This window comes from Streptomyces sp. Tu 3180 (genome assembly GCF_009852415.1).
GTDB lineage: Bacteria > Actinomycetota > Actinomycetes > Streptomycetales > Streptomycetaceae > Streptomyces.
This window is the reverse complement of sequence record NZ_WOXS01000002.1, coordinates 1,572,501-1,630,171: the sequence shown is the minus strand read 5'-3', so window position 1 is coordinate 1,630,171 and position 57,671 is coordinate 1,572,501. Positions and strand designations below refer to the sequence as shown.

The following is a 57,671-nucleotide window of genomic DNA, read 5'->3' as shown; positions in this document are numbered from 1 at the left end:
CGCTATTCGCAGGAGATCCACAAGGGCCAGTACCCCGAGTACGACAACGGCGGCGAGGCCTGGTGCAGCCCGACCTCCTCGCAGATGATCATCGAGTACTGGGGCGGCCGGCTCACGGCGGAGCAACTGGCCTGGGTGGACCCGTCGTACGCCGACCCGCAGGTGTGCCACGCGGCCCGCTTCACGTACGACTACCAGTACGCCGGCTGCGGCAACTGGCCGTTCAACGCCGCCTACGCGGCCACCTTCGAGGGGCTGCAGGGCGTGGTGACGCGCCTCGGCTCCCTCGCCGACCTGGAGACGCTGATCGCGGCCGGCATCCCGGCCATCACGTCCCAGTCCTTCCGCGAGGAGGAGCTGACCGGGGCGGGGTACGGCACCTCCGGGCACCTGATGACCGTGATCGGCTTCACCGCCGACGGCGACGTGATCGCCAACGACCCCGCCTCGGACGACAACGAGGCCGTGCGCCGCGTCTACAAGCGGCGCGAGTGGGAGAACATCTGGCTCAGGACCAAGCGGTACAACGCCTCGGGCAAGGTCGTCTCCGGCACCGGAGGGGTCTGCTACCTGTACTTCCCGGCACGCCCGACCCCGCGCCAGCGCAAGGCGCTCGCGGCGGTGGGGGTGCGCTGAGCCGACCCGGCCGGCGGGCCCCGCGAGGCCGGGGCCCGCCGGCCGTGTGACCAACGTCCCGTCCGCGGAGGCCGCCGACGGTGGCAAGGTGGACAGGGCCGCAGGGGGGAGCCCACCGCACCACCGAGACCAGTGAGAGTCCATGAGCGCGAACACAGCCACCGTCACCCGTGTCCGTACCGGCGGTCCCCAGGAGGACGGCCCGGAGATCCTCGAGCACGTCATGGGATGGACCCTCGTCGTGGTCGTCGCGATGCTCGTGACCCAGCTCGGACTGCTGTGACCCGCACCGTCATGGCGATGTGACCTGCCCCGCGCGGTGGCCTGCCGCGCCGCGGACGCCCCGCGGGGCCCTGCGCGAACCGCTGGTGAGGGCGCCCGGCGGGGCCCTGCGCGCCGCCGGGAAACGGATCCCCGCAGCCGTCCCCGCACCCGTCCCCCTCACACACCCGTCCCCCCGCACCCGCCCCCGCGACCCGCCCGCCGCGACGCCTGGGACACCCGGTGCCCGGGTCCGGTCGCCCGGTGGAACGCGGGACCCGTGGGGCGGTGGCGTGCACCGGTCCGGGGGGGGCGACGATTTCTTGAAGTAAGCGGTCGTTAACTGGTGACGCGATGCCGCCGATCGGGCATACTCACAGCGCACAGCCGCTGGTCAACAGCTTCCGAGACCCGGGAGTGCGAGCATCGGCCTGGCACCGATACGACCCCGGCGGAGCCGCCCCCCACCCAAGGCGCACGTCCGCCGATGTGCCCGAACAGGGAGGAGAGCGTCGCCATGCCCGACCGCGCCCCGCAGCCGGTGGACCGACAACTGCCCACGGACGAGGCCCGGGACCTGATCTCGCTCGTCCGCGACATCGCGCAGCGCGAGATCGCCCCCGGGGCGGCCGAGGAGGAGGACGCCGGGCGCTTCCCGCGCGAGCTCTTCACCCTGCTCTCCGAGTCCGGTCTGCTCGGCCTGCCCTACGACGCCGAGTACGGCGGCGGCGACCAGCCGTACGAGGTCTACCTCCAGGTGCTCGAGGAGCTCGCCGCGGCCCGTCTGACGGTCGGCCTCGGCGTCAGCGTGCACACCCTGGCCTCCTACGCGCTCGCCGCCTACGGCGCCAAGGAGCAGCAGGCCGAGCACCTGCCCGCGATGCTCGGCGGCGGTCTGCTCGGCGCCTACTGCCTCTCCGAGCCCGGCTCCGGCTCGGACGCGGCCTCCCTGCGCACCAAGGCGGTGCGCGACGGCGACGACTGGGTGATCACCGGCACCAAGGCGTGGATCACGCACGGCGGCATCGCCGACTTCTACACCGTCATGGCCCGCACCGGTGAGGAGGGCCCGCGCGGGATCACCGCCTTCCTGGTGCCCGGCGACGCCGAGGGGCTGAGCGCCGCCGCGCCGGAGAAGAAGATGGGCATGAAGGGCTCGCCCACCGCCCAGGTCCACCTCGACGGCGTCCGGGTCCCCGACAGCCGGCGCATCGGTGAGGAGGGCCAGGGCTTCGCGATCGCCCTGTCGGCACTGGACGGCGGCCGGCTCGGCATCGCGGCCTGCGCGATCGGCCTGGCCCAGGCGGCCCTCGACGAGGCACTCGGATACGCGGCCGAGCGGCGGCAGTTCGGCAGGCCGATCGCCGACTTCCAGGGGCTGCGCTTCATGCTCGCCGACATGGCCACGCAGACCGAGGCGGGGCGGGCGCTGTACCTCGCGGCGGCCCGGCTGCGCGACGCGGGGCGGCCGTTCGCCAAGCAGGCGGCCATGGCCAAGCTGCACTGCACCGACACGGCGATGCGGGTCACCACCGACGCCGTCCAGATCCTCGGCGGCTACGGCTACACCGCGGACTTCCCGGCCGAGCGCTACATGCGCGAGGCCAAGGTCCTGCAGATCGTCGAGGGCACGAACCAGATCCAGCGCATGGTCATCGCCCGCCACCTCGCGGGGCCGGAGTCGCGCTGAACCGGTCGAGTCCCCGCCAGGGCGCCGCGAGCCGCGTCCACTCCGGGTCGTGCCTCCCGGGCAGGGTGCGGCCCCGGTCCGCCCAGGACCGCATCAGGTCGCGGTAGATGGGCGGATCCGGAACCCGGGGTGGCGGGGCCGCCTCCGCGGGCGGCGGCACGAAGACACCGGGTTGACGCCCGGTCGTCGAGTACGTGGGGGCCGTCATGCCCGGGCAACGCGGGAGCGGCCGGGCGGGTCACCGGCCGCCGGAATAGGGCGTGCGTTCGCGGCCGCCCCGTACGGCGGACCGACGGCGACCGTGAACCGGACGTCCCCCGGCGCGTCCCGTCACCGGCGGACGCGTCGCGGGTGCGCGCGGTGGACGGGGCGGCGGGATCGCACCGCCCCGCTGCGGCGCGCGCTCAGGCGGCGTGGCGCCGCATCGACGGCACCCTGATCGGCCGCGAGCCCGGACCGCCGACGTGCGAGAAGGGCTGGGTGCGCCAGTCGAGTCCCTGAGGCAGCGTCAGCAGCAGGGCGGTGTCCTGCTCCTGGGGCGCGAAGGACTCGTCCGCCGGCCGCGCCTCGGAGGCACGGCGGCCGGTGCCGGCGCAGACCGTGAGTCCGAACGGGTTCCACGGCGAAGCGCACAGCGCGTGCTCCGGCAGGACCTCCTCGTCCGCCAGCAGGGCGATGGGCTGTGCGCAGTCGGGGCACACCACCCGGTACATCTCGAAGGTGTCGTAGGCGTCGAGTTCGTCGTCGAGTGCGTCGGGTTCGACGCACTCCGGCTCGGGCTCGACGACCGGCTGCTGCCGCTTGGACGTGGTGCGACCAAGGCGCTTGAGACTCTGCATGGGTTTTCTCCCCCTCGGGCTGGGCCGTGAAAGGCGCTGCGGCCTCGACCACAGCAAGCACTTCCCCCCGGCTCCGGGGGGTAATCACGAGAACATCACGGAGACCGGGCAAGGGGTGTGGTGTTCGTCACATGCCGCTCGCAGGTGCCCCGTGCGGCGGTTTTGTCCCCTCCGGCCGCTCGCGGCGGGCCGCCGCGCATCACGAACCGGGCATGACCCGGGCCGCTCAGGTATCCGCGGAGATCAAGCGCACTGTAGGTTCTAGCGCCATGGAGGAGCTGGACCGACAGATCGTGCAGCTGCTCGTCAAGGACGGGCGGATGAGCTACACAGACCTGGGCAAGGCCACGGGCCTGTCCACGTCGGCCGTGCACCAGCGGGTGCGCCGGCTGGAACAACGTGGCGTCATCCGCGGCTATGCCGCGGTCGTCGATCCGGAGGCCGTCGGCCTGCCCATGACCGCCTTCATCTCGGTCAAACCGTTCGACCCCAGCGCCCCCGACGACATCGCGGACCGCCTCGCCGGAGTTCCCGAGATCGAGGCCTGCCACAGCGTCGCGGGCGACGAGAACTACATCCTCAAGGTGCGCGTGTCCACACCGCACGAACTGGAGGAACTCCTCGCGCGCGTGCGCTCGCTGGCGGGCGTGTCGACCCGGACGACGGTCGTCCTGTCCACGCCGTACGAGGCCCGGCCGCCGCGCATCTGAGGCGGCCCCGGCGGACCCGCGGGCGACCGCCCCGCGGGCGGCGGACCCGAGCGGCGGCCGTGCGTCGCGGGCGGTCCTTGCCGCGCCGGCCGGACCGGGGCCGGGGACCTGACGGCGATCCGGGCCCGCGCCGGGCGGACGCGGCGAGCCGGACCTGCGTGCGGCTCGGCCGGTCCGACGCGCGAGACTGTGGGGCATGAGTGAACGCACCGCCCCGCCGCACACCGTCCTGCTCCGCCGCGGAGAGGTCCACAGCCCCGCCGATCCCTTCGCGACCGCGATGGTCGTCGAGCGCGGCCAGGTCGCCTGGGTCGGCTCCGAGGGCGCCGCCGACGCCTTCGCGGACGGCGTCGACGAGGTGATCGACCTCGACGGGGCGCTGGTCACCCCGGCGTTCACGGACGCGCACGTCCACACCACGGCCACGGGTCTCGCCCTCACCGGCCTCGACCTGTCCGGCGCACCCTCGCTGGAGGCCGCGCTGGTCCGCGTACGGGAGTTCGCCGCCGCCCGCCCGGACGACCGGGTGCTGCTCGGCCACGGCTGGGACGCCGCCCGCTGGCCCGGCGGCCGGCCCCCGACCCGCGCCGAACTCGACGAGGCCACCGGCGGCCGTCCCCTCTACCTGAGCCGGATCGACGTCCATTCCGCGGTCGTCACCACCGCGCTGCTCGACCTCGTCCCGGGCGGGGCCGCGCGCGAGGACCGCCCGCTCACCGGGGACGCCCACCACGCGGTGCGCGCCGCCGCCCTCGGCGCCGTCACACCGGCCCAGCGCACCGAGGCGCAGCGCGCCGCCCTGGCCCACGCCGCCTCGCTCGGCATCGGCACGGTCCACGAGTGCGGCGGCCCGGAGATCTCCTCCGAGGACGACTTCACCGGCCTGCTGCGGCTCGCCGCCGAGGAGAGCGGCCCCCGTGTCGTCGGCTACTGGGCCGAACAGGACGTGGCCAAGGCCCGGGAGCTGGGTGCGGTCGGCGCCGCGGGGGACCTGTTCGCCGACGGCGCCCTCGGCTCGCACACCGCCTGCCTGCACGAGCCGTACGCCGACGCCGGCCACACCGGAACCGCCCACCTGGAGGCGGCCGCCGTCGCCGCCCATGTCGTCGCCTGCACCGAGGCGGGTCTCCAGGCGGGCTTCCACGCCATCGGCGACGCCGCGGTGAGCACCGTCGTCGACGGCATGCGGGCCGCCGCCGACAAGCTCGGCCTCGCCCGCGTGCGCGCCGCCCGCCACCGTGTCGAGCACGCCGAGATGCTCACCCCCGAGACCGTCGCCGCCTTCGCCGAACTCGGCCTGACCGCCTCCGTCCAGCCCGCCTTCGACGCCCTGTGGGGCGGCGAGGACGGCATGTACGCCCGGCGCCTGGGCCCGGAGCGCGCCCGCACCCTGAATCCGTTCGCCGCGCTGCTGCGCGCCGGCGTCCCGCTCGCCTTCGGGTCCGACAGCCCGGTCACGCCCCTGGACCCCTGGGGCACGGTCCGGGCCGCCGCCTTCCACCGCACGCCGGAGCACCGGGTCTCCGTGCGCGCCGCGTTCACCGCGCACACGCGCGGCGGCTGGCGGGCCGTCGGGCGCGACGACGCGGGCGTCCTGGTGCCGGGAGCGCCCGCCGACTACGCCGTCTGGCGCACCGGAGAGCTCGTCGTCCAGGCCCCGGACGACCGGGTGGCGCGCTGGTCCACCGACCCCCGCTCCGGCACCCCCGGCCTGCCCGACCTCACCCCGGGGCGCGACCTGCCGGTGTGCCTGCGCACCGTGGTCGGCGGACGCACGGTCTTCGTACGGCCGGGTGAGTGATCCGAGCGGGCGGCGCGAGGGACGGGGCGCCGCCACCGGGAGCCGGGCTCGGCGTCGGCGACGCGCCGGGGGGACGTTCCGGCCGGTGGGGGAGGTGTGACCCGGGCGGGGCCCGGGCGCTCGGTGGACAACGGCCTCGGCCGGCCCGCAGCCGGCGGGCCGGGGCCGGCCCGAGGGGCGCCGGGCGCCTCCGCCGCCGTACGCCGCCCCGTCCCGTCCCGCACGCCGGGGGTCCGCTCCTGCCCGATCTTCGGCAAACGACACCACCATACGAACGTCCTGTCACGTCGGCACAGGCCGTGACCACTATGGTGGGATCCTGCGCACAGGAGATGAAGGGGCAGCAGTGAACGACGGCGACGGGACCCTCGCGGCAGGAGCCCAGGGGAGGAGCTTCGGCCCGCTCGGCACGGCTTTGGTGATCATCCCGACCTACAACGAGGCGGAGAACATCAAGGCGATCGTCGGCCGGGTGCGCAGGGCCGTTCCCGAGGCGCACGTCCTCGTGGCCGACGACAACAGCCCCGACGGCACCGGCAAGCTGGCCGACGAGCTCGCCGCCGAGGACGACCGGGTCCAGGTGCTGCACCGCAGGGGCAAGGAGGGCCTGGGCGCCGCCTACCTCGCGGGCTTCCGCTGGGGGATGGAGCACGGCTACGGCGTGCTGATCGAGATGGACGCCGACGGCTCCCACCAGCCCGAGGAACTGCCCCGCCTGCTGACCGCCCTCAAGGGCGCCGACCTGGTGCTCGGTTCGCGCTGGGTGCCGGGCGGCCGGGTGGTGAACTGGCCGAAGTCCCGTGAGTTCATCTCGCGCGGGGGCAGCCTCTACTCGCGCATGGCGCTCGACCTGCCGCTGCGCGACATCACCGGCGGATTCCGCGCCTTCCGCCGCGAGACCCTGGAGGGCCTCGGCCTCGACGACGTGGCCTCCCAGGGCTACTGCTTCCAGGTCGACCTCGCCCGCCGCGCGGTCAGGGCCGGCTACCACGTCGTCGAGGTGCCCATCACCTTCGTCGAGCGCGAACTCGGCGACTCCAAGATGAGCCGCGACATCCTCGTCGAGGCGCTGTGGCGGGTCACGGCGTGGGGCGTGGGGGAGCGGGTCGGCAAGGTGCTGGGGCGCGGTGACGACAAGGGCCCCAGGCCGTAGGCGCACGACCGCGGCACACCGGACGCCCGCGCGGCACGGCGTGCCGGCGCGAAGCGCCCGGTCGTCCCCCGCCCCGCTTATCCCGCGCTGAGCCGGGCCCAGGCACACTGGGTGCATGACGACTGGCGCTCAGACCCCGTATCCCGTCCGGCCCCGGCGCTCCCGGCTGCGCACGTTCCTGCCGCTGGGCGTCGCCGCGTGGCTCGTGCTGGAGATCTGGCTGCTCACGCTGGTCGCCGGGGCGTCGAACGGGCTGGTCGTCCTCCTGCTCCTGGTGGCCGGCCTGGTCCTCGGCTCGGCCGTCGTCAAGCGGGCCGGCCGGCGGGCCTTCCGCAACCTCAGCGAGACGCTGCAGCAGCAGCAGAGCGGGACGACGCCCGCGTCCCGGCCGAACAGCGAGGGCAACGGCCTGACGGTGCTGGGCGGCCTGCTGCTGATCCTCCCGGGGCCCGTCTCGGACGCGCTGGGACTGCTCCTGCTGGTGCCGCCGGTCCAGAAGGCCGTGAGCCGCCGTGCCGAGCGCACCTTCGAGCGCAAGCTGCGCGAGGCGGCGCGGGGTTCTGTGGGCGAGGCCTTCCAGCAGGCCCGCATCCACCGGCCCGACGGCAAGGTCGTCCAGGGCGAGGTCGTCCGGGACGAGCCGGGACACGCGCCGGAGGACGCCTCACAGGGGCCGCGCCCGCCCCTGCCGCGCTGAGGGCGCTCGAGCGACGGGCGGACACAGGACCGCGGGCGCCGTACGGAGAGTACGGCGCCCGCGGTCCTGTGCCGGTGTGCGCTGTGATGGCGCCCGAGCCCTGTCGGGATCAAGCCGACTTGCGGCTGTCCCGGGGGTGAACCGCGATGTTCATCGCACCGGACCGCAGAACGGCCAGACGCTCCTCGAGGACCTCTTCGAGCTCCTCTCGGGTGCGCCGCTCCATCAGCATGTCCCAGTGCGTACGCGCGGGCTTGGCCTTCTTCTCCTCCGGACCGTCGCCGTCCACCAGGAGTGCCTGGGCACCGCAGACCTTGCACTCCCACTCCGGCGGGATCTCCGCCTCGACCGAGAAGGGCATCTCGAAGCGGTGCCCCTTCTCGCATGCGTACTCCACGGCCTGGCGCGGGGCCAGGTCGATGCCGCGGTCCGTCTCGTAGCTGGTCACCACGAGGCGCGTGCCGCGAAGAGCTCGCTCACTCATGAATCGTGCCTCCCGGGCTGGTCGCCCACAGGACAGGTGTCGCTGTCGTCGTCATCCGGTCAACGTCCGGTCGGCGGTAAAGATTCCCGTTCCGAGTCCCGTTCCGGGTCATGCGTCGCCGTCGTAGCCGCAGCCTTGTCAACCAGTGCAGTACCCACCGACGCCCGGTTTGTCACGTCTGTCGACAGATGTGACACCGCGTTTCGGCATCTTTGACGCGCAGTAACGGTACGCCTGGTAGGCCAAACGCGTACACTACCGCCCTTTCGCGTCCAGTGCTAAATCCTTTCGGGGACCGGATTGCCCGCGTCGGTGATCGCCCGCCGCACCGGGACCCGGGCGAGCAGCACGAACCCGAGCACGAAGAAGCCCACCAGCGAGACGATCGCGTCCCGGTAGCTGCCCGTCAGCTGGTAGGTGAGCCCGAACAGCAGCGGCCCGAGCCAGCTCATCCCCCGGTCGCTCACCTCGTACGCCGAGAAGTACTCGGCCTCCTTGCCGGGCGGTACGAGGTGGGAGAACAGCGACCGGGACAGCGCCTGGCTGCCGCCCAGGACCAGGCCGATCCCGGCAGCCAGCACGAAGAACCACACGGGGGCACCGGCGGGCAGGAAGTACCCGGCGGCCAGCGTCAGGGTCCAGGCGACCAGCGAGCCGAGGATCGTGCGCTTCGCCCCGTACCGCCGGGCCAGCCGCCCCAGCGCCAGCGCACCGGCCACGGCCAGCACCTGGACCAGCAGCACGGCGACGATGAGCGTCGACTGCCCGAGCCCCAGCTCCTTGGAGCCGTAGACCGAGGCCTGCGAGATCACCGTCTGGATGCCGTCGTTGTAGACCAGGTAGGCCAGCAGGAAGGCGAGCGTCAGCGGGTGGCGGCGCATGTCGCGGACGGTCGCCGCGAGCTGCCGGAAGCCCGGCAGGGACGCCTCCCGCGCGGGGGTGCGGCGGTCGCGCAGCCGGCGCAGCGGTATCAGCGCGAAGGCGCCCCACCACAGACCGGCCGACGCCAGGCAGATGCGGACCGCCGTGCCCTCGGAGACGCCGAAGGCGTCGTGACCGGTGTAGAGGGCGAGGTTCGCGACGAGGACCAGGGCCCCGGCCGCGTATCCGAAGGCCCAGCCGCGGGAGGAGACCGCGTCGCGCTCCTCGGGCGGGGCGATCTGCGGCAGGTACGCGTTGTAGAGCATCATCGCCACGGACTGCGCCGCGTTCGCCACGATCAGCAGCGCCCCGCCCAGCAGGTAGCGCTCACCGCCGAGGAAGAACATGCCCGTCGTCGCCGCGGCCCCGGTGTAGGCGGCCGCCGCGAGGAACGGCTTCTTGCGGCCGGTGCGGTCGGCGGCGGCGCCCACCAGCGGCATCACCAGCACGGCCAGGATCACCGACAGGGACACCGCGTACGCGAAGAAGGACCCCGCGCGCACCGGGACGCCCAGCGGGTGGACGAACCCCTCCGCGTCCGCGGCCGACTCGGCCACCGACGTCAGATAGGGGCCGAGGAACACGGTGAGCACGCTCGTGGAGTACACGGAGCACGCCCAGTCGTAGAAGTACCAGCCGCGCTGCTCGCGCCGCCGGCCGGCGGCCTCGTCCGCCGCCGGTGACCGCACGGTGTCGGTGCCCACCCGTGCCCCTCGCTTCCCCGTGAACGCGCGGAACCGTCGGGGACCGGGTCTCAGACCCAGACGCCGCGGTCCTCCATGACCTTGCGCAGTGTGTCGATGTGATCGGTCATGATGCCATCCACTCCGAGATCCAGGAGCCGGTGCATCCGGTCGGGCTCGTTGACCGTCCACACGTGCACCTGCAGCCCGCGCGCGTGGGCCGCGCGCACGAAGCGGCGGTCCACCACCCGGATGCCCGACTGCGACTCGGGGACCTGGGCGGCCACGGCCGACGGGCGCACCGCGGCCGGCAGCCCCCACGAGCGCAGCCGCAGGTTCAGCACGCCCCGCGTCCCGTACGAGGTGGCCAGGCGCGGACCGGCCAGCCGCTGCGCGCGCACCAGGCGGGCCTCGGAGAACGAGCCGAGGCAGACCCGGTCCCAGGCGTCCGTGCGCCCGACCAGGTCCAGGAAGGGCAGGAGGGCCGCTTCGGCCTTGACGTCGACGTTCCAGCGCACCTCGGGGAAGGTCTGCAGGAGCTCCTCGAACAGCGGCACCGGTTCCTCGCCCGCCACGCGCGCCTGCCGCACCTCCCGCCACGGCAGGTCGGCGATCCGGCCCGCGCCGTCGGTCACCCGCTCCAGGGTCGCGTCGTGGAAGGCGACGAGCCGGCCGTCGCGCGTGGCGTGCACGTCGGTCTCGACGTACCGGTAGCCCGCCTCGACGGCGCACCGGAACTGGCGCACGGTGTTCTCCAGGCCGTCCGCCGCCCCGCCCCGGTGGGCGAAGGCGATCGGGCCGGGATGGTCGAGGTAGGGGTGGCGTATCCGCGGGGTCACGGACGCAGTATCGCGCGCCGCGGTTGACCCGTGGCAACGAGCGTGCTGCCGCCGGATGCCGGGGGGACGGCGAAGACCCGCAGGAACAGCTGGGCGAGCGGGCCGATGGTCACCGCGTACAGCAGGGTGCCGGCGCCGACGGTGCCGCCGAGGACGAAGCCGGTGGCCACCACCGTGATCTCGATGGCCGTGCGGATCAGGCGGACGGACGCCCCCGTGCGCTGGTGCAGCCCCGTCATCAGCCCGTCGCGCGGGCCCGCGCCGAAGCGCGCCGCGATGTACGACCCGGTCGCCGCGCCGTTCAGCACGATGCCCGCCGCCATCAGCGCCACGCGGGCGGCGGGACCGTGCGCGTCGGGCACCACGGCCAGCGTCGCGTCCATCGCCGCGCCGATCACCAGGACGTTGGAGACCGTGCCGAGCCCCGGCCGCTGCCGCAGCGGGATCCACAGCAGCAGCACCGCCGCGCCCACCACGGTCAGCACCACGCCCATCGACAGCCCGGTCCGCTCCGACAGGCCCTGGTGCAGCACGTTCCACGGCTCGAGTCCGAATCCCGACCTGACGAGCAGCGCCGAACTCGCGCCGTACAGCGCCAGTCCGGCGTACAGCTGGAACAACCGGCGTGCGAGATGCCCGCGCCGGGGCGATTGGCTGGACAACGCGTGCCCCCCTGTGGTGGAAGTGGACCGATGCATGACACCCTGTGGCGTGGACGGAGACGTCATCCATGGCCAATCCGGGAAAGGTGGACTGATTCTCATGGCGCAGTGGACCTCTGCGGTGGGCGCCGCGCAGCTCGCCCGGCTGCTCACCTCCCAGCAGGACCGCCCGGCCGGCCCCGGAACCCGCCGCCCGCCCGCCTACCGCGCGCTCGCCGACGGCATCCGGCTGCTGGTGCTCGAGGGGCGCGTCCCGGTCGCCGCGCGGCTGCCCGCCGAACGGGAGCTCGCCCTCGCCCTGTCCGTCAGCCGCACCACCGTCGCCGCCGCCTACGAGGCGCTGCGCACCGAGGGGTTCCTGGAGTCGCGGCGCGGCGCGGGCAGCTGGACCGCCGTCCCGGCCGGCAACCCGGTGCCCGCGCGGGGCCTCGAACCGCTGCCGCCCGAGGCCCTCGGCTCGATGATCGACCTCGGCTGCGCCGCGCTGCCCGCGCCCGAGCCGTGGCTCACGCGCGCCGTGCAGGGAGCCCTGGAGGAGCTGCCGCCGTACGCGCACACCCACGGCGACTATCCCGCCGGGCTGCCCGCGCTGCGCTCGATGATCGCCGACCGCTACACCGCGCGGGGCATCCCGACCATGCCCGAGCAGATCATGGTGACGACCGGGGCGATGGGCGCCATCGACGCCATCTGCCACCTCTTCGGCGGGCGCGGCGAGCGCATCGCCGTCGAGTCGCCGTCCTACGCCAACATCCTCCAGCTGATGCGGGAGGCCGGTGCCCGGCTCGTCCCGGTGGCCATGGCCGAGGGCCTCACCGGCTGGGACGTGGACCGCTGGCGGCAGGTGCTGCGGGAGGCGGCGCCCCGGATCGCGTACGTCGTCGCCGACTTCCACAACCCGACCGGTGCGCTCGCCGACGAGGACCAGCGGCGCCGGCTGGTGGACGCGGCGCGCTCGGCGGGGACGGTGCTGGTCGCCGACGAGACGATGAGCGAGCTGTGGCTCGACCCCGGCGTGGAGATGCCGCGCCCGGTGTGCGCCTTCGACCCGGCCGGGTCCACGGTGATCACGGTCGGCTCGGCGAGCAAGGCCTTCTGGGCCGGAATGCGCATCGGCTGGGTGCGCGCGGCCCCCGACGTGATCCGCAGCCTGGTCGCCGCGCGCGCCTACGCCGACCTGGGCACCCCCGTGCTGGAGCAGCTGGCGGTGAACTGGCTGTTCGGCACGGGCGGCTGGGAGCGGGCCGTCGAGGCGCGGCGCGCCCAGGCCCGGGAGAACCGGGACGCGCTGGTCGCGGCGGTGCGGCGGGAGCTGCCCGACTGGGAGTTCGAGGTCCCGGCGGGCGGGCTCACGCTGTGGGTGCGCACCGGCGGGCTCTCGGGCTCACGGCTGGCCGAGGCGGGGGAGCGGGTCGGGGTGCGGGTGCCGTCCGGGCCGCGCTTCGGGGTCGACGGGGCGTTCGAGGGGTACGTGCGGCTGCCGTTCACCGTGGGCGGCGCGGTGGCGGAGGAGGCCGCGGTGCGGCTGGCCGCGGCGGCACGGGTGGTGGAGACCGGCGGGACCTCCGGGGCGGAGGCGCCGCGCACGTTCGTGGCGTAGCCGCGGGGCGGTCACGGCGGGGCGGGCTAGGAGGACTCCGCGACCGCCGCTTCCTTGGGGGCCGCTGCCGCGGCCATGTCCTTCGGGCCGGCGGCCTCGGCGGGCACCTTCTGCGAGGGGGCCTCCAGGGGGGACGGCTCGTCGGGGAGCGGCTTCTCGAGCGGTGACTCCTCGAGCGGCGTCCTCCCGGGCGGTGCCTTCTCCACTTCCACCGGCGCCTTCTCCAGGGGCACGGGATCCACGGGCAGCTTGTCCAGGAGCACGGACCCCGCCGGAACCGCCTCCGGGGCCGTCCGCTCCGGTTCCGGGCCTTCCGGTGCCGGCCGCGGCGGGACCGCGTCCTCCGCCGGGGTCGTGCGCGGCGGCAACAGCTCCAGCACGGCCCGCCGGTGGGCGTCGCTGGTGGCGTCGTCGTACGGGTCCGGCGTGGCCGGCACCTGGAGGCGGTGGACCGGCCCCGCGCCCAGGCGGGCGTAGCCGCGGCCCGGGGGGACCTGGTCGACGGGGGTGGTGTGCGGGGGCGCGCCCAGGACGGCCTCCAGCTGCTCCGCCGTCGCGGGACCGAGGACGACCCGCGCACGCGTGTGCTGCCGCACCGGCGCGCTGAGGGCGTCCAGGCTGTCGAGCTGGTCCGCGACGACCACGGTGACGTTCGCCGGGCGGCCGTGCCGCAGCGGGACGTGGAGCAGCGACTGGGGATCCTCACGGCCCTCCGCGGCGGCCAGGTGCGTGAACGCGCTCGGCCGGTCCAGCAGGATCCACAGGGGCCGCCTGGTGTCCTCGGGCGGCGGATCGCCCGCCTGGTGGGCGCGGTTCGCGGCGTTCAGCCGGCGCTCCGTCTCGTGCGCGGCCCACTCCAGACTCGCCAGCGCCCCCGTCAGCCCGCACTCGACGGCGAGCACGCCGTCCCGGCCGGTCAGACAGGCGTACTCACCGGTGCCGCCGCCGTCGACGATCATCACGTCGCCGTGGTGAAGGGCCTGGAGGGCGATGGAGCGCAGCAGGGTCGAGGTGCCGCTGCCCGGCTGGCCGAGCGCGAGCAGATGGGGCTCGGTGGAGCGGACGCCGGTGCGCCAGACGACGGGCGGAACGTCGCGCCGCTCCTCGCCGTGGGTGAGCGGCAGCGTCCGCCGCACCCGGGTGGGGTCGGTGAAGCCGAGGACCGTCTCGCCGGGGGACGTGACGAAGGGCTGGGCGGTGATGTCGGTGGGCAGGGGCGCGAGGACGCGGACCGTGAGCCGGTTGCCCTCCTCGTCCCACGCGAAGTGGTACTCGCGGCCGCGCCCCGACTTGGCGCTGAGCAGGTGCTCGATCCGCGCCCGGGACTCCGGTTCGCCGTCGGCGAAGTAGGCGGGATAGCTGATCACCAGGTGCGTGACGCGGCCGGTGCCGTCGAACTCGTACCGGGGGAAGGCCTTCTCCCAGTCGCCGCCGTGGGCGTAGAGCGGTTCCGGGTCCTCGGCGGCCGAGAAGTACGGCACCAGGGCCTCGTAGAGCGACTTCAGGCGCAGGGCCTGGGCCTCGTCGGGCCCTTCGGGTGCCGCCGGGGCGCGGTCCCGTCCCTGCCAGGCCGCGGCGGCCATCAGGGTGATGACGGAGAGCAGCGGACCGTACGGCGCGAGTGCCACGACCAGGACGACCGACGTCATCAGGAAGAGCAGCGGGCCGCGCTTGTCCTTGGGTGTGCTGGCCCACCTGCGCCGCCCGGCCGAGGCCAGCCGGCGCAGACCGCGCGCGATGGTGATCAGCGGGTGGAGGACGTCCGTGGCGCTGTCGGCCGCCGTCCTGGCCAGCTCCCGGCTCCGGGCGAGCTGCGCGCTGCCGTTGCTCAGAATGCGGGGGAGGGGGCGCCGGGCCACTGCTGCCTCCAGAGGGTGCGTACGGGCGGGCGGGGCGTGGGGAGGCGGATCAGAACTTGAATCCGCCCAGCAGGCTGGCCAGGCTCTCGCCGCCCGCCTTGATGCTGGGTGCGATGGCCGTACTGGCCAGATAGAAGCCGAACAGCATCGCCACCAGCGCGTGTGACGCCTTCAGTCCGTCCTTGCGGAAGAAGATGAAGACGACGATGCCGAGCAGGACCACGCATGAGATCGAGATGATCATGTGAGTTCTCCTGGTTCGCGGGGACAGTCACCATGAGTACTTCCAGGATCACAGGATGTGTCTATACGATAAAAGGTGCAACTGGGTGGATTTTTGACGTTTTCGCCCGATCGGAGGATCGCCCTCCGATCGTTCGTCCGACCCGCGGGCCGGTGCGCTTGCGCCCGGGCGGCTCTGCCGTGATCTTTACCTCGGGCACATCGGCTCATGTGCCGCGCGAGCCAGTACCCTGGCGATTCACCCGTACGGCTCTGCACCGCTCGCAGACGTACGCCCCGTCCCCGGTGCACGATGTGCCGCGTAATGAGAGGTGGTCCGGCCGATGACCGATGCCCCCGACCCCGAGGTCGTGGAGCTGGCGACCAAGATCTTCGATCTGGCCCGGCGCGGCCGGACCGAGGAGCTCGTGGCCTACGTCGACGCGGGGGTCCCGGCCGACCTCACCAACGACCGGGGCGACTCGCTCGTGATGCTCGCCGCCTATCACGGCCACGCCCGGACGGTGAGCGCGCTGCTGGAGCGCGGCGCCGACGCCGACCGCGTCAACGACCGGGGCCAGACCCCCCTCGCGGGGGCGGTCTTCAAGGGGGAGGCCGAGGTGATCGAGGCTCTCCTGAAGGGCGGCGCCGACCCGTCCGCCGGCACCCCCTCGGCCGTCGACACGGCCCGGATGTTCGGCCGGACGGAACTGCTCGACCTGTTCGGCGAGCACTGAGCGACACGCTCTGACCAGCGAAAACGAGGAAAACGGGGGAGGCGGTACGGGGCCGCCGAAATTTCGGTCGCGGGAGATGTGACCGCCGGGTCATCATGACGACGTGATTCACGGACGCGAGGGCTGGGCAGGTGTTGCCGCACCGCGCGGGCCGTGATGCGGCCCGCACGGGCCACCGACGAGAGGCAGAGAGAGATGGTCTACAGCAAGCAGGAAACGGCGGGCGCCCCGACGTGTTGTCACGCGGCCAGGTAATGCACGTCCCCGGTTGCGTCGACGCTTGATGTGAGGCTGTTTCCCATGTTCGATCCGGTCATAGCGCCCAGCGGTACGCTGCTCGGCCTGCTCCAGCGGGGTCGTGGCGACGGCACGCTGCACGCGCTCACCGCCCCGCGCGCCGAAGCGCTCGCGGCGCTGAACCACTGCGTGCTGCGCGACCCGCGCCACGACTGGCAGGTGGAGAACCGCTCCCTCTACTACGCCCGCCTCTACCTCGATCTGCACGGTGAACTGGACGCGATCGAGGCCCACCTCTTCGACCCCGAGGACGTCCTCGACACCGACGAGTCACGCACCGGACTCGCCCTCGCGGTCCTCGGGCACCTCGCCTCCTACGGCAGGCGGGACGCGCTCGAGCTGTTGCGCAGGTACGCCGCCCACGGCACCAACTGGGCCTGGGCCCTGGACGAGCTCGCCCTCAGGGACGACGACGCGGGCCTGCGTGCCCTCGCCGCCCCGGTGCTGGCGCGGTTCGCCACCGACGCCGAGGGCGAAGCGGAACTGGCCGCCACCGTCCGCGACGCCTTCGAGCCGAGGCCCTGGCGGCTGTGGGCCGACGATCCGCGCCCCTTCGTCGCCACGCGCGTGCGCGCCGCCCAGGAGGCCGGCTGCTTCGACCGCTGGCAGCGGCAGATGCGCCCCACCGGGCCCCGCCCCGGGTGGAGCGTGCGCGCCGTGTTCGAGTGGGCCCAGCAGGGCGTCGAACGCGGCACCGCGCTGCACGTCCCGGCGGCCCGCTGTCTCACCGCCGTGGCGGGCCCCGAGGACCGGCCCGAGATCGTCCGGGCAGCCGAGGACGGCACCGAGGGAGCCCGGTGCACCGCCCTGCGGTACCTCGCCGACAGCAATGACCCCGACGCCCTCGAGCTGATCGAGGGCGCCGTGGCCACGGGCTCGCCGGCCGTCGTGGAGGCCGCCGTCGACGCCTTCGAACGCATGCGCAGCCTCGCGGCCGTCGACCGGGCGCGCGGCTGGGTCCGCCGGCCCGACCCGCTGGGCGCCGCCGCCGGCCGCGTCCTCGCCTGCCGGGGCGGGGGCCAGGACCGTGAGCCGGTGCTCGCGGCGCTCCGCGAGGCGGTGCGGGGAGAGGGCCCCGACGCCCCCACCCTGTGGACCCTCGTCGACGGCGCGGGGCGTCTCGGCATCACCTGCGCCGCCCCCGTCCTGCGCCACGTCTACCGCGAGACCGCCTCGTCCCATCTGCGGGGCCGCGCCGCGCGCGCCCTCGCCGCCACCGACCCCTCCTTCGGCACCGGCTTCGCCGTCGAGTGCCTGTGGGACTGCGAGGAGTCCACCCGCGAGATCGCCGCCCGGCACGCCGAGACCGGGGACACCCGGGTCGTCGAGCGCCTGCGCCGGCTCGCCGCCGACCCGGCCGAGGAGGCCGAGGTGCAGACCGCGGTGCGCAGCCGGATCGGTCCCGAGGAGACCACCGTGTGACCCGCCCGGAGGCGCGCAGTGTGAACGAGGGATGACCCGCGGGTCAGGTGTGCGTGGATGCCGCCTGGCCTGCCCGGGTGCGGGGCGCAACGCTCACGGCGCGTTCCCCGCCTGGAAAGATCCACTTTGACGTGACCACGTCCGGCGCGGCGACAACACCGGTATGCGTGTCGTCATCGTGACCGAATCCTTTCCCCCCGATGTGAACGGCGTGGCCCACTGCGCGCTCCAGACCGCCCGGCACCTCGTCGACCGCGGTCACACCCCCGTCGTCGTCGCCCCCGCCACCGCCGGCGGCGCGCCCGACGACGAGGCACCGTGCCCCGTCGTCCGTGTCCCTTCCCTCCCGCTCCCCGGCTACCCCCAGGTCCGCGTCGCACTCCCCAGCCGCCGGCTCGCCGCCACGATCGCCGAGCACCGGGCCGACGTCGTCCACCTGGCCGGGCCCTTCGTCCTCGGCGTGCGCGGCATGGCGGCCGCCACCCGCCTCGGCCTGCCCGCCGTCGCCGTCTACCAGACCGACCTCGCCGGATACGCCCGTACGTACATGGGCGCGGGGGAGGCGGCGGCCTGGCGGCGCCTGCGCTCCGTGCACGCGGCCGCCGACCTCACCCTGGCTCCGTCCGGCGCCGCCCTGCGCGACCTGGAGGCGCACGGCGTGCCCAGGGTCAAGCTGTGGCCGCGCGGTGTGGACACCGCCCGGTTCCGGCCCGGCCTCCGCGACGCGGCGCTGCGCCGCACGCTCGCCCCGAACGGCGAACTCGTCGTCGGCTACGTCGGCCGGCTCGCCCCCGAGAAGCAGGTCGAGCTGCTGGCCGGGGCGTGCGCCCTGCCCGGGGTGCGGGTCGTGGTCGTCGGCGACGGGCCCAGCCGGCCGGGACTGGAGCAGGCGCTGCCCGGCGCGCTCTTCCTGGGCCGCCGCACCGGCGACGAACTCGCCCGGCTCTTCGCCTCGCTGGACGTCTTCGTGCACACCGGACCGTTCGAGACCTTCTGCCAGACCGTGCAGGAGGCGATGGCGAGCGGTGTGCCCGTGGTGGCGCCCGCGGCGGGCGGTCCGCTGGACCTGGTCGCCCACGGGCGCACCGGACTGCTCGTGCCACCGCGCGACGCCGACGCCGTGCGCGACGCGGTGTGGGCCCTGGCCGCCGATCCCGGGCTGCGGGCCGCGTACGGCGCGACCGGACGCGCGACGGTCGAGGGGCGCACCTGGGCCGCCGTCGGCGACCAGCTGATCGGACACTACGCGGATGTGCTCGCCGGGCGCAGGACGGCGGTGGCGGCATGAGCGGGACGCCGGCGGACGGCGGTTCGCCGCGCACCACCGCTCCGGTGCGCGCCGGCGGCCGGACGGGCCCCCGCGGGCGGGTGCGGACCGACGGGCCGCTGCGGATCGTGCGGCTCGCGAACTTCGTCGCACCCGCCTCCGGCGGACTGCGCACCGCGCTGCGGGAGCTCGGCAAGGGCTACCGCGCGGCGGGCCACCAGCCCGTGCTCGTCGTCCCCGGTGAGCGGGAGAGCGACCGCGAGACCGAGCAGGGGAGGGTGATCACCCTGCCGGCCCCGCTGCTGCCCGGCACCGGCGGCTACCGCGTCCTCACCGACCGGGCACGGATCGCCGGCCTGCTCCAGGAGCTGGCCCCCGACCGCCTCGAGGTGTCCGACCGCACGACCCTGCGCTGGACCGGCAAGTGGGCCCGGCGGGCCCGGGTCCCGGCGGTCATGGTCTCCCACGAGACCGCCGACGGGGTGCTGCGCACCTGGGGACTGCCCCGGGGCGCCGCCCGGCGCGCCGCCGACGCCCTCAACACCCGTACGGCCCACACGTACGCGCGCGTGGTGTGCACCACCGAGTTCGCCGAGCGGGAGTTCGTGCGCATCGGGGCCCGCAACGTCGTCCGCGCCCCGCTGGGCGTCGACCTGGTGGAGCGGCACCCCGCCCTGCGCGACCCGGGACTGCGGGCCCGGTACGCGGACGCGGCGCAGACGCTGCTGGTGATGTGCTCCCGGCTGTCCCCGGAGAAACGTCCGGGCACGGCGCTGGACGCGCTGGAGGCACTGCGGCGGCGCGGACGGCGGGCGGTGCTGGTGGTGGCCGGCGACGGGCCGCTGCGGGCGCGGCTCGAACGGCACGCGCGGGAGCGCGGCCTGCCGGTGACCTTCCTGGGCCACGTCCGCGACCGGAGGCTCCTCGGCGCGCTGCAGGCCACCGCCGACGTGTGCCTGGCGCCGGGGCCCGCCGAGACCTTCGGGCTCGCCGCACTGGAGGCGATGGCGTGCGGCACGCCCGTCGTGGCGAGCGCGTCGTCGGCCCTGCCGGAGGTGATCGGCACCTCGGGCGCGGTCGCGGAGGACCGGGGCGAGGCCTTCGCCGAGGCCGTCGAGCTGCTCCTGGAACGGCCCGGGCCGGACCGGCGCGAGGCGGCACGCGCGCGTGCGCGGCGCTTCGGCTGGGACACCTCGGTGGCGGCGTTCCTCGCGGCCCACGACGCACCGGCCACCGCGGTGCGGACGGCGGGCCCGGTCCGGCCCGCGGCACCGGACGAGCGGACGGGCGCGACTCCGGTACGGCCCGCCGTGCCCGGGGGGTTCTCATGAGACCCCCGCGGTTCGTGGCCCTCGGGGACTCGCTGACCGAGGGCGTCGGGGACCGCGTCGGCGGCCGGTGGCGGGGCTGGGCGGCGCTGCTCGCCGAGTCGCTGGGGCCGGAGCCCGCGCGGTTCACCAACCTCGCGGTGAGCGGGGCGCAGACCCGCGACGTGCTCGAGGGGCAGCTGCCCGCCGCGCTGGCGCTGCGGCCCGACCTCGTGTCCGTCGTCGTCGGCGTCAACGACACCCTGCGCCGCACCTTCGACATCCACGCCGTGGCCGCACGGCTCGACCGGGTGTACGCGTCCTGCACGGGACAGGGCGCCGTGCTGCTCACCGCGTGCCTGCCCGACCCCGGCACGATGCTGGGACTGCCCGGGGCGCTGGCCCGCCCGCTGGCCCGCCGGCAGCGGGCGGTGAACACCGTGGTCCACGCGCTGTCCGACCGGTACGGCGCGGTGCACCTGCACGCGTGCGAGGGCGAGTGGACCACCGACCGCACGATGTGGAGCGCGGACCGGCTGCACCCCGGGGAGCCGGGGCACCGGCAGCTGGCCCTGCGGTTCCACGCGCTGCTGGCGGCGCGCGGGATCGCGACCGGGCCCGCGCCGTCGCCCGAACCCGGGTCCCCGGCGCCCACCCCGGCGGCGAGCCTGTGGTGGCTGGCCACGGCCGGCACCGGCTGGGTGGCCCGCCGGTGCACGGACCTGCTGCCGCAGCTGCTCTCGCTCGCCGCCGACGAGATGCGGCACCGTGCGCGGGGCACGAGCATCCGGCTGGACCTGCGGGCCGGTGCCGCCGTGTCGGCGGCACTGGCCGCGCTGTCCCCCGGGGAACAGCGGCCGGACACCGCCTGAGCGTCCGGGCGGACACGGCCCGAGCGCTCAGCGGCGGCGTACGGCGACGAAGCGGACCGGGGTGCCGGGTACCGCCTGGGCGGCGGCCGGGAGGTCGGTGGGGCGGACGACCGCGATCACGGGGTAGCCCCCGGTGGTCGGGTGGTCGGCCAGGAACACCACCGGCCTGCCGTCGGGCGGCACCTGGACCGCCCCCAGCACCATGCCCTCGCTGGGGAGTTCGTCCGTCCGGGCCCGCTCCAGGGCCGGCCCGGTCGTGCGCAGCCCGATGCGGTTGCTCGCGGGGGACACGTGGTACGTGCGGGACGTGAGGAGCCGGACCGCCTCCGGGGTGAACCAGTCGTCGCGCGGGCCCGGAGTCACGCGCAGCACGAGTTCGTCCGGGGGCGCCGGCTGCGGGGCGACGTCCACGCACGCGTGGCGTCCCCGCGGAATCCCGAGGGGGAGGACGGCGCCGTCCGCCAGGGGCGCCGGGCCGAGGCCCGAGAGCAGGTCGGTGGAGCGGCTGCCCAGCACCGGCTCGACGGCGATCCCGCCGGAGACGGCGACGTAGGCGCGCACGCCCGAGGCCGCCGCTCCGACCTCCAGGACCGACCCGGCACGCACGCGCACCGGCGCGCCCCAGGCGGCCGGGCGGCCGTCCACCGCGACGGGGCAGGGGGCGCCGGCGACCGCCACGACGACCGTCGAACGCGGACGCAGCGCGCAGCCGTCGAGGGTCGTCTCCAGGACGGCGGCGTCGGGCGGGTTGCCGGCCAGCCGGTTGGCGAGCGCCGCCGCCGGCCCGTCCAGCGCCCCGGAACGGGGCACGCCCAGGTGGGCGTGCCCGGGGCGGCCCCGGTCCTGCACGGTGGTCAGGGCTCCCGCCCGGACGACGGCGAGCGCACGGTCCGTCATGCCGCCGTCCCCGTCCCCGTCGCGGTCACGGGGACGAACCGCACGCGCGTGCCGGGGGAGAGCAGCGCCGCAGGCTCGCGCGCGGGGTCCCACAGCACGAGGTCGGTCGTGCCGATCAGCTGCCAGCCGCCCGGCGAGGACCGCGGGTACACGCCCGTGTACGGCCCCGCCAGCGCCACCGAGCCGGCCGGCACGGCCGTGCGCGGGGTCGGCCTGCGGGGCACGTCGTAACGCGACGGCAGCCCCGTGAGGTAGCCGAAGCCGGGCGCGAAACCGCAGAAGGCGACGCGGAACTCGGCGCCCGCGTGGATGCGCGCCACCTCCCGCGCGGGCACGCCCCAGTGCGCGGCCACGTCGGCGAGGTCCGGGCCGTCGTAGCGCACCGGGACCTCGACCGTCTCCGGCGCGCCCGGGGGCACGGGCGGCAGCGCACGGGCGGTGAGCTCGGCGGCCAGCCGGGCGGGGTCGGCCAGGCCGTCGAGCAGGACCGTGCGCGCGGCCGGCACGATCTCGCCGACCGGCAGCGAGCCCTCCGCGCGGCGCCGCAGCAGTTCCGCGTGGAGCGCCCGGGCCTCGTCGCCCGAGGAGACCTCGACGAGCAGGGCGTCCTCGCCGACGGGGAGCACCCTCATGCGAACGCCTCCACCCGGACCCCCGACGCCTCCAGGCCGTCGCGCACCCGCCGCGCCAGGTCCACCGCGCCGGGCGTGTCGCCGTGCAGGCACAGGGAGCGCGCCCGCACCCCGATCCGCCGCCCCGAGCGGGCGGTGACCTCGCCGGAGCGGGCCAGCCCCACCGAGCGCGCCACGACGGCCGCGGGGTCGGTGACCACGGCGCCCTCCTGGCTGCGAGGCACCAGGGTGCCCTCGTCGGTGTACGCGCGGTCGGCGAACGCCTCCGTGACGGCCGGCAGCCCCGCCTTCGCGGCCAGTTCCAGCAGCCGCGAGCCGGGCAGACCGAGCACGGGCAGCGCGGCGTCCGCGAGGAGGATCCCGTCGACGACCGCGCCGGCCTGCTCCTCGTCGCGCACCACCCGGTTGTACAGCGCCCCGTGCGGTTTGACGTACGCCACGCGGGCGCCCGCCGCCCGGGCGAACACCTGCAGGGCGCCGATCTGGTAGGCCACCTCGGCCGCCAGCTCGGCGGGCGGCACGTCCATCGCGCGCCGCCCGAACCCCGCCAGGTCCCGGTAGGAGACCTGGGCGCCGATCCGCACCCCGCGCTCGGCCGCGAGCGCGCACACCCGGCGCATGGTGGCCGCGTCCCCCGCGTGGAAACCGCAGGCCACGTTGGCGCTGGTGACGACGGACAGCAGCCGTTCGTCGTCGGTGAGCCGCCAGCGGCCGAAGCCCTCGCCGAGGTCGGCGTTCAGATCGATGGAGGTCATGGATCCCTCGTCTCCCCTTCCCGGTCGCGCGGGACCGTCGGGCCGCGCGGAACTGCTGGTCACGGGCGCCGCCGGGGAACGTCCGCCCCGGTGCGCGGGCGGCACCGGCCGCACGGACACCACCGTCGGACCGCGCGGCCGCCCCGCCGGGCGGCACCGCCGGCCCGGCACGTCCCGCGGTTCACTCCAGCTCCTTTCCGCGCGTCTCCGGCAGCCCCAGCAGCGCCAGCGCCGCCAGGCCGTAGCCGATCGCGCCGAAGACCAGCGCCCCGCCCACGCCCCAGCCGTCGGCGAGGAAGCCGACGGTCGTGGGGAAGACGGCGCCCACGGCGCGTCCGGTGTTGTACGTGAAGCCCTGTCCCGTACCGCGCACCGCCGTCGGGTACAGCTCGCTCAGATAGGAGCCGAAGCCGCTGAAGATCGCCGACATGCAGAACCCGAGCGGGAAACCGAGCACGAGCACCAGGGTGTCGGCGCCGCTCGGGATGTTCGTGTACGCGACGATGCAGACGGCCGACAACAGGGCGAAGAGCCAGATGTTGCGCCGGCGGCCCAGCCGGTCGGTGAGGTGGCCGCCGGTCAGGTAGCCGGCGAAGGCGCCCGAGATCAGGAACGTCAGGTAGCCGCCGGTGCCGACGACCGACAGGCCGCGCTCGGTCTTCAGGTAGGTCGGCACCCAGGTGGCCAGGGTGTAGTAACCGCCCTGCACGCCGGTGGAGAGCAGCACGGCGAAGAGCGTGGTGCGCAGCAGCCCCGGCGCTCCCGCCCGGCCCGGCCGGAAGATCGCCGCGAACGAGCCCCGGTGGGCGCTCCCTTCCCGCGCGGCGGCCGCCTCGGGCGCGTCCCGCACACTGCGCCGCACCCACACGACGAGCAGTGCCGGCAGCGCGCCGGTCCAGAACATCACGCGCCAGGCCAGGTCGTCGCCGACCAGCGAGAAGATCGTCGTGTACACGATCACGGCCAGCGCCCAGCCCACGGCCCAGGAGCTCTGGACCGCGCCGAGGGTTCGGCCCCGGTGCCCGGCGCTCGCGTACTCGGCGACCAGGATGGCGCCGACCGCCCACTCGCCGCCGAAGCCGAGGCCCTGCAGGGCCCGGAACACCAGCAGCGTCTCGTAGTCGGGCGCGAAGCCGCAGGCCACGGTGAACACCGCGTAGGTGATCACCGTCAGCAGCAGCGCCCTCACCCGGCCGACGCGGTCCGCCAGGACGCCGGCGAGGGCGCCGCCGATCGCGGAGACCACCAGCGTGACGGTCGTGAGCAGGCCGGTCTGGCCGCTGTCCAGGCCGAAGTACGCGGACAGCGCGACCATGGTCAGCGGCAGGGTGAAGTAGTCGTACGAGTCCAGGGCGTAACCGCCGAACGCGCCCCCGAAGGCCCGTCGGCCCTGCGGCCCCAGCGCACGCAGCCAGCCGAACGCCCCCTCGTCGTCGGCGCGTCCGGTCGCCGCGGGGCGTGGCCGGCCGGTCGGCGCCTGCGGTGGAGGGGGCGTGCTCATGGGCACCTCGCAGTGGGGGGCGGGAGGAAGCGGTGAGTCGTGCGGAGCACGGTAGGGGATCGTTGAACGATCCTTCAATACCCCTGTTGTCCGGCCCCTCCCCGTGCGATTGAATTCCGGGCATGGCAGAGGAGCTGAGGGGACTGGCCGGCGACCGTGCCCTGCTGGGCCGCACCAGTACGGCCGAGCGGGTCTCGGACATCCTCAGGAGCCGGATCGCCGAGGGGTACTTCCCGCCCGGGACGCGGCTGTCGGAGGACAGCGTCGGCGGGGCGCTGGGGGTCTCCCGCAACACGCTGCGCGAGGCGTTCCGGCTGCTCACGCACGAGCGGCTGCTCGTCCACGAGCTGAACCGGGGGGTGTTCGTCCGGGTGCTGACCGTCGAGGACGTCGAGGACATCTACCGCACCCGCCGACTCGTCGAGTGCGCCGTCGTGCGCGGCCTCGGCGATCCCCCGTACGGACTGGACGCACTCGCCGAGGTGGTGGAGGAGAGCCGCCGGGCGGCGCGCGAAGGTGACTGGAAAGGGGTGGGTACGGCCAACATCCACTTCCACCGGGAACTGGTGGCCCTGGCCGCCAGCGAGCGCACCGACGAACTGATGCGCAGCGTCTTCGCCGAGCTGCGGCTCGCCTTCCACGTCGTGGACGAACCGAGGCAGCTGCACGAGCCGTACATCGCGCGGAACGCCGAGATCCTCCAGGCCCTGCAGGCCGGCGACCGGGAGAAGGCCGAGCAGTTGCTCGCGGCCTACCTCGACGTCTCGCTGGAGCGGGTGGTGGAGGTCTACCGGCGCCGGGTCGGGGAGGACGGGCGGGGAGGCTGAGCCGCGGCCGCGCACGGCCGCGGAACACCGGCGCGACGACCGCGGCGCCGGGGCGCAACTGCCTCGTTTGGGTCGTTGTCAGAGCGAGGACCTAGTCTGTGCATCGTGACTTCACCTGCATCGACGGAGAGCGCTCCGCCCCAGCTCAGCGCGGGGCCGCGGCCCGCGCCGGGCCCGGCCGCCGATGAGGGGCTGGCACGGCGGCTGCGCGCGCTCGCCTGCACCGCGCCGCTGCACGACCTGGACGCGCGCAAGGTCAACCTGGCCGGTGAGTACTCGGTCTACGGCATGGCGGAGATCGCCCTGGCCGCCATCGACCTCGTCACACTGAACATGGACTTCGACACGGGCGCGGACCACGACCAGGTCGTCGCCCGGCTCGTCCCGCGCATCGCCGCCCAGGCCCCGCGCCGTTCCGCCGCCGAGCACGAGCGGGTGGCCCGCTGGGTCCTGGAGAACCTGATCAACGTCGGCAGCGTCGACCGCGGCTTCCGCGCGGTGTACGGCGTGTTCGGAGCGGACGGCACCTACGTGCGCCGCGACTACGACTTCAAGCTGATCGAGGAGGTACCCGGCCCCGGCGGCACGGTGTACCTGCGGACCACCGACGAGGCCGTCAACGTCCTGGTCGGCGCCCTGGACACCGACGTCACCAGCGCGCAGATCGCCGCCGAGGTCAAGCTGGAGGTGCTGATCAGCCGCGGCCGGCTCGCCGACGCCCAGCTCGCCGCGGAGCAGGCCCGCTACCGGACCGTGCAGTACTCCGAGACCCTGCGCCGGGCGCTGGAGGCCACCCGGCGCAACGTGCGCGCGGTGGACTGGCTGAGCGCCGTGCCCGACATGATCGCCGAGGCCCTGGAGCACGTGGCGGACCGGTACCGCCACGAGAACGCGATCCTCACCAACATCCGCAAGGCCCGCGACGAGTCCGAGGACCCCGAGCACAAGCGGCGGGCCGCGGAGCTGGTGGACATCGTCAAGGACTGCATCCGGCGGCACACGCAGCTGCAGTCCCGGCTGCTGGAGGCGGGCCCGCTGTTCCGCGCCGAACAGGACCGGCAGGCCTTCGCCACGCCCACGGCCACCTCGGGCACGGACCTGTACGGCCACCTCCTGGCGCCCCTGCTGCCGCTGCCCGTGGAGCGGGCGGCCCGGGTCACCGACGCCTTCTTCGCCCACGGCACCGGACTGCGCACCCCGGTGTCCGTCCGGGTCGCCGACCTCGTCGAGATCCTGCTGACGCCGCCCGTGGAGCGGGAGCACCTCGGCGCCGAGATGCCGGAGCCCGACCTCATCGCCACACCGGACGACAGCCGTTTCAGCGAGGAGCAGCTGGCGGCCGCCACGGAGCTGCTGGACCTGCCCGCCGACGCGCCGCGCCGGCTGTCCGGACTGCTCGCCGACGCGCGCCGCCGGGACCCCGAACTGCCCTATCTGGTCGCCCTGCTGGCGATCCACGCCGCCAGCCCGCCGGTCGGCACCGCCTACCGCCAGGGCGAGCGCAAGCTGCTGTTCGCCGTGGACGACGGCACCGAACTCGACGACCCCGAGTTCGGCGGGGCCGACCTCGTCGTCGGTACGGCGCTGCTGGACGCGGCGGGGATGGCGGCGGACCGGACGGAGGCGGCGTGACGGCCGCGCAGGAGGCCCGCCGCCGCGAGTTCGCGGCGGCGGGCCGGGCCCGCCCGGCGCAGCCGCGGTCGATGCGGCCCCGCGGGCCCGGAGGGGCCGACCGCACCGTTGTTTTCCAGAACGAGGAGCCGAAACCGTGACCGAGCACGTCGAGTGGAGCGAGCCGGAGGCCGCAGCCGCACCGGCCGGTGCCGCCGTCACGCCCGCCGACGCCGCCGACGCGGCGCGGCTCGTCGCCTTCGGCCTCCAGCCCAAACTCCAGCCGGCCCGCGACCAGGAGTACGCGGACCTGCTGCGCCGCTACCGCGAGGACCCGCCGTTCGCACGGCTCGCCGACGCCGTGGCCACCGGCCTCGGACTGATCGTGCTGGAGGTGTCCCCGCGCGCGGGCATGGCCGTGACCGCCGCCGAGGGCTCCGTGTTCGCGGTGCGCATGGGCGACTACGCACGGCGCACCTCCGCCGACGGCAGTGACCGGTTCCTGCACGGACTGGCCCATCTCGCCGTCGCCGCCATGGCCTTCCCGCGCCCGGAGGACCTCGCCGACGACGGCTACATCGGGCGCGTCACGGTCAACGGCGTCGACGCCTTCGTACGCCAGGCCTGCCACCGGCTGGAGGAGCGGGCCGCGCGGCAGGGCGAGAACACCGACCCGGTCAGCGACGCCCCCGGCCTGGAGGCCGCCTGGCGGATCTGGGCCAGGCGCAGCGCGACCGGGGCCACCAAGGACGCGCGCCGGCTCGCCGGATCGACCACCGGCATCGTCGCCAAGGCCGTCGGCTTCCTCACCGACTCCGGCTTCCTGCAGCGCACCGGCGACGACAACGGCGGCACGTACCGCACCACGGCCCGCTACCAGCTCCAGGTGCGCGACATGGCGGGCAGCGCCGCCATGACCGAGCTGCTGGAACTGGGCGTCGTCCCGGTCACCGACGGCACGCCCACCCTGCTGCCCCCCGAGGACGCCGACGACCTGGAGCTCGTCGCCGACGCCGGCCTGCCGTTCCACTCCTCCTGACCCCCCCCGTTTCACGAAGCCTCACGAGAGTCCGCCATGTACGAGCTGTCCCGGGTCCGCCTCTACTCCATCGGGCCCGCCGGCGCGCGCTACGCCGACACCGTGCTCGACCTGCGCGGTGTGGGCGAGCCCGTGCCCGACCCCGCGCCGACGCAGGCGGAGTTCTTCGAGGAGGAGCCCGTCGGCCCGCCGCGCCGGCCCGCGCCCGCCGGCGTGCTCTTCCTGGAGAACGGCGGCGGCAAGTCCGTCCTGCTGAAGCTGATCTTCTCCGTGATGCTCCCGGGCCACCGCAACACCCTCGGCGGCGCCAGCTCCGGCGTCCTGCGCAAGTTCCTGCTCGCCGAGGACTGCGGCCACGTGGCGCTGGAGTGGCAGCACGTGCAGACCGGCGAGTGCGTCGTCGTCGGCAAGGTCAGCGAGTGGCGGGGCCGCCAGGTCTCCAACGACCCGCGGAAGTTCGCCGAGGCCTGGTACTCCTTCCGGCCCGGTCCCGGCCTCGGTCTCGACAACCTGCCCGTCGCCGAGTCCACGGCCGTACGGCCGCCCGTCGAGGGCCAGTCGGGCGCGCGGGGGCGGCGCCGCACCATGAAGGGCTTCCGGGACGCCCTCACCGAGGCGGGCAGGACGTACCCGCACCTCGAGGTGCACTGGGAGGAGGTCCACGAGCGCTGGACCGAACACCTCGGCGAGCTGGGACTCGACCCCGAACTCTTCCGCTACCAGCGGGAGATGAACGCCGACGAGGGCGAGGCCGCCGGCCTCTTCGCGGTCAAGAAGGACTCCGACTTCACCGACCTGCTGCTGCGCGCCGTCACCGACACCCGGGACACCGACGGGCTCGCCGACCTGGTCGGCGGCTTCGGCAACAAGCTGGGCCGGCGCGCCGAGCTGATCGCCGAGCGGGACTTCACCGCCGGCTCCGTCGACCTGCTCGGCCGGATCGTCGAGGCCGCCGACGCCCGCACCCGCGCACGGGAGATCCACACCGCCGCCGAGCGACGCACCCGCACCCTGGCGCGCCGGCTCTCCGCGCGCGGCGCCCAGGAACGCGTCCGCGCGGCCGACCTGGCCGGGCGGGTCACCGGCGCCGCGTACGCCGTCACCCACGCGGAGACCGCCCGCGAGCGCAGCGCCCTGATCTCCGCCGAACTCGCCTACCGGCACGCCTCCCTGGCGCTCACCGCCGCCGAGAAGTCCGCCGCCGCCCAGAAGCGCGAACTCGCCGACGCGCGCACGCTGTACGCGGCCTGGCAGGCCGCCGAGGCCGTGCTGCGCCACCGCGCCGCCGCCGACCGCGTCGCCCGCGTGTCCGCCGCGATCCAGGAGGCCGAGCGGGACGCGGCGCCCGCGCTGGCCGCGCGCGCCAAGGCCGCCGTCGACCTCGTACGCGCCCTGCACGCCGCCGCGCGGGACGCCGAGGACCTCGCCAACGAGGAGGAGGAGCGGTCCGCCGCCCTCCAGGAGGCCGGCGACTCCGCCTACCGCGACTCCACCGCCGCCGCCACCGAGGCGCAGCGCGCCCGCAGCGAGATCGGGCACCTGCGCCAGCGCCTCACCGAGGTCGAGCAGGAGACCGCCGAGGCGGTCCGGGCCGGCTGGCTCGACGACAGCGCCCCCGACGCCGACCCCGCCCGGGCCGCCCTCGCGGCCAGCGACGCCGAGAAGACGGCGGTCGCCGCCTGGGACTTCGCCCGCGAGGCGTCCCGCCGGGCCGGTGAGCACGCGCGCGAGGCGGCCGCCGCCGAGAGCCGCGCGGAACTGACCGCCGCCCGCGCGGCGGACGCGGCCACGGCCGCCGAGCGGGCCCACGAGAGCGAGCGCCGCACCGCCGAGGCCCTCGCCGCCGAGGAGCGGCTGGCGGAGCTGCTGAGCCTGACCGGCACCGCTCCACGGCCGTCGGTCCCGCGGCCCCGGCACGACACGGACGCCGGGCCGGGCGACACCCCGCCCGGCGGCGCCCTCACCGCCGAGGAACTCGACCGCTTCGCCGACGACCTGCGCGAACTGCTCGACGACGCGGTCTCCTCCGCCGAGCGGCAGCTGTTCGAGCTGCGCACCGCCGCCGCCGACGACGCCCGCATCCTCGGCGCCCTCGGTGACGGCGGGCTGCTGCCGCCCGGCCCGGACGTGCTGGCGACCGTCGAGTTCCTCGGCGAGCACGGCATCCCCGCGCTGCCCGGCTGGCGCTACCTCGCCCAGGCCGTCGACCCCGCCGACCACGCGCGCGTCCTGGCCGCCCGGCCCGAGCTGGTCGACGGCGTCATCATCACCGACCCGGACTCCCACGTCCGCGCCCGTGAGGCGCTGAGCGACGCCGCCCTGCTGCCCCGGTCCGCCGTGGCCGTCGGCACGGCCGCCGCCCTGCTCGCCCCGACCCCGGCGCCGGACGCGGACACCGGGGACGTCTTCCTCGTCCCGCCGAACCCGGCCATGCACGACGAGCACGCCGCCGACGAGGAGCGGCAGGCGCTGCGCGCGCGGGCGACGGCGCGGGACGAGGAGATCCGGGCGCTCGCCGCCCGTCTGGGCAAGGACCGCGAGCTGGCGGCGCGGCTCTCCTCCTGGCGCACCGGCTGCCCGGCCGGCCGGCTCACCGAGCTGGCGCGGGCGGCGCACGAGGCGCGGCTGTTCGCCGAGGAGTCCGAGGCCGAGCTGGCCGAGGCACGCACCGTGCGCGCCGAGGCCGAGGAGGCCGCCACCGAGGCCGCCCGGATCCGTGACGAGCGACAGGAGGCCGCACAGAAGGCCCGGCGCGCCGCCGACGCCCTCGCCGGGCTCGCGTTCCGGCTGCGCGAACGGGCCGGATGGCAGGCGAAGCTCCGCGAACTGGCCGACGACGCGGCCGAGGCCGAGGCGCGCGCCCAGGTCTGTCTGGAACGCGCCCGTGCCGCCGACGAGGACCGGCGCGCCGCCCAGCGCGCCGCCGACGACGCCCGGCGCACCGCGCGTGCGCTGCGCGCCGAGCGCTCCGAGATCGCGGGCGCCCCCGACGACGTGCCCGAGGACGACGCCGGGGCGCCGCAGGCCTCGCTGCCCGCCCTGCGCGAGGCGTACCGGGCCGCGTCCCAGGTGTACGAGAAGGTCGGCGTCGGCGCCGACCTGCGCGCCGAACAGGCCCGCGCGGAGAGCGACGAGAGCGCGGCCCGCGCCGAGCTGGACCGGCTCAGCAACAAGGTCCGCACCCGCGCGGAGCAACTGCTCCAGTCACCCGACGGATCCGACGGGCCCAGCCGGCAGGCCGCCGCCGCCCGCGCCGAGGAACTGGTGCAGCTCCTGGAGACGCGCATGTCGGGCGCGAGCGAGCAGCTCGGGCGGCTGCGCGGCGAAGCCGAGCGGCTCGCGCCCGAGAACGGCGAGGCGCACACCGGGCTGCCCGACGAGCTGGTGCCGCGCGACGCCGAGCACGCACAGGCCCTCCTGCGCACCGCCACGGCCGAACTCGCCTCCCGCAGCGAGGCGTTGAACCAGGCCCGGGAGGCCCACGCCGAACTGCTCGAGGCGCACCGCGCCGCCGAGGACGCGGCCGGCGGCTTCGACGAGATCGCCGCCATGCTCCGCGACCTGCTGCGCGAACACGCCTCCGAGGAGGAACAGGAGCAGCCCGAGCCCTACCCCGGCAGCCTGGAGGAGGCCCGGCAGTCCGCCGCCGAGGCCCGCCGCTCGCTGCGCGGCTGCGCCGCGGACCTGTCCGCCGCCGAGTCCGCCGTGCGCGAGGCGAGCGACGTCCTCGTCCGGCACGCCAACTCCACGCGTTACGAACAGGTCCGCACCCCCGCGCGGCAGCAGATCCGCGAGCTGCCCGCCTCCGCGCTGCCCGAGCACGCCCAGAAGTGGGCGGACGCCTTCGCGCCCCGGCTGCGCGTCCTCACCGACGAGCTGGAACAACTGGAACGGAACCGCGACTCCATCGTGGACCGGCTCAGGGGACTCGTGGAGTCGGCCCTCGCCACCCTGCGCTCCGCCCAGCGGCTCTCCCGGCTGCCCGAAGGGCTCGGCGAGTGGTCCGGGCAGGAGTTCCTGCGCATCCGTTTCGAGGAACCCGACCAGGCCACGCTCACCGAGCGGCTCGGCGAGGTCATCGACGAGGCGACCCGGTCGGCCGTCAGGAAGAACTCCGACCTGCGGCGCGACGGCATGTCCCTGTTGCTGCGCGGCGTCGCCGCCGCCCTCCAGCCGAAGGGCGTCGCCGTCGAGATCCTCAAGCCCGACGCGGTGCTGCGCGCCGAGCGCGTCCCCGTGGGGCAGATGGGCGACGTGTTCTCCGGCGGCCAGCTGCTCACCGCGGCCATCGCCCTGTACTGCACGATGGCCGCCCTGCGTTCCAACGACCGGGGCCGGGACAAGCACCGGCACGCGGGCACCCTGTTCCTCGACAACCCCATCGGCCGCGCCAACGCCACCTACCTGCTGGAGCTCCAGCGGGCGGTCGCCGACGCGCTCGGTGTGCAGCTCCTGTACACCACGGGTCTGTTCGACACGACGGCACTCGCGGAGTTCCCGCTGGTCATCCGGCTGCGCAACGACGCCGACCTGCGGGCCGGCCTGAAGTACATCAGCGTGGAGGAACACCTCCGGCCCGGTCTGCCTCAGCAGGACCCGGGGGTGGAGGCGCACAGTGAGATCACGGCGACACGCATGTTCAAGCGGCCCGCGCCGACGAGCGGGTGACCTCGCGTCCCCCTCCCTCGCACGGCTCGGACACGTGGCTCAGAAGCCGTAGCCCATGCGCCGGGACAGCTCGTCCGCCGCTGCCGCCGTCCGCCTGCCCAGCTCGGGCAGGCGGTCCGGAGTCAGCCGGTACACCGGTCCGGAGACGCTGATCGCCGCGATCACCTCGCCGTCGTGCGAGCGGACCGGCGCCGCGACGGCCGCGAGTCCCAGCTCCAGCTCCTCGAGCGTGACGGCGTACCCCCGCGGGATCACCGTCTCCAGCTCACCGCGCAGAACGGACGCGTCGGTGGCCGTGCGTTCCGTGAACCGGTGCAGCGGGCCGGCGAGAACGCCTTCGCGCAGGGCGGGCGGCATGAGCGCCAGAAACACCTTGCCGCTGGAGGTGGCGTGCAGCGGGGTGCGCCTGCCGAGCCAGTTCTGCGCCGTGACGGACGCCGTGCCGCGGGCCTGCATGATGTTGACGGCGGCGTCGTCGTCCAGGACCGCGATGTTCACCGTCTCGCCCAGTTCGTCGGCCAGTTTCCGGCAGACCGGGACGCCTTCCTGCGAGATGTCCAGCCGCACGGCCGCGGCTCCGGCGAGACGCAGTACGCCGGCCCCGAGGTAGTACTTGCCGCGGTCCTCGGCCTGGGCCACCAGACCGCGGTTCTCCAGGACGCCGAGCAGCCGGAAAGCCGTGGACCTGTGCACCCCCAGCGCGTCCGCGATCTCGGTGACGCCCGCCTCACCGCGGCGGGCGAGCAGCTCCAGCACGCTCACGGCGCGGTCCACCGACTGGACGGCGCTCGCCGCGCTCCTCCCGCTCCGCCGCGCCGGGTCCGCCGCGCGGCGTCCCGACTGTCCGCGCGCGCCGGTCATGGATCGGCCCTCACCACCTGTCGCGCCGGTGCGGGCCGCATCCGAGGTCCCTCGGTGCACCGGTCGCCCGCCCGGATCCTGTTGCACATGACGCTCACTCGTGCGCCATGTGCACCATCATGCCACCGGGTGACCGGATGCCCGGGAGGCGCCGTACGGCCGCACTCCCGGTACCGCAGGGGCGGGACGGATACGGGCGCCGGTGTCAGGAGTGCGACAGCTGCCCGGCTCCGCCCCGCCGGCGTATGCGGGCCCGCGTCCGCTCGGCGGACCGCTCCTGACGCCGGGCACGGCGCCGCTCACGCCGCAGGGCCCGCGCGGTGCTGCTGGGGGTGGACACCACGCCGTGGCGCTGCTTCCAGACCTGACGGGTGACCCACACGTCCAGGGCCGCCCACGTGGCCAGGATCGTGCTGACGATGCCGCTGACGACCATGGGGAAGGCCAGCCACGACCCGGCCAGCGTGCACAGGAAGGCCACCATGGCCTGAATCAGGGTCACGGCGATGACGAGCACGGCCCGCACGGCCGCCGTCCGCACCGGATCCGGCAACCGGGGCCTGCGCGCCGGCTCCTCGACCCACAGGGGCCGGTGGTACACCTGCTCGTGGGCGCCGGAGGCGACCGCGTCCCCCGCGGTGCCGTACGTCCCGTCGTCGGCCCGGTCCGCCCGTCCCTCGCCGTCGTGCCCGCTCGCCGGAACGTCGCGTCCGCCGGTCGCCCCGTGCCCGGCTGAGGAGGTACCGCGCTGCGGTATCCCGGCATCCGACCGGATCGTCACCTGCGCCGCCGCGCCGTCCTCGGGCGCCTCGCGCCGCTCCGCCGTGCCCATCAACGTGTCACTCCCCACCGCCAGCAGACCGCTCGCTCGTGTCCGAAGACCCGGTTCCCCAGTGGCTGCCCGGCTTGCGCTGTTTTACGCCGCCCGGAGGCGGGACACGGCTCCTGTGGCCGATTCCGCCCCCATCTCCCACAGAGAAGGACGAACGGAACGTCAGGAAGATTCCCGGGCGAGGAAAGAATTCGGCCAACCGTCTCCGCGGCCCCGGTGGCCGGTCCGCGGAACACCCTTCCGAACGCGGGCGGCAATCTCCCGCAATGACCGGACAACTCCCCATGTCTCGCCGCTGGTGCGGAACTTCAGCCTCCGGACAGTTCTTCGAGTCGACCGCGCCTCGGTAGTAGGCTCGCGCCGTTTGTTGACGCACATGTGTGCCCCCGGCCGGCCGGGGGGCGAGCTGGGGGAGGCCATGCGCTTTCGCGGGAAGTCCGTCCGCCGGAAGATCGTGGCGCTGCTCCTCGTGCCGTTGGTGTCCCTGACGGCGATCTGGGCCTTCACCACGGTGCTCACCGGCCGCGAGGCGAGCCACCTGTTCGATGTGTCGTCGGTGATGGAGGAGATCGGCTACCCCGTCGAGGACACCGTCCGCGTCCTCCAGCAGGAGCGCCGGCAGACCCTCGTCCACCTCGCGGACCCCCGGGCCTCCGACGGACTCGCCGCCCTGCGGCGCAGTCGCGCCGCCACCGACAGGGCCGTCGCCCGCGTCCGCGAGAACGCGGCGGACCCCGATGTCCGCGAGGCCATGCACGAGGACTCCGGCGAGCTGAGCGCGGTGCTGGACTCCTTCGACGGCATCGACTCCCTGCGCCGCAGCGTCGAGGACGGCACCGTCGACCGCTCCCAGGCCCTCGACCTCTACAACCGGCTGGTCGACCCGTGTTACGTCCTGCTGGCCAATCTGCACGTGGTCGAGGACGTCGAGCTGGACAAGCAGTACCGGGCCCTCGTCAACCTGGCCCGCGCCCGCGAACTGCTCGCCCGGGAGGACGCCCTGCTCGGCTCCGCCCTGATCGTCGGCAGGCTGTCCCGCGCCGAAGTGCGGGACGTCTCCGACCTCGTGGCCCAGCGCACGCTGATGTACGACGCCAGCCTGCCGCTGCTGCCCGCGACCGAGCGCGACCGCTACGAGGCCTTCTGGAAGAACGCCGTGTCCGCTCCGCTGCGCGTGGGCGAGGAGGCGGCCCTCTCCTCCGGCACCGGGCCGCCCCGCGGGATCACCGCGAAGAGCTGGGACACCGCCGCCGGCCATGTGCTCGCCGAGCTGGGCACCCTCAACGACCGGGCCACCGACCGCTACCAGGACCGCGTGCGTCCCGTCGCCATGGGCGTCATCACCCGGGCCGTCATCGCCGGCACCCTCGGACTGGTCGCCCTCCTGCTCTCCCTCTTCCTCTCCGTGCGCATCGGCCGCGGTCTCATCCGGGACCTGCGGCAGCTGCGTCTCGAGGCACACGAGGCCTCCGGTGTTCGGCTGCCCAGTGTGATGCGCCGCCTCTCCGCCGGTGAACAGGTCGACGTCGAGACCGAGGTCCCGCGGCTGGAGTACGACAAGAACGAGATGGGCGAGGTCGGCCAGGCCCTCAACACCCTCCAGCGCGCCGCCGTGGAGGCCGCCGTCAAGCAGGCCGAACTGCGCGCCGGCGTCTCCGAGGTGTTCGTCAACCTCGCCCGCCGCAGCCAGGTCCTCCTCCACAAGCAGCTCACCCTGCTGGACACCATGGAGCGCAGGACCGAGGACACCGAGGAACTCGCCGACCTGTTCCGCCTCGACCACCTGACCACCCGCATGCGCCGGCACGCCGAGGGCCTCGTCATCCTCTCCGGCGCCGCGCCCTCCCGGCAGTGGCGCAAGCCCGTCCAGCTCATGGACGTCGTCCGCGCCGCCGTCGCCGAGGTCGAGGACTACGAACGCATCGAGGTCCGCCGCCTGCCGAGGGTCGCCGTCACCGGACCGGCCGTCGCCGACCTCACCCACCTCGTGGCCGAACTCCTGGAGAACGCCACGGTGTTCTCGCCGCCGCACACCGCCGTCCAGGTCCTGGGCGAGCGCGTGGCCAACGGCTTCACCCTGGAGATCCACGACCGCGGTCTCGGCATGGCGGCCGACGCGCTCCTGGACGCCAACCTCCGGCTCGCCGAGACACCCGAGTTCGAACTCACCGACACCGACAGGCTCGGGCTCTTCGTGGTCAGCCGCCTCGCCCAGCGCCAGAACATCCGGGTCTCCCTCCAGCCCTCCCCGTACGGCGGCACCACGGCGGTCGTCCTCATCCCCGACGCGCTGCTGACGGACGACGTGCCGGACACCAACGGCGTCGGCTTCCGCCTCGACCGGCCCCAGCGCGCCAAGAGCGGGGAACCGGAGGAGCGCCGCCACGCCGCGCTCTCCCAGACGCCCGTGCAGATGCCCGGGCTGCCCGCCTCGCTGCTGGACGGACCGGTGGAACTGGAAGCCCCGGTCGACCTGGACGTCCTCGACGACTTCCCCGGCGCGCTGGACGACGAGGACAGCGGGCGCGGCGGCCTCTTCCGCTCCCGCCGCTCCCACACCCGAACCAAGGACGAGCGGCCCGGTCGCCGCGGCGCGCAGCACCAGCAGGCCCCCGGCACCCGTGAGGGGCGTGACCGGGACGCGGACGACCGGACGGACGCCCCGGTCCCGCTGCCCCGCCGGAGGGCGCCCAAGCTGGTCAGCTCCCACGGCCGCCCGGTCGGGGACCGGAGCACCCGCCGGGAACGGACGGACGAGGACACGGCCGCCTCGCCGGACCGCCCGGGCCCGCAGGCACCGCCGGTTCCGGCCCCCGACCGCGGTGAGGACCCGGCGGGACGCCGGGGCGCCGGCCGCCCGGGCCCGGAGCCCGCCTCCCCGCTCCCCGCCCGCCGCGCCGGACGGCTCCCCTCGGACCGTGAGCAGGAGCGGCCGGGCACGGAGGCGCTGCCGGCGCTCCCCACCCGCAGAAGGGGCGCGGACCCCGCCCGTCCCGGGACCGGTGCCCGCGCCGGAGAAGGGAGCGAGACCCCGGCGCCCTCCGGCCGAGCGGACGAGGACCCGCCGAAGACGCCTGCGCTCCTTCCCCGGCGCACGCGCCGCCCCGCGACCGCGTCGAGCGACCCGGAGGGGCCCCCGCCGGCCGCGGACGCGGCAGCGGAGACCGGACCCGGCGGCGCGGCGCGGGAGACCGGCGCCGCGTGGCCCGGTGCCGGATCGCTGCCCCGGCGCACACGGCAGGCCAGCCTCGCCCCGCAGCTGAAGCGCGGCACCGGACGGCGGAACGAGGACGGGGCCCGGCCCGTTGAACGGGACGCGGAAGAAGTACGCAGCCGCATGGCATCGCTCCAGCGAGGCTGGCAACGCGGCCGTGAGGAGAACGCCGCGGGCGAGGACGCCGACGGCGGCACAGCACCACGACGAACGACTAAGGGGGACGGTCGATGACCGCACCGAAGGCCACCGGCCACACCGCGACCGACAAGGCCGGGCTGAACTGGCTCCTCGACGACCTGGTGGACCGCGTCGCCAGCATCCGCAAGGCCGTCGTGCTCTCCGGCGACGGCCTGGCCACGGGGGCGTCGAAGGACCTGACCCGCGAGGACAGCGAACACCTGGCCGCGGTCGCCTCCGGGTTCCACAGCCTCGCCAAGGGGGTGGGCCGCCACTTCGAGGCCGGTGACGTCCGCCAGACCGTCGTCGAACTCGACGAGGCGTTCCTGTTCGTCACGGCCGCCGGTGACGGCAGCTGCCTCGCCGTCCTCGCGGACGCCGACTCGGACGTCGGACAGGTCGCCTACGAGATGACGCTCCTGGTGAAGCGGGTCGGCGCGCATCTGGGCACCGCCCCACGCACCGATCTGCCCTCCGGCGGGTAGTGGGATGGCATGAGCGCTGACGGTCAGGAGAGAAGCCACTGGTTCGACGACGAGGCCGGTCCGGTCGTCCGTCCGTACGCCATGACGCGGGGCCGCACCACCAGTGCGGCCCAGCACCGCCTCGATCTGATCGCGGTGGTCGTCACGGAGCCCCACGCCGACGATCCGGAGACGGACCCGACGCTCTCCCCGGAGCATGTGGACATCGTCGAGCTGTGCCGTGACACCCCGCAGACGGTCGTCGAACTCGCCTCCGAACTCGACCTGCCGGTCGGAGTGGTCCGGGTCCTGGTCGGAGACCTCGTCGACACCGAATTGGTCCATGTGAACCGGCCCGTGCCCCCGGCCGAACTGCCGGACGAGAGTATTCTGCGCGACGTGATCAACGGCCTGCGGGCCCTGTGACCGGCGCGGAAGCGGAGCACTGACGTGACAGGCTGGCAGTTCTGGATCGACCGGGGCGGCACCTTCACCGACATCGTCGCGCGGCGCCCGGACGGCCGGCTGCTCACGCACAAACTGCTCTCGGACACCCCGGCCCTCCGGCCCCCGGGGCCGGGCCCGCACGCGGGGACGCCCGTCGCCGACGCGGCCGTCGCGGGCGTCCGCGCGCTGCTGGCCGGATCGGACGATCCCGTCGACGCCGTACGCATGGGCACCACGGTCGCCACCAACGCCCTCCTCGAGCGCAAGGGCGAGCGCACCCTGCTGATCGTCACCCGCGGCTTCCGCGACGCCCTGCGCATCGCCTACCAGAACCGCCCCCGCATCTTCGCCCGCCGCATCGAACTGCCCGACCCGCTGTACGAACGGGTCGTCGAGGTCGACGAGCGCATCGCCGCCGACGGCACCGTCCTGCGCCCCCCGGACCTGGACGCCCTCACCGAGCCGCTGCGGCAGGCGTACGACGCCGGTGTCCGCGCCGTCGCCGTGGTCTGCCTGCACAGCCACCTCCACCCCGCCCACGAACAGATGATCGGAGAATTCGCCGCCCGGATCGGATTCCCGCAGATCTCGCTGTCCAGCGAGGTCAGCCCGCTGATGAAGCTCGTCCCGCGCGGTGACACCGCCGTCGCCGACGCCTACCTCTCGCCCGTGCTGCGCCGCTACGTACGGCACGTCGCCGACGAGCTCGAAGGCGTGCGGCTGATGTTCATGCAGTCCAACGGCGGACTCGCCGAGGCCGGGCAGTTCCGCGGCAAGGACGCCGTCCTGTCCGGGCCGGCGGGCGGCATCGTCGGCATGGCGCGCATGTCGCAGCTGGCCGGCTTCGACCGCGTCATCGGCTTCGACATGGGCGGCACCTCCACCGACGTCTCGCACTTCGCGGGCGAGTACGAACGCGTCTTCACCACGCAGGTCGCCGGCGTCCGGCTGCGCGCACCCATGCTGGACATGCACACCGTGGCCGCCGGCGGCGGCTCGGTCCTCCACTTCGACGGCTCCCGCTACCGGGTGGGGCCGGACTCGGCGGGCGCGGACCCGGGGCCCGCCTGCTACCGGCGCGGCGGCCCGCTCGCCGTCACCGACGCCAACGTCATGCTCGGCCGGATCCAACCCGCCCGTTTCCCGGCCGTGTTCGGCCCGGACGGCGACCAGTCCCTCGACGCCGCGCTCGTCCGTGACCGCTTCACCGCCCTCGCCCGCGAGATCCGGGAGCGGACCGGCGACGACCGCACCCCCGAGCAGGTCGCCGAGGGCTACCTGCAGATCGCCGTCGCCAACATCGCGGGCGCCGTGAAGCGGATCTCCGTGCAGAAGGGCCACGACATCACCCGCTACGCCCTCACCACCTTCGGTGGCGCGGGCGGACAGCACGCGTGCATGGTCGCCGACTCCCTCGGCATCCGCACCGTCCTCGTCCCGCCCATGGCGGGCGTCCTGTCCGCGCTCGGCATCGGCCTGGCCGACACCACGGCCATGCGCGAACGCGCCGTCGAGGCATCCCTGGAGCCCGCCGCGATGCCCGGCGTCCGCGAGGCCGCCGACGACCTGGAGGCGGCGGCCCGCGCCGAACTCCTCGCCGAGGACGTCCCCGAGGAGCGGATCGAGGTCACGCGCCGCGCCCAGCTCCGTTACGACGGAACCGACACCACCCTCACCGTCGAGCTGACCGAGCCCGACACGATGCGCCGCGTCTTCGAAGAACGTCATCGCGCCACGTACTCCTTCACGCTCGACCGGCCGATCGTGGTCGAAGCCCTCTCCGTCGAAGCCACCGGCATCATCGAACCCCCCGATCTCTCCGCCCTCGCCCCTCGCGGGCACCCCTCCGAAAGCGGCACCGCCGCCCCGCGGACCGTCCGCCTGCACACCGGCGGCGCCTGGCGTGACGTACCCCTCCACCGCCGCGAGGACCTTCCCCCCGGCGGCACCGTCACCGGCCCGGCGATCATCACCGAATCCGGCGCGACGACCGTCGTCGACGACGGCTGGCGGGCCGCGGCGACCCACGACGGGCATCTGGTCATGGAACGCGTGGCGGTCACGCAGAGTTCCGACGTCGACACGGAAGTCGACCCGGTCCTGCTCGAGGTCTTCAACAACCTCTTCATGTCCATTGCTGAACAGATGGGCGCCCGCCTGGAGTCCACCGCCCAGTCCGTCAACATCAAGGAACGCCTGGACTTCTCCTGCGCCCTCTTCGACCCGGACGGGAACCTGGTGGCCAACGCCCCGCACATCCCCGTCCACCTGGGCTCGATGGGCACCGGCGTCAAAGAGGTCATCCGGCGGCGCGGCCCGTCCATGCGCCCCGGCGACACCTACGCCGTCAACGACCCGTACCACGGCGGCACCCACCTGCCCGACGTCACCGTGATCACCCCGGTCTTCGGCAGCGGGCCGACCGGCGACACGGAGCGTGACCGCGAGGTCCTCTTCCACGTCGCCTCCCGCGGCCACCACGCCGAGATCGGCGGCATCGCCCCGGGCTCGATGCCGGCCGGCAGCCGCACCATCGACGAGGAGGGCGTCCTCTTCGACAACTGGCTGCTCACCGAGAACGGCCGCTTCCGCGAGGAGGAGACCCTCCGGCTCCTCACCGAGGCGCCCCATCCGTCCCGCGACCCGAAGACCAACCTCGCCGACCTGCGGGCCCAGATCGCCGCCAACCGCAAGGGCGTCGACGAGGTCGGCCGCATGATCGAGGACTTCGGCCTCGACGTCGTCCAGGCGTACATGAAGCACGTCCAGGACAACGCCGAGGAGGCGGTGCGCCGCGTCGTCGACGCCCTCGACGACGGCGAGTACGCCTACGAGACCGACTCGGGCGCGGTCATCCGCGTGCGGGTGCGCGTGGACCGCGCGAGCCGCTCCGCGACCGTCGACTTCACCGGCACCTCCGCCCAGCTGCCCACCAACTTCAACGCCCCCCTCTCGGTCGTCAACGCGGCCGTCCTGTACGTCTTCCGCACCCTGGTCGCCGACGACATCCCGCTCAACGACGGCAGTCTGCGCCCGCTGAGGATCATCGTGCCGCCCGGCTCCATGCTGGCGCCCGAGCCGCCGGCCGCCGTCGTCGCCGGCAACGTGGAGACCTCCCAGGCGATCACCGGCGCCCTGTACGCGGCGCTCGGCGTCCAGGCCGAGGGCTCCGGCACGATGAACAACGTCGCCTTCGGCAACGCACGCCACCAGTACTACGAGACCGTCGCCTCCGGCTCGGGCGCGGGAGACGGCTTCCCCGGCGCGTCCGTCGTGCAGACGCACATGACCAACTCACGGCTCACCGACCCCGAGGTCCTGGAGTGGAGGCTGCCCGTCCGCCTCGAGGAGTTCGCGGTGCGCCGCGGCAGCGGCGGCGCCGGGCGGTGGCGCGGCGGGGACGGGGCCGTGCGCCGCATCCGCTTCCTGGAGCCCATGACCGTCTCCACCCTGTCCCAGCACCGCAGGGTCCCCCCGTACGGCATGGCCGGCGGCCGGCCGGGCGCACCGGGCGCCGGCCGGGTCGAACGGGCGGACGGCACGGTCACCCGACTCGCCGGGAGCGACTCGGCTGACGTCGGCCCCGGCGACGTACTCGTCGTCGAAACCCCCGGCGGCGGGGGATACGGCCCGCCGCCCGATCCCCATCGAGCAGGAGAAGAGATCGATGATCTTCGGGCGCTCTGAGCGCGGCAAGCCCCCGGTCGAGCCCGTCACCCTCAAGATCCTGGTGGCCGGCGGCTTCGGCGTGGGCAAGACCACGCTCGTCGGCGCGGTCAGCGAGATCAGGCCGCTGCGCACCGAGGAACTGCTCACCGAGGCGGGCCGTCCGGTCGACGACACCAGCGGTGTGGAGGCCAAGAACACCACCACCGTGGCCATGGACTTCGGCCGCATCACGCTGCGCGAGGACCTGGTGCTGTACCTCTTCGGCACGCCCGGCCAGGAGCGGTTCTGGTTCATGTGGGACGAGCTGTCCGAGGGCGCCCTCGGCGCGGTCGTCCTCGCCGACACCCGGCGCCTGGAGGACTGCTTCGCGGCCATCGACTACTTCGAGCGGCGCTCCATCCCGTTCCTCGTCGGCGTCAACTGCTTCGAGGGCGCCGCGCGGTACCCGGTCGACGACGTCCGCCGGGCGCTCGACCTCGACGACCACGTGCCCCTGCTGATGTGCGACGCCAGGGACCGCGAATCGGTCAAGGAGGTCCTCGTCGGTGTCGTCCAGCACGCCATGACCCAGGGCGCGCGGCACCGCCGGACGGTCACCGCCTGAGGCCGCGGACCGCGGCCCGTGCTCCGGCCGACCGGAGTCACGGGCCGCGGCCCGGGGAACGGCGCTCCGCGCGCGTGGTCAGCCGCCGTCCTCCACCCAGCCGAAGCTCTTCTCCACCGCCTTCCGCCAGTTGCGGTACTCGCGGTCCCGCACGGACGCCTCCATGCCCGGCGTCCACTCGGCGTCCTTCCGCCAGTGGGACCTGAGTTCGTCGAGGCCGCCCCACACGCCCGTGGCGAGACCGGCCGCGTAGGCGGCGCCCAGGCAGGTCGTCTCGGAGACCCCGGGACGGATCACCGGAACGCCGAGCACATCCGCCTGGTGCTGCATGAGCAGGCTGTTCCCCGTCATGCCGCCGTCGACCTTCAGGGCGGTGATCCGGACCCCCGAGTCCTGGTACATGGCGTCCACGACCTCGCGCGTCTGCCAGCTCGTCGCCTCGAGCACCGCGCGCGCGAGGTGCGCCTTGGTCACGTACCGGGTGAGTCCCGTGACCACACCGCGCGCGTCGGAGCGCCAGTACGGCGCGAACAGCCCGGAGAACGCGGGCACGATGTAGGCCCCGCCGTTGTCGTCCACGCTCGCCGCCAGCGGCTCGATCTCGTCCGCGCTGCGGATGATGCCGAGCTGGTCGCGGAACCACTGCACCAGCGCGCCCGTGACGGCCATCGACCCCTCCAGGCAGTAGACGGGCGCCTCGTCGCCGATCTTGTAGCCCATCGTCGTCAGCAGCCCGTTCTTCGACGGCACCGGCCGGTTGCCGGTGTTGAGCAGCAGGAAGCTGCCCGTGCCGTAGGTGTTCTTCGCCGTGCCCACGTCGTAGCAGGCCTGTCCGAACACGGCCGCCTGCTGGTCGCCCAGCGCCGAGGCCACCGGCACGCCCGAGAGCCGGCCCACGGCGGTGCCGTAGACCTCGGCGGAGGACCTGATCTCCGGCAGGACCGCCTCGGGCACGTTCATCGCGGACAGGACGGACGCGTCCCACTGGAGCGTCCGGAGGTTCATCAGCATGGTCCGCCCGGCGTTGGTCACGTCGGTGACGTGCCGTCCCCCGTCGGGGCCGCCGGTGAGGTTCCAGATCAGCCAGGAGTCGATGGTGCCGAACGCGATCTCGCCGTTCTCCGCACGGGTCCTCAGTCCGGGCACGTTGTCCAGCAGCCAGGCCGCCTTGGGGCCGGAGAAGTAGCTGGCCAGCGGCAGCCCCGTCCGTTCGCGGAAACGGTCCTGCCCGTCCGGGCCGCCCAGCTGGTCGCACAGCGCGGCGGTCCGCGTGTCCTGCCACACGATCGCGTTGTGCACGGGTTTGCCCGTGGTGCGGTCCCACAGGACCGTCGTCTCGCGCTGGTTGGTGATGCCGAGGGCGCTGAGCTGGTCGGCGCGCAGGCCGGCCCTGGCGAGCGCTCCGGCGACCACGGCCTGCACCTTGGACCAGATCTCGGTGGCGTCGTGCTCCACCCAGCCCGGCTTGGGGAAGATCTGGCGGTGCTCGCGCTGGTCGGCGGCGACGACCGCGCCGTTCCGGTCGAAGACGATGCAGCGGCTGGACGTGGTGCCCTGATCGATGGCGGCGACGAACTTGTCCGTCATGACGTCCCCTTCGTCGGTTCGTGCGGAGGTCCGTTCAGAAGGCTGCGTTGAAGACGATCCCGGACAGCGCTCCGCCGATGAGCGGTCCCACGACGGGAACCCACGCGTAACCCCAGTCCGAGGTCCCCTTGTCGGGGATCGGCAGCAGTGCGTGCACCAGGCGCGGCCCCAGGTCGCGCGCGGGGTTGATGGCGTACCCCGTGGGACCGCCGAGCGACAGGCCGATGCCCACCACCAGGAACGAGACGACGAGGATCGCGGTGCCCGACTCGCCGAGCCCCTCCGTCAGGCCGAAGGCCAGGATCGGCAGCACCAGGCCCACGGTGGCGATGATCTCGGTGACGAGGTTCGCCACGGGATTGCGGATCGCCGGTGCCGTGGAGAAGATCCCGAGCGTCGGCTGGGCGACGTCCTCCTCGGCGTTGGCCCGGAACTGCGCGTAGTAGACCAGCCAGCAGAGCACGGCGCCGAGCATCGCGCCGGCCATCTGCCCGGCGACGTAGACGTGGACCGTGTCCCATTCCCCGGTGTCCACGGCGATCCCGAGGGTGACCGCCGGGTTGAGGTGCCCGCCGGACAGCGGGGCGGCGGTGTACGCCCCGGCCAGCACGCCGAATCCCCAGCCGAACGCGATGACGATCCAGCCGGCGTCCTTCGCCTTGGAGTGGTTCAGCACGACGGCCGCGACCACACCGGCGCCGAACAGGATCAGGATCGCGGTGCCGATGACTTCCCCGACGAAGATGTCTCCGTTGCTCATGGCGGCTCCTGGGCCACGGCCCGGGACGATCCGCCCCGGGCCTCACGTGCAGGGTGCGTTTCCCATGGCGACTTCGGCCGGAGGCAGGGGGGTACCGCGCCCCGCCCGGCGTCCGTGACGAGCGTGCCGTCGCAGCCGGATCGCCGGTGGGGGAGTGGGCCGTGGCGCAGGAGGACCCCAGCGGCGGCGTGCCGGAATACACCGAGATGTACGGCGATGTCGGCTGACACCGGAAGTGTTCACCGGCACCCGGGGGGCGTCAAGGCAGCCGACCGGAACGGTTGTCGGCCCTCCGGCCGCGGGAGCGTCCTTCGCGACGGCACCGGCGGGATCCGGACGCGGTGGTGCCGTCGCGTGGTTCCCCGGCCGGCTCGCCGGTGAGAGCGGTGAGGCCCGTCCGCGGTCCGCCTCCGGCGCTCACCCGGCCACCACGGCGCCGGCCCCCTCCGCTCCTCGCGCACACGGACAGCGGCCCCGGCGCCCGCTCGGCCCCCGTCCGGAGCCGTCACCCCTCATCCCGTCGGCGCCGGTGCCCTCTCGGTGCCGCGGCGGATCTCGTGCCCGGCCGCGCCCGCCCTGCCCAGCACCCAACTCGTCCCGTGCAGCGCCTTGGCCGCCTTCTTCAGCGTGGCCAGACAAGCGGCCGCCTGCCGATGGTCCGTCACACTGCCCGGCGTGCACAGGACCGTGGCCAGCGACAGCGTGACCGGGTACCCGCCGGCCGACCAGGGCACGTCCAGGACCGAGGACACCAGCGGCTCGAGCTCCTCCGGAACGGAGAGCACCAGGAAGTCGTCCCCGCCGATGTGCCCCACGCCCGCGCTGCCCGACGCGGCCCGCTGCAGCGCCCGCCCCACCGCGCGGATGAGCTCGTCGCCCGCCGCGAACCCGGCCCCGTCGTTCACCTGCTTGAAGTGGTCGACGTCCAGCCAGCTGAGCGCGAACCCCCGGCCGTCCGCGATCCACCGGTCCACCTCACCGGTGATCGCGTCCGACCCGGGCAACCGGGTGAGCGGATTGAGCCCCGCCGCCTCCTCCACCCGGGTCTCGGCGAGCGCGCGCACCAGGTCCGCGAGCCGTACGACGCCCACGCACCGGCCGTGCCCGTCCACGACGGCCACGTCGTCCGACGTGCGGGCCCGGTCCCCGACCGCCACCACTTCCAGGACCTCCCAGGCCGTGGCGTCCACGCCCACCGTCCGCGGCGGGTCCCCGAGCCTGGCGGCCGGCCGGTCGGCGTACAGCGCGTGCCCGTAGCGCCCGGACATCGACAGCAGGAAGCGCGAGCGGTGCACCGACCGCACCGGAACCCCGGCCCGGTCCACGAGCAGCACCCCGGACACGTCGGGGGAGCCGGTCAGCAGGGCCCGCACCTGACCGGCGGACGCGGTGGCGGGCAGCAGCGCGGCCGGCCGTACGAACTCCCGCACCGACGGCCCGGACCGGGGCACCGCCACCGCGCCGGGGGAGCGCGGCGGAACGTACACGTCCGCGGCAGGCAGCCGGGCCGGCGGAGCGAACAGCTCGCCCTGGGCCAGCTGGGCCCCCGCCGTCAGTGCCGTCGCGCACTGTCCCTCGGTCTCGACGCCCTCGACGGACAACAGCGCCCCCAGCTCCTCGCACAGCGTCCGCATCGCCCGTATCGCCGCGGGCCGCGCCAGCAGCGACGCGTCCAGCTTGACCAGGTCGGGCGCGAGGTCCGTGAGCAGGCGCAGCGGGATCTCCCCGTCCCCGACCCCGTCCGCGCAGATGCGGAAGCCCTGGCCGCGCAGTACGGCGACCGCGTCCAGCAGCGCCCGCCGCGGCACGTGCGTGTACGGCGGACCGATGTCGATCGTCACCTCCCACGGCAGCCGGCCCGCCTCGCGCACCGCGTCGTGCACCGGGGCGAGACCGCCGAGATCGGCGAGGGTGCCCGCGAACACGTTGACGTACAGGGGGAGCAGCGTCTCCCTGCTGACCGCCGCCCGTACCGCCGACACCGCCAGCCGCCGGTCCAGTTCGGGGTCGCGCCGGGCCTCGGCCAGGATGTCGCCGGTCTCGGGGCGGGCCAGTATCTCCAGGCCCGCCACCCCGCCGGTCGTCAGGTTGACCACCGGTTGGAACGCGAAACGGAGACGGTCCGTCCAGGAGCTCACGGGAGCATGATGGCGCCGCCCGAGCCTGCCCGAGCGCAGTTCATGAGACGTTCACACACGGTTCCGGAGCGGTCACTCTGCCGTACCGTCGCCCCCGTCGGCTTCCCGCGCCGCGTCGTCCGGCTCCACCACGTTCACCGTTCAACGCGCGCGGCTCCCAGGGGAGTTCCGTGTCGGTCGCGCGGGGCGGCGAAGACCGCCCCGCGCCCCTCCTGACGCAACGCCAGGAGGGTGTCGTGAGCCGCCCCGGAAGGGCAGGGTGCTTCCCCGGCGCGGCCCATTCCTGATACATGCAGGAGACATGACACGACTCTCCACCGCGGTACGCGGACTGGTCACCGCGATCGCCGCCCTGCTGACCGCGACCGCCGCGTCCGCCCCCGCCCGGGCCGAGCCCGAGCCCAAGGCGCCCGAGGACTTCGTGGCGCTGCGCAGCGTGGACCCGACGATCATCGAGGAGATCCGTTACTTCACCCCGCACAACTTCGTGGGCGAGCGCATCGACGGCTACCGGCAGCCGCTGTGCATCCTCACCCGCCCCGCCGCCCGGGCCCTCCACGCGGCGCAGAGCAGGCTGCTGAGTCAGGGCTACTCCCTCAAGGTGTACGACTGCTACCGGCCGCAGCGCGCGGTGGACCACTTCGTGCGCTGGGCCGAGGACCTCGACGACCAGGCGATGAAGGACGAGTTCTACCCGGACGTCGACAAGAGCCGGCTGTTCGCCGACGGCTACATCGCGGAGAAGTCCGGCCACAGCCGCGGCTCGACGGTGGACCTCACCCTCGTGAAGCTCCCCGCGCGGCCGACCCGGCCGTACCGTCCCGGACAGCCCCTGACCCCCTGCTTCGCCCCCGAGGACGAGCGGTTCCCCGACAACTCCGTCGACATGGGCACCGGCTACGACTGCTTCGACACGCTCAGCCACACCCTCGACCCCCGCGTCCGGGGCCAGCAACGGGCCCACCGGCTGCTGCTCAAGGACACCCTGGAAGACCTCGGGTTCGTGAACCTCGCCGAGGAGTGGTGGCACTACACCTTCAAGCCCGAACCCCACCCGGACACCTACTTCGACTTCCCGGTGTCCCGCGCGTCGCTCACCGGCCGCCGCTGAGCGACCCCCCGGAGACGTCCTCCCGGCGATCGGATACAGTCCGCGCGTGTCCGAAACGCAAACACCCGTTCCCAACTCCGCGCCGGGCTCCCACTGTTCGAGCTGCGGCACGCCCTTCGGGGAGGGCGTCTCCGGCTGGCCCCGCACCTGCCCGGCCTGCGGCACCGTGGCCTACCGCAACCCGCTGCCGGTCGCGGTGGCCCTCCAGCCCGTGTACGACACGCACGGCACCGCCCTGGTCGTCATCACCCGGACCGTCGCTCCCGCGCGCGGGGGCACCGCTCTGCCCGGCGGCTACATCGACGACCGCGAGGACTGGCGCCAGGCGGTCGTCCGCGAGCTCAGGGAGGAGACCGGCATCGACGCGGCGAGCCGCGACGTACGGCTCGCCGACGCCATGAGCTCGCCCGACGGACACCTGCTGCTGTTCGGGCTCCTCCCGGAACGCCCCGCCGGGGGCCTGCCGCCCTCCGCCGCCACCGACGAGACGGAGGGCTGGCACCTCCTGCGCCGCCCGGAGGAACTCGCCTTCCCCCTGCACACCCTGGCCGTGCGGGCCTGGTTCGAGGGCCGCTACATCTGATCCCGGTCCGGCCCGAGCCCGCGGACGCGCACCGGACGGGCCGGCTCACCGGCGCCGTCCTCGCCCTCCCGCTCGACGACGAGCCGCGGACCCTCCCAACGGGAGGTGTAGCGCTCGGTCTCCGGCTCCTCCCACCCGTCACCGGCGTCCGGCACGACCAGCCCGCCCCCGGTCCGCCCCCGCGCGGGGGCCCACACCTCCAGCTCCGGCCCGCCCCCCTCGCCCCGCACGGGAAGGATCGCACCCGCGCGTGCGAACACCGGGATCCGCTCCGGCGGCGCCTCGACCAGCACCTGGGCCGGTCCCTCGTACGCCCGTTCCGTCACCGTGTCGTACCAGCGTCCCCCGGGCAGGCGGACGGCCCGCCGGTCCGCACCCGGGTCGAGCACGGGCGCCACCAACAGACAGTCGCCCAGCAGGAAGGCGTCCTCGCAGTCGCGCAGAGCGCGCTCCTCGGGAGCCGACCACCACAGCGGCCGCACGAGGGGCGCTCCGGTGCGCCGGGCCAGATGCGCCAGCGTCATGAAGTACGGCAGCAGCCGCCGGCGTTCGACGAGCGCCGCGCGCGCGTGCTCCAGGACCTCGGCGCCGAACTCCCACGGCTCCCCGCTCCCCGCACGCGGACCGGTGCGCGTGCGCAGCAGCGGCAAGTAGGCGCCCAGCTGCAGCCGGCGCAGATACAGCTCGGGTGACGGCTCCCCGCCGGAGCCGCCGACGTCCGGCCCCGCGCAGGGGACACCGCACAGTCCCAGCCCCAGGACCAGCGCCAGCCCCGCACGCAGCCCGGGCCACCCCGGCGCCACCTCGCCCGGCCACGTTCCGCCGTAGCGCTGCATACCGGCCCACCCGGAACGCGAGAACACGAACGGCCGCTCGTGGGGCGCCGCGCCCCGCACTCCTTCGAACGCCGCCCGGGCCATGCACAGCGCGTACACGTTGTGCGCCTCACGGTGGTCGCCGGCCCGTCCGTCCAGGGCGTGCCGGGCCGAGCGCGGGAGCGTCGACTCCCCGAAGGCCGTGAACGACGTCGGCTCGTCCAGGTCGTGCCGGAAACCGGAGAACCCCTGCGCCAGGCCCTCCGCGTACAGCCCGCCCCACCACTCGCGCACGCGCGCGTGCGTGAAGTCCGGGAAGACCGCCTCCCCGGGCCACGCGACCCCCCGCACGACCTCCCCGGAGGAGCCCCGCACGAACGCGTCCCGCGCCGTCCCCCCGTCGTACACGGTGCCGCCGGGCACGGGCTCCACCGCCGGGCCGACGGCCGACACCAGCCGGATCCCGTCGCGCCGCAGCTCGTCGGCGAGGACCGGCAGCTTGGGGAACCGCTCCTGGTCGACGCCGAACACCCGGCGGGCGTCGAGGTGGCCGATGCCGAGGTGCACGGCGTCGACCGGCAGCCCGTGCTCCTGACAGCCCGTGACGATCCTCCGCAGCTCCTCCTCGTCGCCGGCGCCCTCCGGCAGGAGGTGGTGGCCGAGCGCCCACGCGGGCGGAAGCGCGGGCGCACCGGTGAGCGACGCCCAGGTGAGCAGCACGCGTGCGGGAGCACCCACCATCACCCAGCAGCGCAGGGGGCCGCCGTCCATCCGCAGCTCACTCGTCCCGGCCCGGTCGTGCCCGGAACCGGCGCCCTCCTCCCCCTCCCGCAGCGTCACGGTGCCGTCCCACGAGTTGTCGTGGAACACCAGGTGCGTGCCCGCGTCGGCCACCACCAGCTGCACCGGCATCGTGACGCCCAGCGGACCGTCACCGGGTCCGGAGGCCCGGCCGGGGGCGGTGTTCCACAACCGGTACGTGCCGTCCCGCAGCCGGGGACCCGCCGCACGCCCCCCGAGCCCGAAGAAGCGGGCGTCCGCCGGCACCTCCGACCGCTGCATCCAGCGCGCCGCGCCACCGCCCACCGGCTCCCACCACCGCGGCGGCAGGTCACGCCGCAGCGTCACACCCCCGGGGGTGAGCACCTCCACCGCGCCGTGCCGCGAGACGACGACCGTCACCCGCTCGGCCACCACCCGCCAGCCGCCGTCCTTGTCCGGCTCCAGCGCCGCCCGCGGATCCGGATCGGGACAGCGGTCGGCCAGGGCGTAGGACGGCGCGGGAGCCGCCCCGTCCCAGCCCCAGAAGACGGCCCCGTTCACCGCCACGAAGATCCGCAGTTCCGAGCGGCCGAACCGGACGACGCCGCCACCGGCCTGCGACTCCACCTCCCGCACGGTCCCGGGCACCCGCGCCCGCTCCGGCCCCCGCGGCGGCAGCCCGGTGGCGTCGGCCCGCCACCTGCGCCACGCTGCCCGTACGGTACGCAACCCCTGAGCCGCCCCCACCGAACCGACCGACTTCACCGAACGCACCAGGTCACGACCGTCCATGGTGCTCACCCTGCCATCGACCGCACCCCGCACGAGTGTCGTTCAACTGCCGTTCACCCGTGATCGGACCACATCTTCACGCCGGGGACTATGTGGGGGGCACCCTGGTGCAGAAGTCGATCACATGGCATCGTCCCTGTCAGCCGCGTCACGCGCACACCCCAGCACGTGCGCGCAGACGCACACGACGCGCACAGTCCGGGAGCCGCCCCATGTCGACCGTGAACCCCCAGCCGCTCTGGCAGCCGGATCCGGAACGCATCGCCCGAGCACGGATCACCAAGTTCCAGGCATGGGCCGCCCAGCACCACGGCGCCCCCGCCGACGGCGGCTACGCGGCGCTGCACCGCTGGTCCGTGGACGAGCCGGACACCTTCTGGAAGGCGGTCACGGAGTGGTTCGACGTCCGCTTCTCGGCCCCCTGCACGCGCGTGCTGGGCGACCGCTCGATGCCGGGCGCCCAGTGGTTCCCCGGAGCCACCCTGAACTACGCCGAGCACGCGCTGCGCGCGGCCGCGTCCCGCGCGGACGAGGCAGCCCTCCTCCACGTCGACGAGACCCACGACCCGCGCCCCGTCACCTGGGCCGAGCTGCGCCGCCAGGTCGGCTCCCTCGCGGCCGAGCTGCGCTCCCTGGGAGTGCGCCCCGGAGACCGCGTCAGCGGCTACCTCCCGAACATCCCGCAGGCCGTCGTCGCCCTCCTCGCCACCGCGGCCGTGGGCGGCGTGTGGACCTCCTGCGCGCCCGACTTCGGGGCACGCAGCGTCCTCGACCGCTTCCAGCAGGTCGAACCGGTCGTCCTGTTCACCGTCGACGGCTACCGCTACGGCGGCAAGGAGCACGACCGGCGCGACGTCGTCGCCGAACTGCGCCGCGAACTGCCCACCCTGCGCGCCGTCGTGCACATCCCCCTGCTCGGCACCGACGCCCCGAGGGCGCGCTGGACTGGCCGGCCCTCACCTCCGCCGACACCGAGCCGGTCTTCGAGCAGGTGCCCTTCGACCACCCCCTGTGGGTGCTCTACTCCTCCGGCACCACCGGACTGCCGAAGGCGATCGTCCAGTCCCAGGGCGGCATCCTCGTCGAACACCTCAAGCAGCTCGGCCTGCACTGCGACCTGGGCCCGGAGGACCGCTTCTTCTGGTACACCTCGACCGGCTGGATGATGTGGAACTTCCTCGTCTCCGGCCTGCTGACCGGAACGACGATCGTCCTGTACGACGGCAGTCCCGGCCACCCGGACACAGGCGCCCAGTGGCGGATCGCCGAACGCACCGGCGCCACCCTCTACGGCACCTCCGCCGCCTACGTCATGGCCTGCCGCAAGGCCGGCGTGCACCCCTCGCGCGACTTCGACCTCTCGGCGGTGAAGTGCGTCGCCACCACCGGATCCCCGCTGCCCCCCGACGGCTTCCGCTGGCTGCACGACGAGGTCCGCGACGACCTGTGGATCGCCTCCGTCAGCGGCGGCACGGACGTGTGCTCCTGCTTCGCCGGAGCCGTGCCGACCCTCCCCGTCCACGTGGGCGAGCTCCAGGCCCCCTGCCTGGGCACCGACCTGCAGTCCTGGGACCCGGACGGCAACCCCCTGATCGACGAGGTCGGCGAACTGGTCGTCACCAACCCCATGCCGTCCATGCCGATCCGCTTCTGGAACGACCCCGACGGCAGCCGCTACCACGACAGCTACTTCGACACCTATCCCGGCGTGTGGCGGCACGGCGACTGGATCACCGTCACCTCCCGCGGCTCCGTCGTCATCCACGGCCGCTCCGACTCCACGCTCAACCGCCAGGGCGTCCGCATGGGCTCGGCCGACATCTACGAGGTCGTCGAGCGCCTCCCGGAGATCAAGGAGTCCCTCGTCATCGGCATCGAGCAGCCCGACGGCGGCTACTGGATGCCCCTGTTCGTGCACCTGGCGCCGGAAGCCGTCCTCGACGACGACCTGCTGAACCGCATCAAGCGGGCCATCCGCGAGCAACTGTCGCCCCGCCACGTCCCCGACGAGGTCATCGAGGTGCCCGGAGTCCCCCACACCCTCACCGGCAAGCGCATCGAGGTGCCGGTCAAGCGGCTCCTCCAGGGCACCCCCCTGCACAAGGCGGTCAACCCGGGATCCATCGACGACCTCGACCTGCTCGCCTTCTACGAGGACCTGGCCCGCAAGCGCGCCTGACCGCCCCGCGGGGACGACCGGTCCCCGCGGGGAAACCCCTCGTCACCGCGACCGTCACCGTCCTCTGCGGACGCCGTTGTCAGTGCCCTCGATTACTGTGAGTGAGCATTGATCGACTGTGCGGAGGGGGAGACATGGCGTACACCGACCACCGGACCCTGCGACGCGTCCTGCGCCGTGAGATGGCGGGCACCATCGGCCTGCTGACCGACGAGCACGACTTCCGGGCCATGCGGCGCTACCGGAGCTTCGTCTTCGACGACCACGCGGCCTACCTCAAACACGTGGAGGCCCTCCTCAGGACACGCGCACTGCAGGGAAGCCACACCACACTGGCCCTCTTCGACCCCGAGGAGTACACGGAGTTCTGCAGGAAAACGGGCCTCGACCCCGACAGCCGGACCAGCCGCACCCGGTTCACGGCCGAGATCGCGGCCACCGGACCCACGGTCCTCTACGAGGGCCAGCCCCTGGCCGAGCTGCTGCCCACCCTCGTCGACGAGGCCGTCCGCCGGACGACCTGGGAGTACGCGACCACGCTCCTCACCCGCCTCGGTCCCTGCGCCTCATGCGGCGAGGACCTGGGCCGCGCCGCCTTCGCCCGCGCCTCCCGGCTCCTCACCCGCATCCTCGACACGGCCCCACCCGGAGACCGGCACCTCGTGTGCAGCGTCTCGGGGCCGCCCGAGACCCTCATCGCCGTCCTGCACGCCGACGACGTCGCCGGCCGCATGGAACTGGACGAGGCCGAAGCCCTCGAGTTCACCACCGTCCTGGCCGTCGGCCTCGCCACCGAGAGCCCCGGCGGACTGGTCATGCGGACCAGCGCGCCCGGCACCCGCGACCGCATCCACGGCTGGCGCCTGCGCGCCCACGGGCTCGAACCCCTCACCGCCGGAGAGGTCTTCGACGCCTACTGCACCGACGCCGAATCCGGGGACCTCATCCCGCCGGAGTCCAACGTCGACTACTGCGAGCCGCCCGACCTGGGGGAGGAAGGTCCGGGCCCCGACCACCACCACTGAACCGAGAAACCGAGGAGGGGCGCCCCACCGCGGGTGGAGCGCCCCTCCGGACAGCCGGCCGCCCGCCGGCCGTCCGACTACTCGCCCGAAAGCACCGCCTGCGCGGCGTCACGGGCCTCCTCGGCGCTGTCCGCGGCCCGGGCCGCCGCCGCGGCCCGCTCACACTGCGCCAGCGTGAACTTCGACAGCGCCGCCCGTACATAGGGAAGGGACGCGGCCCCCATGGAGAGGGAGGTGACTCCCAGACCGACCAGCACACAGGCCAGCAGCGGATCCGACGCGGCCTCGCCGCAGACACCACAGCTCTTGCCCTCGGACTTCGCCGCTTCCGCGGACAGCGCCACCAGGTCGAGCAGAGCGGGCTGCCACGGATCCTGCAGCCGGGAGACGGCACCCACCTGGCGGTCGGCGGCGAAGGTGTACTGCGCGAGGTCGTTGGTCCCCAGGGACAGGAACTCCACCTCCCGCAGGATCGAGCGCGCCCGCAGCGCGGCCGAGGGGATCTCGACCATCGCACCGAACTTCGCCCGCAGGCCCGCCGCCCGACACGCGTCCGCGAAAGCCCGCGCGTCGGCCCGGTCCGCGACCATCGGCGCCATGACCTCGAGGTGGACGGGCAGCCCCTCCGCGGCCTTCGCCAGCGCCGTCAGCTGGGTGCGCAGCACCTCGGGGTGGTCGAGCAGCGTCCGCAGACCGCGCACGCCCAGCGCCGGGTTCGGCTCGTCGGCCGGAGTGAGGAAGTCCAGCGGCTTGTCCGCACCCGCGTCCAGCACCCGCACCACCACCCGGCCCTCGGGGAACGCCTCGAGTACCTGCCGGTACGCCGCGACCTGCTTCTCCTCGGAAGGAGCGTTCTTGTTGTCGTCCAGGAAGAGGAACTCCGTGCGGAAGAGGCCCACGCCCTCCGCACCCGCCTCGACGGCGGCCGCCACGTCCGCCGGACCACCTATGTTGGCCAGCAGCGGCACCTTGTGGCCGTCGGCGGTCGTGCCGGGCCCGGTCGACGCCGCCAGCGCCGCCCTGCGCTCGGCCGCCGCCGCCTCGAGCTGCGCCTTCTTCTCCTCGTTCGGGTTCACGAAGATCTCGCCGGTGCTGCCGTCGACCGCTATCACGGTGCCCTCGGCGAGTTCGCCGGCACCCGGCAGGGCGACCACGGCGGGAACACCGAGCGCACGCGCCAGGATCGCGCTGTGGCTGGTGGGCCCGCCCTCCTCGGTCACGAAACCGAGCACCAGGGTCGGGTCCAGCAGTGCCGTGTCCGCGGGAGCGAGGTCACGGGCCACGAGAACGTACGGCTCGTCGCTGTCCGGCACACCCGGCATCGGCACCCCGAGCAGCCGCGCGACGATGCGGTTCCGCACGTCGTCGAGGTCGGCCACGCGGCCCGCCAGGTACTCACCGGCACCCGCCAGCAGCTCGCGGTACGCGGCGAACGCGTCGTACACGGCACGCTCAGCGGTGCTGCCGACGGCGATGCGCCGCTCCACGTCCGTCATCAGCTCGGGGTCCTGGGCCATCATGGCCTGGGCCTCGAGCACCGCCTGGGCCTCGCCCCCCGCCAGGTTGCCGCGGGCCGTCAAATCGGCGGCCACGGCCTCCACGGCCTTGCGGGCGCGCCCCTGCTCACGCTCCGCTTCCTCCGCCGGAATCTGCTTGGCCGGCGGCTCGAGCACCGCCGTCCCCATGTGCCGAACCTCGCCGATCGCCACACCGTGGCTCACACCGACGCCTCGCAGCGTTGTCTCCATCTCACCCGTCTCCGCTAGTGCGGCGGCTCCCGCCGCCGCGTTGGTCGTCCTGTTCGCCGTCCGGGACGGCACCGGTGTCACTTCCAGAGGAAGAGACCGTCACCGACCTTCACATCGCCGTCGTCACGCAGCTCGGAGAGGGCGTCCGACGTGGCCTCGAGGGCCACGACCGGGCACACCGGGGACTTCCCGGCGGCTTCGACGGCAGCCGGGTCCCAGCGCACGATGCCCTGGCCGCGCGTGACGGTGTCGCCCTTGTTGACGAGCAGCTCGAAGCCCTCGCCGTTGAGCTGCACGGTGTCGATACCGAGGTGGGTGAGCACGCCGTGTCCGCTCTCGTCGACGACGACAAAAGCGTGCGGGTGCAGAGAGACGATGACGCCGTCCACGGGGGAGACGGCCTCGGAGGGCTCCCGCACAGGGTCGATAGCTGTACCCGGGCCGACCATGGCCCCGGAGAAGACCGGGTCGGGTACGGACGCCAGTCCGATGGCCCGTCCTGCAAGCGGGGACGTCACGGTGGTCATGGGAAGCCTCCCAGGGTGGAGATCTACAGGGGTGCCGTCACTGTCCCGCCCCGGACGGCGCGCTGTTCAGCAGCGTATGTCATATGACGTACCGGTTCCGGGCGACAGGTCCAGATCAGAGGTCTAGACCACCTAGCCTAATGGATTTGCATGCGGTCCGCGACCCCGTGTAGAGTCGTACTCCTGCCTGGGGGATGAGTGACACGCCGAGTGTCCTCGCCCGGCAGCAACTCAACTCGTTCAGATCCTAACTCTGGGTCTCCTCCTGCATGTCCGCAGGACGGTGGTCAGAGGGCCGGAAAAACACTGATAGAGTTTGAAACACCGAAGGGAAGCGCCCGGAGGAAAGCCCGCGAGGGTGAGTACGAAGGAAGCGTCCGTTCCTTGAGAACTCAACAGCGTGCCAAAAGTCAACGCCAGATATGTTGATACCCCGTCCATCCGGTTTCGGATGGTCGAGGTTCCTTTGAAAAAACACAGCGAG

Annotated in this window: 44 protein-coding genes and 1 pseudogene (1 of these 45 only partly in view); 26 read left to right on the top strand and 19 right to left on the bottom strand. The window is 74.3% G+C overall.

Features of this window, described 5'->3' with window-relative positions; translation table 11 throughout:
* From GL259_RS08180 to GL259_RS08170, 3 genes are all read left to right on the top strand, one after another.
* Nucleotides 1-636, top strand: the 3' portion of a protein-coding gene (locus GL259_RS08180) for a peptidase C39 family protein (RefSeq protein WP_159530626.1). The gene continues 741 nt to the left of window position 1, outside the view; only the last 636 of its 1,377 coding nucleotides appear in the window; its start codon lies beyond the left edge, outside the window; it ends in the stop codon at nucleotides 634-636.
* 142 nt (nucleotides 637-778) lie between these two features.
* Nucleotides 779-919, top strand: a complete 141-nt coding sequence (locus tag GL259_RS08175) for an SCO1431 family membrane protein (RefSeq protein ID WP_159530624.1) — start codon at nucleotides 779-781, stop codon at nucleotides 917-919.
* 495 nt (nucleotides 920-1,414) lie between these two features.
* Nucleotides 1,415-2,587, top strand: coding sequence for an acyl-CoA dehydrogenase family protein (locus tag GL259_RS08170; RefSeq protein WP_159530622.1), 1,173 nt, complete (start codon nucleotides 1,415-1,417; stop codon nucleotides 2,585-2,587).
* Nucleotides 2,588-2,991: 404 nt separating this feature from the next.
* Here the strand turns inward: GL259_RS08170 and GL259_RS08165 are convergent, their stop codons facing one another.
* Nucleotides 2,992-3,426, bottom strand: coding sequence for a hypothetical protein (locus tag GL259_RS08165; protein WP_159530620.1), 435 nt, complete (start codon nucleotides 3,424-3,426; stop codon nucleotides 2,992-2,994).
* Between the two features lie 269 nt (nucleotides 3,427-3,695).
* Here GL259_RS08165 and GL259_RS08160 point away from each other — a divergent pair, with 269 nt between their 5' ends.
* From GL259_RS08160 to fxsA, 4 genes are all read left to right on the top strand, one after another.
* The gene (locus GL259_RS08160; RefSeq protein WP_030867874.1) at nucleotides 3,696-4,136 is read left to right on the top strand and encodes an Lrp/AsnC family transcriptional regulator; all 441 of its coding nucleotides are present in this window, start codon (nucleotides 3,696-3,698) and stop codon (nucleotides 4,134-4,136) included.
* Between the two features lie 196 nt (nucleotides 4,137-4,332).
* Nucleotides 4,333-5,937 (top strand): amidohydrolase, encoded by a 1,605-nt coding sequence (locus GL259_RS08155; RefSeq protein ID WP_159530617.1) that lies wholly within the window; start codon nucleotides 4,333-4,335, stop codon nucleotides 5,935-5,937.
* A gap of 346 nt (nucleotides 5,938-6,283) precedes the next feature.
* Nucleotides 6,284-7,090, top strand: coding sequence for a polyprenol monophosphomannose synthase (locus tag GL259_RS08150; protein ID WP_159530615.1), 807 nt, complete (start codon nucleotides 6,284-6,286; stop codon nucleotides 7,088-7,090).
* Nucleotides 7,091-7,205: 115 nt separating this feature from the next.
* Complete coding sequence (gene fxsA / locus GL259_RS08145; protein ID WP_159530613.1) at nucleotides 7,206-7,787, top strand: FxsA family membrane protein; 582 nt, start codon at nucleotides 7,206-7,208, stop codon at nucleotides 7,785-7,787.
* A 109-nt stretch (nucleotides 7,788-7,896) separates the two neighbouring features.
* Here fxsA and GL259_RS08140 read toward each other — a convergent pair whose 3' ends face one another.
* From GL259_RS08140 to GL259_RS08125, 4 genes are all read right to left on the bottom strand, one after another.
* Nucleotides 7,897-8,271: an RNA polymerase-binding protein RbpA gene (locus tag GL259_RS08140; RefSeq protein WP_003977404.1), complete on the bottom strand. Its 375-nt coding sequence runs from the start codon at nucleotides 8,269-8,271 to the stop codon at nucleotides 7,897-7,899.
* A gap of 278 nt (nucleotides 8,272-8,549) precedes the next feature.
* Entirely contained in the window at nucleotides 8,550-9,896 is a 1,347-nt protein-coding gene (locus GL259_RS08135; protein ID WP_159530611.1) for an MFS transporter, read from the bottom strand.
* A 50-nt stretch (nucleotides 9,897-9,946) separates the two neighbouring features.
* Complete coding sequence (locus GL259_RS08130) at nucleotides 9,947-10,714, bottom strand: glycerophosphodiester phosphodiesterase (protein ID WP_159530609.1); 768 nt, start codon at nucleotides 10,712-10,714, stop codon at nucleotides 9,947-9,949.
* On the bottom strand, nucleotides 10,711-11,412 hold the full coding sequence (locus GL259_RS08125) for a hypothetical protein (RefSeq protein WP_243762274.1): 702 nt from the start codon (nucleotides 11,410-11,412) through the stop codon (nucleotides 10,711-10,713). Before GL259_RS08125 ends, GL259_RS08130 begins: the two co-directional genes overlap by 4 nt.
* A 64-nt stretch (nucleotides 11,413-11,476) precedes the next feature.
* Here GL259_RS08125 and GL259_RS08120 point away from each other — a divergent pair, with 64 nt between their 5' ends.
* On the top strand, nucleotides 11,477-12,976 hold the full coding sequence (locus GL259_RS08120; RefSeq protein ID WP_159530605.1) for a PLP-dependent aminotransferase family protein: 1,500 nt from the start codon (nucleotides 11,477-11,479) through the stop codon (nucleotides 12,974-12,976).
* Nucleotides 12,977-13,002: 26 nt separating this feature from the next.
* Here the strand turns inward: GL259_RS08120 and GL259_RS08115 are convergent, their stop codons facing one another.
* Together GL259_RS08115 and GL259_RS08110 are read right to left on the bottom strand one after the other, a co-directional pair.
* A complete protein-coding gene (locus GL259_RS08115) occupies nucleotides 13,003-14,835 on the bottom strand; it encodes a hypothetical protein (RefSeq protein ID WP_159530603.1) in 1,833 nt (610 codons plus the stop codon).
* 49 nt (nucleotides 14,836-14,884) lie between these two features.
* Complete coding sequence (locus GL259_RS08110; protein WP_159530601.1) at nucleotides 14,885-15,079, bottom strand: hypothetical protein; 195 nt, start codon at nucleotides 15,077-15,079, stop codon at nucleotides 14,885-14,887.
* Nucleotides 15,080-15,401: 322 nt separating this feature from the next.
* Here GL259_RS08110 and GL259_RS08105 point away from each other — a divergent pair, with 322 nt between their 5' ends.
* The 5 genes from GL259_RS08105 to GL259_RS08085 all read left to right on the top strand — a co-directional run bounded on the left by GL259_RS08105 (nucleotide 15,402) and on the right by GL259_RS08085 (nucleotide 20,959).
* A complete protein-coding gene (locus GL259_RS08105; protein ID WP_166461445.1) occupies nucleotides 15,402-15,794 on the top strand; it encodes an ankyrin repeat domain-containing protein in 393 nt (130 codons plus the stop codon).
* 300 nt (nucleotides 15,795-16,094) lie between these two features.
* Nucleotides 16,095-17,513 (top strand): HEAT repeat domain-containing protein, encoded by a 1,419-nt coding sequence (locus tag GL259_RS08100; protein WP_159530597.1) that lies wholly within the window; start codon nucleotides 16,095-16,097, stop codon nucleotides 17,511-17,513.
* Between the two features lie 163 nt (nucleotides 17,514-17,676).
* Nucleotides 17,677-18,801, top strand: a complete 1,125-nt coding sequence (locus GL259_RS08095) for a glycosyltransferase family 1 protein (RefSeq protein ID WP_159530595.1) — start codon at nucleotides 17,677-17,679, stop codon at nucleotides 18,799-18,801.
* Nucleotides 18,798-20,111, top strand: a complete 1,314-nt coding sequence (locus tag GL259_RS08090) for a glycosyltransferase (protein WP_243762273.1) — start codon at nucleotides 18,798-18,800, stop codon at nucleotides 20,109-20,111. The genes GL259_RS08095 and GL259_RS08090 overlap by 4 nt, the downstream gene beginning before the upstream one ends.
* On the top strand, nucleotides 20,108-20,959 hold the full coding sequence (locus tag GL259_RS08085; protein WP_159530593.1) for an SGNH/GDSL hydrolase family protein: 852 nt from the start codon (nucleotides 20,108-20,110) through the stop codon (nucleotides 20,957-20,959). Before GL259_RS08090 ends, GL259_RS08085 begins: the two co-directional genes overlap by 4 nt.
* Nucleotides 20,960-20,986: 27 nt before the next feature.
* On the opposite strand, the gene GL259_RS08080 is transcribed toward GL259_RS08085, so the two are convergent.
* From GL259_RS08080 to GL259_RS08065, 4 genes are all read right to left on the bottom strand, one after another.
* Nucleotides 20,987-21,856 carry a biotin-dependent carboxyltransferase family protein gene (locus tag GL259_RS08080; RefSeq protein ID WP_159530591.1) on the bottom strand — a complete coding sequence of 290 codons (870 nt, stop codon included), beginning with the start codon at nucleotides 21,854-21,856 and terminating at the stop codon, nucleotides 20,987-20,989.
* Nucleotides 21,853-22,488, bottom strand: a complete 636-nt coding sequence (locus GL259_RS08075; protein ID WP_159530589.1) for an allophanate hydrolase subunit 1 — start codon at nucleotides 22,486-22,488, stop codon at nucleotides 21,853-21,855. The genes GL259_RS08080 and GL259_RS08075 overlap by 4 nt, the downstream gene beginning before the upstream one ends.
* Nucleotides 22,485-23,243 (bottom strand): 5-oxoprolinase subunit PxpA, encoded by a 759-nt coding sequence (locus GL259_RS08070; RefSeq protein WP_159530587.1) that lies wholly within the window; start codon nucleotides 23,241-23,243, stop codon nucleotides 22,485-22,487. The genes GL259_RS08075 and GL259_RS08070 overlap by 4 nt, the downstream gene beginning before the upstream one ends.
* A 181-nt stretch (nucleotides 23,244-23,424) precedes the next feature.
* Entirely contained in the window at nucleotides 23,425-24,744 is a 1,320-nt protein-coding gene (locus tag GL259_RS08065) for an MFS transporter (protein ID WP_159530585.1), read from the bottom strand.
* Between the two features lie 122 nt (nucleotides 24,745-24,866).
* On the opposite strand from GL259_RS08065, the gene GL259_RS08060 reads away from it, so the two are divergent.
* From GL259_RS08060 to GL259_RS08045, 4 genes are all read left to right on the top strand, one after another.
* A complete protein-coding gene (locus GL259_RS08060; RefSeq protein ID WP_159530583.1) occupies nucleotides 24,867-25,571 on the top strand; it encodes a GntR family transcriptional regulator in 705 nt (234 codons plus the stop codon).
* Nucleotides 25,572-25,676: 105 nt separating this feature from the next.
* Nucleotides 25,677-27,203: a hypothetical protein gene (locus tag GL259_RS08055; protein ID WP_159530581.1), complete on the top strand. Its 1,527-nt coding sequence runs from the start codon at nucleotides 25,677-25,679 to the stop codon at nucleotides 27,201-27,203.
* 136 nt (nucleotides 27,204-27,339) lie between these two features.
* Nucleotides 27,340-28,221, top strand: a complete 882-nt coding sequence (locus tag GL259_RS08050) for a hypothetical protein (protein ID WP_159530579.1) — start codon at nucleotides 27,340-27,342, stop codon at nucleotides 28,219-28,221.
* A 36-nt stretch (nucleotides 28,222-28,257) separates the two neighbouring features.
* Nucleotides 28,258-32,889: a hypothetical protein gene (locus tag GL259_RS08045; RefSeq protein WP_159530577.1), complete on the top strand. Its 4,632-nt coding sequence runs from the start codon at nucleotides 28,258-28,260 to the stop codon at nucleotides 32,887-32,889.
* 39 nt (nucleotides 32,890-32,928) lie between these two features.
* On the opposite strand, the gene GL259_RS08040 is transcribed toward GL259_RS08045, so the two are convergent.
* Together GL259_RS08040 and GL259_RS08035 are read right to left on the bottom strand one after the other, a co-directional pair.
* Nucleotides 32,929-33,750 (bottom strand): IclR family transcriptional regulator, encoded by an 822-nt coding sequence (locus tag GL259_RS08040; RefSeq protein WP_159530575.1) that lies wholly within the window; start codon nucleotides 33,748-33,750, stop codon nucleotides 32,929-32,931.
* 205 nt (nucleotides 33,751-33,955) lie between these two features.
* Nucleotides 33,956-34,582, bottom strand: a complete 627-nt coding sequence (locus GL259_RS08035) for a hypothetical protein (RefSeq protein WP_159538465.1) — start codon at nucleotides 34,580-34,582, stop codon at nucleotides 33,956-33,958.
* 418 nt (nucleotides 34,583-35,000) lie between these two features.
* Here GL259_RS08035 and GL259_RS08030 point away from each other — a divergent pair, with 418 nt between their 5' ends.
* From GL259_RS08030 to GL259_RS08010, 5 genes are read left to right on the top strand one after another with little or no spacing between them, the layout of a single operon-like run.
* Nucleotides 35,001-38,030, top strand: coding sequence for a nitrate- and nitrite sensing domain-containing protein (locus GL259_RS08030; protein ID WP_159530573.1), 3,030 nt, complete (start codon nucleotides 35,001-35,003; stop codon nucleotides 38,028-38,030).
* Nucleotides 38,027-38,461: a roadblock/LC7 domain-containing protein gene (locus GL259_RS08025; RefSeq protein WP_159530571.1), complete on the top strand. Its 435-nt coding sequence runs from the start codon at nucleotides 38,027-38,029 to the stop codon at nucleotides 38,459-38,461. Before GL259_RS08030 ends, GL259_RS08025 begins: the two co-directional genes overlap by 4 nt.
* Before the next feature lie 9 nt (nucleotides 38,462-38,470).
* The gene (locus GL259_RS08020) at nucleotides 38,471-38,866 is read left to right on the top strand and encodes a DUF742 domain-containing protein (RefSeq protein ID WP_159530569.1); all 396 of its coding nucleotides are present in this window, start codon (nucleotides 38,471-38,473) and stop codon (nucleotides 38,864-38,866) included.
* Nucleotides 38,867-38,890: 24 nt separating this feature from the next.
* Nucleotides 38,891-42,574 (top strand): hydantoinase B/oxoprolinase family protein, encoded by a 3,684-nt coding sequence (locus GL259_RS08015; RefSeq protein WP_159530567.1) that lies wholly within the window; start codon nucleotides 38,891-38,893, stop codon nucleotides 42,572-42,574.
* Complete coding sequence (locus GL259_RS08010; RefSeq protein ID WP_159530565.1) at nucleotides 42,555-43,160, top strand: ATP/GTP-binding protein; 606 nt, start codon at nucleotides 42,555-42,557, stop codon at nucleotides 43,158-43,160. The genes GL259_RS08015 and GL259_RS08010 overlap by 20 nt, the downstream gene beginning before the upstream one ends.
* 78 nt (nucleotides 43,161-43,238) lie before the next feature.
* Here GL259_RS08010 and glpK read toward each other — a convergent pair whose 3' ends face one another.
* The 3 genes from glpK to GL259_RS07995 all read right to left on the bottom strand — a co-directional run bounded on the left by glpK (nucleotide 43,239) and on the right by GL259_RS07995 (nucleotide 47,645).
* Nucleotides 43,239-44,747, bottom strand: a complete 1,509-nt coding sequence (gene glpK, locus GL259_RS08005) for a glycerol kinase GlpK (RefSeq protein WP_159530563.1) — start codon at nucleotides 44,745-44,747, stop codon at nucleotides 43,239-43,241.
* A 34-nt stretch (nucleotides 44,748-44,781) separates the two neighbouring features.
* Nucleotides 44,782-45,507 carry an MIP/aquaporin family protein gene (locus GL259_RS08000; RefSeq protein ID WP_159530561.1) on the bottom strand — a complete coding sequence of 242 codons (726 nt, stop codon included), beginning with the start codon at nucleotides 45,505-45,507 and terminating at the stop codon, nucleotides 44,782-44,784.
* Between the two features lie 512 nt (nucleotides 45,508-46,019).
* The gene (locus tag GL259_RS07995) at nucleotides 46,020-47,645 is read right to left on the bottom strand and encodes a GGDEF domain-containing protein (RefSeq protein WP_159530558.1); all 1,626 of its coding nucleotides are present in this window, start codon (nucleotides 47,643-47,645) and stop codon (nucleotides 46,020-46,022) included.
* 301 nt (nucleotides 47,646-47,946) lie between these two features.
* Between GL259_RS07995 and GL259_RS07990 the strand changes: the two genes are divergently transcribed.
* Nucleotides 47,947-48,756, top strand: a complete 810-nt coding sequence (locus GL259_RS07990; RefSeq protein ID WP_159530556.1) for a M15 family metallopeptidase — start codon at nucleotides 47,947-47,949, stop codon at nucleotides 48,754-48,756.
* Between the two features lie 46 nt (nucleotides 48,757-48,802).
* Complete coding sequence (locus GL259_RS07985; protein ID WP_159530554.1) at nucleotides 48,803-49,339, top strand: NUDIX domain-containing protein; 537 nt, start codon at nucleotides 48,803-48,805, stop codon at nucleotides 49,337-49,339.
* Here GL259_RS07985 and GL259_RS07980 read toward each other — a convergent pair.
* Nucleotides 49,330-51,708, bottom strand: coding sequence for a glycoside hydrolase family 31 protein (locus GL259_RS07980; protein WP_159530552.1), 2,379 nt, complete (start codon nucleotides 51,706-51,708; stop codon nucleotides 49,330-49,332). The genes GL259_RS07985 and GL259_RS07980 overlap by 10 nt on opposite strands.
* A gap of 212 nt (nucleotides 51,709-51,920) precedes the next feature.
* Between GL259_RS07980 and GL259_RS07975 the strand changes: the two are divergent.
* A pseudogene (locus tag GL259_RS07975) lies at nucleotides 51,921-53,887 on the top strand (acetoacetate--CoA ligase).
* Nucleotides 53,888-54,021: 134 nt separating this feature from the next.
* Nucleotides 54,022-54,912 (top strand): hypothetical protein, encoded by an 891-nt coding sequence (locus GL259_RS07970; RefSeq protein ID WP_159530551.1) that lies wholly within the window; start codon nucleotides 54,022-54,024, stop codon nucleotides 54,910-54,912.
* A gap of 77 nt (nucleotides 54,913-54,989) precedes the next feature.
* On the opposite strand, the gene ptsP is transcribed toward GL259_RS07970, so the two are convergent.
* Together ptsP and GL259_RS07960 are read right to left on the bottom strand one after the other, a co-directional pair.
* Nucleotides 54,990-56,660, bottom strand: coding sequence for a phosphoenolpyruvate--protein phosphotransferase (gene ptsP, locus GL259_RS07965; RefSeq protein ID WP_159530549.1), 1,671 nt, complete (start codon nucleotides 56,658-56,660; stop codon nucleotides 54,990-54,992).
* Between the two features lie 77 nt (nucleotides 56,661-56,737).
* Nucleotides 56,738-57,187, bottom strand: a complete 450-nt coding sequence (locus GL259_RS07960) for a PTS glucose transporter subunit IIA (protein ID WP_159530547.1) — start codon at nucleotides 57,185-57,187, stop codon at nucleotides 56,738-56,740.
* Nucleotides 57,188-57,671 lie beyond the last annotated feature (484 nt).

Excerpts from the sequence above, each read along its gene's own strand:
- GL259_RS08045 (WP_159530577.1), top strand. The coding sequence starts at position 28,258 with ATGTACGAGCTGTCCCGGGTCCGCCTCTACTCCATCGGGCCCGCCGGC.
- GL259_RS08040 (WP_159530575.1), bottom strand. The coding sequence starts at position 33,750 with ATGACCGGCGCGCGCGGACAGTCGGGACGCCGCGCGGCGGACCCGGCG.
- GL259_RS08060 (WP_159530583.1), top strand. The coding sequence starts at position 24,867 with ATGGCAGAGGAGCTGAGGGGACTGGCCGGCGACCGTGCCCTGCTGGGC.
- GL259_RS08075 (WP_159530589.1), bottom strand. The coding sequence starts at position 22,488 with ATGAGGGTGCTCCCCGTCGGCGAGGACGCCCTGCTCGTCGAGGTCTCC.
- GL259_RS08090 (WP_243762273.1), top strand. The coding sequence starts at position 18,798 with ATGAGCGGGACGCCGGCGGACGGCGGTTCGCCGCGCACCACCGCTCCG.
- GL259_RS08125 (WP_243762274.1), bottom strand. The coding sequence starts at position 11,412 with ATGCATCGGTCCACTTCCACCACAGGGGGGCACGCGTTGTCCAGCCAA.
- GL259_RS08085 (WP_159530593.1), top strand. The coding sequence starts at position 20,108 with ATGAGACCCCCGCGGTTCGTGGCCCTCGGGGACTCGCTGACCGAGGGC.
- fxsA (WP_159530613.1), top strand. The coding sequence starts at position 7,206 with ATGACGACTGGCGCTCAGACCCCGTATCCCGTCCGGCCCCGGCGCTCC.
- GL259_RS07970 (WP_159530551.1), top strand. The coding sequence starts at position 54,022 with ATGGCGTACACCGACCACCGGACCCTGCGACGCGTCCTGCGCCGTGAG.
- GL259_RS08020 (WP_159530569.1), top strand. The coding sequence starts at position 38,471 with ATGAGCGCTGACGGTCAGGAGAGAAGCCACTGGTTCGACGACGAGGCC.
- GL259_RS07980 (WP_159530552.1), bottom strand. The coding sequence starts at position 51,708 with ATGGACGGTCGTGACCTGGTGCGTTCGGTGAAGTCGGTCGGTTCGGTG.
- GL259_RS08025 (WP_159530571.1), top strand. The coding sequence starts at position 38,027 with ATGACCGCACCGAAGGCCACCGGCCACACCGCGACCGACAAGGCCGGG.
- glpK (WP_159530563.1), bottom strand. The coding sequence starts at position 44,747 with ATGACGGACAAGTTCGTCGCCGCCATCGATCAGGGCACCACGTCCAGC.
- ptsP (WP_159530549.1), bottom strand. The coding sequence starts at position 56,660 with ATGGAGACAACGCTGCGAGGCGTCGGTGTGAGCCACGGTGTGGCGATC.
- GL259_RS08105 (WP_166461445.1), top strand. The coding sequence starts at position 15,402 with ATGACCGATGCCCCCGACCCCGAGGTCGTGGAGCTGGCGACCAAGATC.
- GL259_RS08010 (WP_159530565.1), top strand. The coding sequence starts at position 42,555 with ATGATCTTCGGGCGCTCTGAGCGCGGCAAGCCCCCGGTCGAGCCCGTC.
- GL259_RS07990 (WP_159530556.1), top strand. The coding sequence starts at position 47,947 with ATGACACGACTCTCCACCGCGGTACGCGGACTGGTCACCGCGATCGCC.
- GL259_RS08120 (WP_159530605.1), top strand. The coding sequence starts at position 11,477 with ATGGCGCAGTGGACCTCTGCGGTGGGCGCCGCGCAGCTCGCCCGGCTG.
- GL259_RS08095 (WP_159530595.1), top strand. The coding sequence starts at position 17,677 with ATGCGTGTCGTCATCGTGACCGAATCCTTTCCCCCCGATGTGAACGGC.
- GL259_RS08175 (WP_159530624.1), top strand. The coding sequence starts at position 779 with ATGAGCGCGAACACAGCCACCGTCACCCGTGTCCGTACCGGCGGTCCC.
- GL259_RS08165 (WP_159530620.1), bottom strand. The coding sequence starts at position 3,426 with ATGCAGAGTCTCAAGCGCCTTGGTCGCACCACGTCCAAGCGGCAGCAG.
- GL259_RS07960 (WP_159530547.1), bottom strand. The coding sequence starts at position 57,187 with ATGACCACCGTGACGTCCCCGCTTGCAGGACGGGCCATCGGACTGGCG.
- GL259_RS08080 (WP_159530591.1), bottom strand. The coding sequence starts at position 21,856 with ATGACGGACCGTGCGCTCGCCGTCGTCCGGGCGGGAGCCCTGACCACC.
- GL259_RS08155 (WP_159530617.1), top strand. The coding sequence starts at position 4,333 with ATGAGTGAACGCACCGCCCCGCCGCACACCGTCCTGCTCCGCCGCGGA.
- GL259_RS08110 (WP_159530601.1), bottom strand. The coding sequence starts at position 15,079 with ATGATCATCTCGATCTCATGCGTGGTCCTGCTCGGCATCGTCGTCTTC.
- GL259_RS08160 (WP_030867874.1), top strand. The coding sequence starts at position 3,696 with ATGGAGGAGCTGGACCGACAGATCGTGCAGCTGCTCGTCAAGGACGGG.
- GL259_RS08140 (WP_003977404.1), bottom strand. The coding sequence starts at position 8,271 with ATGAGTGAGCGAGCTCTTCGCGGCACGCGCCTCGTGGTGACCAGCTAC.
- GL259_RS08100 (WP_159530597.1), top strand. The coding sequence starts at position 16,095 with ATGTTCGATCCGGTCATAGCGCCCAGCGGTACGCTGCTCGGCCTGCTC.
- GL259_RS08035 (WP_159538465.1), bottom strand. The coding sequence starts at position 34,582 with ATGGGCACGGCGGAGCGGCGCGAGGCGCCCGAGGACGGCGCGGCGGCG.
- GL259_RS08000 (WP_159530561.1), bottom strand. The coding sequence starts at position 45,507 with ATGAGCAACGGAGACATCTTCGTCGGGGAAGTCATCGGCACCGCGATC.
- GL259_RS08030 (WP_159530573.1), top strand. The coding sequence starts at position 35,001 with ATGCGCTTTCGCGGGAAGTCCGTCCGCCGGAAGATCGTGGCGCTGCTC.
- GL259_RS08065 (WP_159530585.1), bottom strand. The coding sequence starts at position 24,744 with ATGAGCACGCCCCCTCCACCGCAGGCGCCGACCGGCCGGCCACGCCCC.
- GL259_RS08070 (WP_159530587.1), bottom strand. The coding sequence starts at position 23,243 with ATGACCTCCATCGATCTGAACGCCGACCTCGGCGAGGGCTTCGGCCGC.
- GL259_RS08170 (WP_159530622.1), top strand. The coding sequence starts at position 1,415 with ATGCCCGACCGCGCCCCGCAGCCGGTGGACCGACAACTGCCCACGGAC.